The following is a 57,671-nucleotide window of genomic DNA, read 5'->3' on the forward strand; positions in this document are numbered from 1 at the left end:
GGTCTTCGGCTCCTTCGGCAACCCCGGCGTCACCCCGGCGACGATCACCCCCGAGGGCGTCCGGCTGCTCGGCATCGGCACCCTGGTCGGCCTCGCCGTCCAGGCGCTGGCGATGATCCCGTACCTGCGCGCGGCCGGCTTCCACTACCGGCCGCGGTTCGACTGGCGCGGCCACGGCCTGGGCAAGGCCGCCCGACTGGCCAAGTGGACGTTCTTCTTCGTCCTCGCCAACCAGGCCGGCTACCTGGTCATCACCCAGCTGGCCACCTCGGCCGGCATCGCCGCCCACGACTCCGGCCACGACGGCGTCGGCCTGGCCGCCTTCTCCAACGCGCTGCTGATCTGGCAGCTCCCGCAGGCCGTCATCGTCGTCTCGCTGATGAGCGCGGTGCTGCCCCGGCTCTCCCGGGCCGCGGCCGACGAGGACGCCGGCGCGGTGCGCGACGACATCTCGTACGGGCTGCGCACCACCGCCGTGGCGGTCGTCCCGGCCGCCTTCCTGTTCCTCTCGCTCGGCCCGGCGATCGGCCGCTCGATCTACGCCGTGGGCGGCGGCGAGAGCGTCCTCAACGACGCCACCAACGTCGGTCTGATGCTCTCCGCCTTCGCGCTGGGCCTGATCCCGTACTCGGCGCAGTACGTGATGCTGCGCGGCTTCTACGCCTACGAGGACACCCGGACGCCGTTCTCGAACACCGTCTGGGTGGCGGCCTGCCAGGCCGCCTTCTCGCTGATCTGCTGGCTCACGCTGCCCGCCGAGTGGGTCGTGACGGGGATGGCGTTCGGCTACGGCCTCGCGTACGCCGTCGGAGTGACGGTCGCGGTGCCCAAGCTGAAGAAGAAGATCGGCGGCCTGGACACCAAGCGGATCGGCAAGACCTACACCCGGCTGGCCGCCGCCGGCGTGCCCGCCGCACTGGTCGGCGTGGGCGTCAGCCTGGCGGTCCAGCAGGTCATCGGCGGCTGGCTGGGCAGCGTGCTCACCCTCGTGGTGGCGGGCGGCCTCCAGCTGGCGGTCTTCGTGCTCGTCGCGAAGAAGCTGCGGATCGAGGAGTTGAACGCCATGCTGGGCATGGTCCGCGGCCGACTCGGCCGCTGATCCACCGTACCGGCCGGCCCCTCCGGCGGACGCCCTGACCGGGCGTCAACCGGGGGCCGGAGCCTTCCGCCCACCGGGCGGGGGGCACACGTCAGTACTGGGCCGCCCTCCGCACCCCGGGTCCTCCCGGGCCGGAGATGGCGGCCCAGTGTCGGATCTGCACCACATCTCTCCACCATCACGCAACCGACCGACCCTTCCAGCGGTCGTACCCGGTGGAGAAGAGTGGGCACAATTGTCCTGGAGCGCCGAGCCTCGGCCCGACCGCTCCAGCGACTCTCTCAGGCCGGGGCGACACAAGGGGAGGCAGGACCACGGTGGCTGATGGCACCAAGGCGGTCGTCGACACGTCAGCAGCTGACGGGGCGACGGACGAGGCCGCACTGGCCGCGGCGATCGACGAGCTCGCCGGCGAGACGGCCCAGCAGTCCCCCGAGGCCGCGCGCACCGGGACCGCACCGGACGACGAGCCCTCTCCCGCACCCTCCTCGGAGGAGACCTCCGAGATCACCGCGCCGCTCTCCGCGGCCGAGATCCGCGCCGAGCTCGCCGCCGGCGCGGCGAAGGCGGCCGCAGCAGCGGCGCGGGGCACGGCCGCGCGCCCGGCCCGCCCGCCGCAGGACCCGCAGCCCACGCACGACCCGCGTGACACCGGCACCCTGCCGCAGACCCTGCCGGCCCCGCTGCGGCACAGCGGGGACAAGATCGGCAACCGGTACCGGCTGGAGGAGTGCATCTCCCAGACCGAGACCTTCAGCAGCTGGCGGGCGGTCGACGAGAAGCTGCGCCGCGCCGTCGGCGTCCACCTGATGGCCTCCGGCCACCAACGGGCCCGCCGGGTGCTGGCGGCCGCCAAGTCCGCCGCACTGCTCGGCGACCCGCGCTTCGTCCAGGTGCTGGACGCCGTGCAGGAGGGCGAGCTGGTCTACGTCGTGCGGGAGTGGCTGCCGCACGCCTCCGACCTCGCCAAGCTGCTCGCCGACGGCCCGATGGAGCCGCACGAGGCGTACCAGATGGTCCGCCAGGTCACCGACGCCGTCGCCGCCGCCCACCGGCGCGGGCAGGCCCACCTGCGACTCACCCCGCGCTGCGTGCTGCGCACCGACAGCGGCCAGTACCGGATCAACGGCATCGCGGTGGACGCCGCGCTGCGCGGGCTGCCCGCCGACGGCGGCGCCGAGGACGCCGAGCGGACCGACACCCGGGCGATCGGCGCCCTGTTGTTCGCCGCGCTCACCCACCGCTGGCCGTACCCGGAGGACCGCTACGACCTCCAGGGCCTGCCCCGGAACCTCCACGCCGTGCCGCCGGACCAGGTCCGGGCCGGCGTCCACAAGGGCCTGTCCGAACTGGCCGCTCGCGCCCTCTTCGACCACCCCCCGCACCACGCCCAGCCGATCCGCACCCCGGAGGAGCTGGCCAAGGCGATCGCGCTGATGCCGCGCATCCGCCAGCCCGAACCGGAGCTGCCCGCCTTCAGCGCCCCGCCGCGCCACAACACCCACGCGCTGCCCACCGCGCCCAACCCGACCCGGGTGGTCGCCGCCCCCGGCACCGCGCCGGCCCCCAACCGGCTCGCCCCGGTCCGGCGCACCCGCCGGCGGCTGCGCCGGGCGGTCAAGGTGACGGCCTGGACGGTCGCCCTCGGCGCGATCGGCGTCGCCTCCTGGCAGCTGGTCGACAGCCTGCGCCACACCGGGCCGACCGTCACCGCCGCCACCCCGGCGCCGTCCAGCGCCGCGCCGACCGTGCACGCAGCCACCCACACCCCGGTGCCGATCCCGGTCAAGGAAGCCCAGTCGTACAACCCGCTGGGCGACTCCCCGGAGTCCCTGTACCTGCTCCCGAAGTCCTTCGACGGCGACCCCGGCTCGTCCTGGACGACCAAGGGCTACAACGACCAGTTCGGCACCAAGCCGCCGCTCAAGGAGGGCACCGGGCTGCTGATCGACCTCGGCTCCCAGCAGTCGGTCAGCTCGGTGAACGTCCAGTTCGTCGGGAGCACCACCGTCGAACTCCGCATCCCGGGCGCCCAGGCCGCCGCCAACCCCGGCGCCGCCCAGCCCGAGGCCTTCACCGTGGCCGGGAAGAAGAGCGGCACCAGCGCCGAGTTCACCCTGGAGAACCCGGTCACCACGCGCTACCTCTTGATCTGGCTCACCAACCTGCCGAAGGATACGGACACCAAGTTCCGCGGCTACGTCTCCGAGGTCAAGGTCTTCGGCTGACCGGCGGCCGGGTGAGGGCAACGACGGCACCACGAGGGGTGGCAGTGACGGACGGCGCGGACCGGGTGGACGACGACGCGGCACTGCTCGCCCGGCACGTCGCCGGCGACCGGGACGCCTTCGGCCTGCTGGTGAACCGCCACCGCGACCGGCTCTGGGCGGTCGCCCTGCGCACCCTCGGCGACCGCGAGGAGGCCGCCGACGCCCTCCAGGACGCCCTGGTCTCCGCGTTCCGCAGCGCGCACACGTTCCAGGGCCGCTCGGCCGTCACCACCTGGCTGCACCGGATCGTGGTCAACGCCTGTCTGGACCGCGCGCGGCGCACCGCCACCCGGCGCACCAACCCGCTGGACGACGACCCGCAGCGGCTGGACGCCCTGGTGGGCTCCGCCGAGCCGGCCGACTCCCCGGTGGTCCGGGCCGAGGTGCACCGGGAGCTGGCGGCGGCGCTGGCCGAACTTCCGGCCGAACAGCGGGCCGCGCTGGTCCTGGTCGACATGCAGGGCTACCCGGTCGCGGAGGCCGCCGAGGTGCTGGGCGTGCCGGTGGGGACGGTGAAGAGCCGCTGCGCCAGGGGCCGGGCCCGGCTGCTGCCGCTGGTCCGCCACCTCCGCGAGGACGGCGTCCGCGCGGACGGCGCGGCACCGGCGGCGGGCACTGTTTCACGTGAAACCGAGCGGGGGGCCGGCACCACGGCCCCCGCGCCCCGGGGCGGATCCGCCCCACCGGGGAACCCGACCGGCGCCCGTGCCGTCAGAAGGACAGGCCCGGACACCACCCGGCCGGTTCTGGAAGGAGATGCGAGCACGCGATGACGGCCCCCCTCTCCTCCCCCGAGCCCACCGCGGCGCACCCCTCCGTCGACGAGCTGGCCGATCTGGCCGAGGGACTGGTCGACTCCGCCGCCGACACCGCGGCGCTCCGGCGGCACCTGGACGGCTGCGCCGAGTGCCGCGAGACCGCCGAGGCCCTCGGCGAGGTCCGGGCACTGCTCGGCGCCGTCGAGCCGCCCGCCCTGCCCACCGACGTGGCCGCCCGGCTGGACGCCGCCCTCGCGGCGGCGGTGGCCGAACGCGACGAGGCCGAACCGGGTACGGGCGAGCCGGGTACGGGCGAGCCGGGTACGGCCGAGCACGACGCGGCCGGGCGTCACGTCGCCGATGCCGTCCGTGCCGCCGATGCCGCGGATGCCGCCGACGGGCCCGCCGCGGCCCCCCAGACCGCCCGGAAGGCCGTCGCGGTCCCTCGGGAGGGCACCGCCCCGGCCGCCCCCTCCCGGCCCGTTCCCGGCCCCTCCTCGACGCACCTCGCCCCACCCGGGCGCCCGTCCGGACGCCCGTCCGGCCCGTCGGCGGCCACCGGACCGGGCCGCGCCCGGCCGCGGCGGCGCCGGCTCGGCCTGCTGCTCGGTGCGGCCGCCGTCCTGATCGGGGCCGGCCTCGGCGGCTCGCTGCTGCTCTCCATGCCCGACCGGTCCGCCTCGGACACCGCCGCGGTCTCGGTCGGCGCCCCCGCGGCCGGCGCCGTGCCGAGCCCCGCCGCGAGCGCCAGGCCCGCCCAGAGCCCCAAGGCCGAGCAGGCGGGCGGCGGCACCGTCTACCGGGACGACCAGCTGGCGGACCAGGTGCGGCACCTGCTCGCCGGCGCCGGGCCGACCACCGACGGCCCGGTCAAGCCGGGGGCGCCCTCCACCATGACCGGCGGTGCACCGCCCGCCGACGTGCAACCGGGCATCGCCGGCGGCCAGAGCGCCCCGGCCTGCCCGGCGCCCACCGACGCCCCGCTGCTCGCCAGCGACCGGGGCAGCTACGCGGGCGCCCCGGCGGACCTTCTGGTGTACGCGGTGCCCGGCCGGTCCGACCGGCTCGACGTCTACCTGCGCTCCCCCGACTGCGGGCCGGTCCTGGTGCACCGCACCGTCGAGGCCCGCTGAACCCGTCGGCGGGCGCCCTGCGGCGTGCCCACCGACAGGCGCCCACCGCGGCCGGAATCGCGCGGCCCGGACCCCCAGCGGGCATTCCACGGCGGATCGGCGCACCGGCCCCGTGCGATCCAGCCCCGGGGCGCCGGGCGCTCCCACACTGCGGGCACCTGGTACGGATTCGCCTGGGAATGCGGGAGACTGGTCAGTCGTTGTCCCGGGCGGCGGAGCAGGACCGCCCTCCCCGCACCTAGCGCGGGTCGCGATGCGAACCAGGAGATGCAGTGAGCGACGTCCGTAACGTGATCATCATCGGTTCCGGCCCGGCCGGCTACACGGCTGCGCTCTACACCGCCCGTGCCTCCCTCGAGCCGCTGGTCTTCGAGGGCGCCGTCACCGCCGGCGGTGCGCTGATGAACACCACCGAGGTGGAGAACTTCCCCGGCTTCCGGGACGGCATCATGGGCCCCGAGCTGATGGACAACATGCGGGCCCAGGCCGAGCGGTTCGGCGCCGAGCTGGTCCCGGACGACATCGTCGCGGTCGACCTCACCGGTGACGTCAAGACCGTCACCGACTCCGAGGGCAACGTCCACAAGGCCCGCGCCGTGATCGTCACCACCGGCTCGCAGCACCGCAAGCTGGGCCTGCCGAACGAGGACAAGCTCTCCGGGCGCGGCGTCTCCTGGTGCGCCACCTGCGACGGCTTCTTCTTCCGCGACCAGGACATCGCCGTGGTCGGCGGCGGCGACACGGCCCTGGAGGAGGCGACCTTCCTCTCCCGCTTCGCCCGCAGCGTCACGATCATCCACCGCCGGGACACCCTGCGCGCCTCCAAGGCGATGCAGGAGCGCGCCTTCGCCGACGAGAAGATCCGCTTCGAGTGGGACAGCGCGGTCGAGGCGATCCACGGCGACCCGAAGCTGACCGGCGTCACCCTGCGCGACACCACCACCGGCGAGACCCGCGAGCTGGCCGTCACCGGCCTGTTCATCGCCATCGGCCACGACCCGCGCACCGAGCTGTTCAAGGGCCAGCTGGAGCTCGACGCCGAGGGCTACCTCAAGGTCGAGTCCCCCTCGACCCGGACCGGCATCCCGGGCGTCTTCGGCGCCGGCGACGTCGTCGACCACACCTACCGCCAGGCCATCACGGCCGCCGGCACCGGCTGCGCCGCCGCGCTGGACGCCGAGCGCTACCTGGCCTCGCTGGCCGACCTGGAGGCCCAGGCCGCCACCGTCGCGGTCTGAGCCCCACCCGATCCACCCCGCGGGGGTGTTTCACGTGAAACGCCCCCGCGCCGCCCCGCACCCGGCCAGGCAGAAACAGAACGGGCCCGCCCGTTGTTCACCTGGCAGCAGCCCTCTCCGTTCGATCCCGAGGAGTCCCCGTGGCCGGCGCCACCACCACCGTCACCGACAAGACGTTCGAGACCGACGTCCTGAAGAGCGAGAAGCCCGTACTGGTCGACTTCTGGGCCACCTGGTGCGGTCCGTGCCGCCAGGTCGCCCCGATCCTGGACGAGATCGCGGCCGAGCACGGCGACAAGCTGACCATCGCCAAGCTGGACGTGGACGCCAACCAGGCGACCGCCGCGCAGTACGGCGTCATCTCGATCCCGACCCTGATCGTCTACAAGGGCGGCGAGCCGGTGAAGTCGATCACCGGTGCCCGGCCGAAGGCTGCGCTGCTGCGCGAGCTCGCCGAGTTCATCTAGGTCCCGGCCCGGCTGCGACCGGGACAGACCTCAGTGCCGCGAGGGCGGGGCTTCCCACCGGGAGCCCCGCCCTCGTCGCGTACCCACCCGGACGTCTGCCCGGGAAGCGTCCTACCGGGGTTGCCGGACAGGCCCTAGAACGGCCGGAGTGCGGGCTCCTTGCGGCCCCCGCCGAGCAGCCGCTCCAGCGCGACCTCCACGTCCCCGCGCCAGGAGAGCGTGGTCCGGGCCTCCAGCCGCAGCCGCGGGTACCGCTGGTGCGGCCGGACCGTCTTGAAGCCCACCGCGAGCAGGTGCTCCGCCGGGAGGACACAGCTCGTCGGCTGCCGGCCGACCGCGCCGAACGCCTCGATCGCCTTCACCCCGCGGCCCACCAGATCCTTGGCCACGGTCTGCACCAGCACCCGGCCGAGCCCCTGCCGCTGGTAGCCCGGCAGCACCCGGCTGATCATCAGCTGAACCGCGTCCGGCGAGACCGGACTCGTCGGGAAGGACTGCGAGCGCGGCACGTACGCGGGCGGGGCGTAGAGCACGAAGCCCGCCGGGACGTCGTCCACGTAGACGATCCGGCCGCAGGAGCCCCACTCCAGCAGGACCGCGGAGATCCACCCCTCCTTCTCCGACTCGGGCTTGCCGGACTCCACGGCCGCCCGTCCGCTGACCGGATCCAGCTCCCAGAACACGCAGGAGCGGCACGTGGTCGGCAGATCCACGAGGTTGTCCAGTGTCAGCGGAGCGATCCGGCGTCCCATGCCCCGCACCTCCTCGTCCACTCCACAGTCGAGCATTCCCCCCGAACGCCGATGGGTGCATGTTTCACGTGAAACACCGCTCACGTGGAACATGCACCCATCGGGTAGCCCTCGGCCCGATCAGCCCTGCGACAGCCGGAGCCCGTCCTCGCCCGGGGCCAGGCTGTCCAGGATCCGGTTGAGGTCCTCCACCGAGCCGAACTCCAGCACGACCTTGCCCTTCCCGAGCTTGCCGCCGCGCTGCGAGACCTCCACCTTGACCCGGGTGTCGAAGCGGTCGGAGAGCCGGCTCGCCAGGTCGTTGAAGGCCGGGGAGAGCAGCTTGCCCGCCTTCGGCCCGGCCGCCCGCGCCGGCTTCTCCTCGCGGTCCATCAGCGCGACGATCTCCTCGGTGGTCCGCACCGAGAGGCCCTCGGCGATGATCCGCCGGGCCAGCTGGTCCTGCCGCTCGCCGTCCGGCACGCCGAGCAGCGCGCGGGCGTGGCCCGCCGTCAGCACCCCGGCGGCGACCCTCCGCTGCACGGCGGGCGACAGCTTCAGCAGCCGCAGCGTGTTGGAGACGTGCGAGCGGGAGCGGCCGATCCGGTCCGCCAGCTCGTCATGGGTGCAGGAGAAGTCCCGCAGCAGCTGGTCGTAGGCGGCGGCCTCTTCCAGCGGGTTCAGCTCCGCCCGGTGCAGGTTCTCCAGCAGGGCGTCCAGCAGCAGCTTGTCGTCCTCGGTGGCCCGGACGATCGCCGGGATCCGCTCCAGACCGGCCTCCCGGGAGGCCCGCCAGCGCCGCTCGCCCATGATGAGCTCGAAGCGCTCGGGCGAGACCTGCCGCACCACGACCGGCTGGAGCAGGCCCACCTCCTTGATGGAGGCGACCAGCTCGGCCAGCTTGTCCTCGTCGAAGACCAGGCGCGGCTGGCACGGGTTGGGCGTGATCGCGTCCAGCGGCAGCTCCGCGAAGCGCGCGCCGTCCACCGGGGCGAGCTCCGACCCGGCGGACTCGGCCGCCCGGTCGGCCTGCTCCCGGAGACTCTCCGCGGCGACCTTGGCGGCCACCGTGCCCCGCCCGGTCGGCAGCACCGGCACCGCAGCCGGCGAGACCGTTCCGGCGGGCGCCGCCGAGCCCGGCGCGGGCGTGGCGGTCGCGGGCTGCGCCGCTCCGCCGGCCGCCGGTGTGGCGGCCGGGATCAGCGCCCCGAGCCCACGTCCGAGACCCCTGCGACCACTCACCGATTGCCCTCCGTCGTACCGTGCTGTGCCATCGGGGCGCCGTGCCCCGTCTCGCCGCCGCCCTGCGGCCGGCCGTTCTGCTGGCCGTCGCGCTGCTGGCCCACCAGTGAGCCGGTGACCCCGCCGACGCCCGCCGCGCGCATCGCCAGCTCCCGGGCGGCCTCCAGGTAGGAGAGCGCACCGGTCGAACCCGGATCGTAGGTCAACACCGTCTGCCCGTAGCTCGGCGCCTCCGAGATGCGGACCGAGCGCGGGATCGCGGTGTGCAGCACCTCCTGCTGGAAGTGCGTCCGGACCTCCTCGGCGACCTGGGCGGCCAGCCGGGTGCGGGCGTCGTACATGGTGAGCAGGATGGTGGAGACGTGCAGCGCGGGGTTGAGGTGCGCCCGGACCAGCTCGACGTTGCGCAGCAGCTGGCCGAGCCCCTCCAGCGCGTAGTACTCGCACTGGATCGGGATCAGCACCTCCTGGCCGGCCACCAGGGCGTTGACCGTCAGCAGGCCGAGGGAGGGCGGGCAGTCGATCAGGATGTAGTCCAGCGGCTGCTCGTACGCGGCGATGGCGCGCTGGAGCCGGCTCTCCCGGGCCACCAGCGAGACCAGCTCGATCTCCGCACCGGCCAGGTCGATGGTGGCGGGGCAGCAGAACAGCCCCTCGACGTCCACCACCGGCTGCACCACGTCGGCCAGCGGCTTGCCCTCGACGAGGACGTCGTAGATCGACGGCACCTCGGCGTGGTGGTCGATGCCCAGCGCCGTGGAGGCGTTGCCCTGCGGGTCGAGGTCGATCACCAGGACGCGCAGTCCGTGCATGGCGAGCGAGGCGGCCAGGTTGACGGTGGTGGTGGTCTTACCCACCCCGCCCTTCTGGTTGGCGACGACGATCACCCTGGTCGCGGCGGGCCGGGGCAGCCCCTCGCCCGCCCGTCCGATCGCCTGGACCGCAGCCTGGGCAGCACGCGCGATGGGCGTGTCATCGATCTGGTCGATGGTCTCCGAGTCCTGCATGGGGCTCAGTGTTTCACGTGAAACCGGAGCGGCAACAGTCGCCGCCCGGCTGCGAGAGAGGATTCCGGAAAGCAGGGAGCGACGTTTCACGTGAAACACCATGCCCGCAATGTCGGATTTCTGACGGTGCGACACTCCGATTGCCGGGTTGTCCCCCGAAACGACCAACGGGCGGGCGGTCCGGAGGACCACCCGCCCGTGTCGAGCATCACCCGCGTCAGCGGCTGCGGCGCCGCCCGCCACGACCGCGCTCGGCGCCCCGGACGGCACCGGCGCTGCGCCCGGCCCGGGCCGCCTTGGCCCGCCGGGTGGCGGCCTTCACCCCGCCGGGGCTCTCCCCGGCCTTGACCTGGACCACCCGGGTCGAGGTCTCCAGGGTGCCCTCGCCGACCGAGATGACCGACCACTCCACCGCGCCGAGCTTGGCCAGCCCGGCCCGCGACTCCGCCAGCTCCTGCTCGGCGCTGTCGCCCTTGAGCGCCAGCATCTGGCCGTGCGGACGCAGCAGCGGCAGGCCCCAGCCGGCCAGGCGCTCCATCGGCGCCACCGCGCGGGCCGTCACCACGTCCACGGCCAGCTTGCCGACCATCTCCTCGGCCCGGCCGCGCAGCACCGTGACGTTCTCCAGCCCCAGCTCGCGGACCACCTCCTCCAGGAAGGTGGTCCGGCGCAGCAGCGGCTCCAGCAGCGTCACCGAGACGTCCGGGCGGGCCAGCGCGACCGGGATGCCGGGCAGGCCGGCCCCCGAACCGACGTCGCACAGGGTGGAGCCGGGGGGCAGCAGCTCGGCCAGCACCGCGCAGTTCAGCACGTGGCGGTCCCAGAGCCGCGGCACCTCACGGGGGCCGATCAGCCCGCGCTGGACGCCGGCCGTGGCCAGCAGCTCGGTGTAGCGGACCGCGGCGTCGTAGCGGTCGCCGAAGACCTCCCGTGCCACCGGCGGGGCCTCGGTCAGCTCCACGGCCGCCGCGCCGTCGGCGACCTGGCCCTCACCGGGCTGGTCCGCCTGGGCGGAACCGGCCGGGCCCTCAGCGGCCGAACCGCCGACGCCCGTCACCGGCTCACCGGCAGCCGCGCTCTCCGTGTCCATCTCGACCTCTCCGCTCCCCGGATCCACCGACCCGCTCTTCACACCGTTTCACGTGAAACATCTCCCCGCCGGGCCGTGACACCCGGCGAAGGGACGGCGACCCCGCCCGCACGAAGCGGACGGGGTCGCGTCCTCTTGAAGACCGCCGACCGCCGCGGCGGCCGTCGTCGACTCCGGGCTCAGGCCGGCAGCACGACCACGCACCGCTGGGGCTCTTCGCCCTCGGACTCGCTGCGCAGACCGGCCGCGGCCACCGCGTCGTGGACGACCTTGCGCTCGAACGGCGTCATCGGCCGCAGCTTGACCTGCTCCCCCGTGCTCTTCGCCTGCTCGGCCGCCTGGGCGCCGAGCGTGGCCAGCTCCGAACGCTTGCGGGCCCGGAAGCCGGCAATGTCCAGCATGAGGCGGCTGCGCTCGCCGGTCTCCCGGTGGACAGCCAACCGGGTCAGCTCCTGCAGCGCCTCCAGCACCTCGCCGTCCTGGCCGACCAGGCGCTGCAGCGCGCGGTCGTTGCCGTCGCCGACGATGGAGACCAGGGCGCGGTCACCCTCGACGTCCATGTCGATGTCACCGTCGAGGTCGGCGATGTCGAGCAGACCCTCCAGGTAGTCCGCCGCGATGTCGCCTTCCTGCTCCAGACGGGCGATGAGGCCCTCGTCGGCGCTGGCAGCGGCCTCGACCTCGACGGCGGAGGTGGTGCCTTCCGTCACTGATGGACTCCTTCGGGGATGGGCCCGAGTGGTGGGCCGGGAACGAGGTTCGGGGGCCGCCGGGACGGTCCGGGTCCGGTCGGGTCAGGACTTCTTCTTCGGGCGCTGGCCGCCCTGACCGCCACGCCGGGGCTGCTGCCGTCCGCCCTGCCGGGCCGGGGCCGGCTTGCCACCGGCCGGTCGGGCGGCGGCGGGCTTGCTGCTGCCGGACTCGGCGGGGACGGCCTGGGTGGAGTCGGCCGGAACGGCCTGGGCGGACTCCGCCGGGGCGTCCTTGGTCAGGCTCGCGGTCTGACCGCCGTGCTGGCGCTGCGACTTGGTCTGCTTGCGCGGCTGCTGACGGCGCACGTGCACCGCGTCCTCGACGACGGCCTCGGCCGAGGCGGGGGCCGTCTTCTTCGGGGGCAGCAGGCCCCAGAGGGCGCCCTTGATCACGGTGCCGTCCGGGTTGAGCCGGCCGGCCTTCTTCAGCCGTTCCTGGCGCTCGTCCCAGGCCTTGCTGCCCGGAGTCGGGTTGTTCCGGATGACGATCAGCTGCTGGCCCATCGACCAGACGTTGGTGGTCAGCCAGTAGACCAGCACACCGACGGGGAAGTTGATGCCCATCACGGCGAACATGATCGGGAAGACGTACATCAGCATCTTCTGCTGCTGCATGAACGGCGTCTTGACCGTGAGGTCCACGTTCTTGGTCATCAGCTGGCGCTGGGTGATGAACTGCGACAGCGACATCAGGACGATCATCACGGCGACGACGATCTTGACGCTGACCTCGGAGCTGCCGACGAAGGTCGCGGAGAGCGGCGCACCGAAGATGTGGGCCTGCTGGGCACTGTCCAGCGTGGCGCCGTCGATGACACCGATCGGCTTGCCGTCGGCGACCTTGGCGAGCACGCCGTAGAGGGCGGTGAAGAACGGCGCCTGGACGAGGATGGGAAGGCAGCTGGAGAACGGGTTGGTACCCGCCTCCTTGTACAGCTTCATCATCTCTTCGGACTGGCGCTGCTTGTCGTTCTTGTAGCGCTCCTGGATGGCCTTCATCTTCGGCTGGATCGCCTGCATGGCCCGGGTCGCCTTGATCTGCTTCACGAAGAGCGGGATCAGGCAGATCCGGATGACGACCACCATCGAGGCGATGGCCAGACCCCAGGCCCAGCCACCGTTCGGGTCGAAGACGTGGCTGTACAGCGAGTGGAACTGGACGATGATCCAGGACACCGCTGTGTACAGGGGATTCAGGAAGGAGAAGGTCACCGGTCAGGCTCCTTGGACATTGGGATCGGCCCCACGGGACCAATGGTCGCCGGGCCCTCGGGGTCCGGACCGGCGGGGGGCGTGGTCACCGGCTGTTCGACGGCCGACCTGCTGTTCAGCAGGTCGCGCAGTCGGCGGTGCCACACCGGGTGCTTGCGCGGCGGGACGTGATCGACCCCGCCCGGCGTCCACGGATTGCAGCGCAGGATGCGCCAGGCGGTCAGGCCGCCGCCCTTGACCGCCCCGTGCACCCGCACGGCCTCATAGCCGTAGTGCGAGCACGAGGGGTAGTAGCGGCACACCGGACCGAGCAGTGGGCTGATGGTCCACTGGTACACCCTGATCAGACCCATCAGCAGGTACTTCATCGCCCTGCTCCCGTCGGCGCCGCAGCGGCGGGCTCCGCCTTCAGCAATCGCTTCAGCGCCGCGTCCAGGTCCCGTTCCAGGTCCTGGTACGAGGCGGTCGCGGCCTGGGGCAGCGCACGCACCACTATCAGGCTACCGGCGGGCAGCCTGGACAGGCGATCACGGACGAGGTGGCGCAGTCGGCGTTTGACCAGGTTGCGGACGACCGCCGGACCGACGGCCTTGCTCACGACGAAACCCGCACGCGCCGAAGGAGTCCCCTCGGCGACGTGCGGGCGGGAGTCGCTCGTCCGGTCGGCCTGCGCCCCCGGGTCACCGTCTCTGCTGAGATGGACGACCAACAGGGGCCGGCCGGCCCGGCGACCGCGTTTCACCGCGGTCGCGAAGTCCTGGCGCCGCCGCAGCCGATTCTCGGAGGGCAGCACAACAGACTCTGACGCGGATCAGGCGGACAGGCTGGCGCGGCCCTTGCCACGGCGGGCGGCCAGGATGGCGCGGCCGGCGCGGGTACGCATACGCAGCCGGAAGCCGTGGGTCTTCGCGCGACGACGGTTGTTCGGCTGGAAGGTGCGCTTGCTCACTCGGGGGCTCCTGAGGTGAATCGTAGGATGACGGGGAGTCGCTTGGCCGTCACCGTGCGTCCGCGTGATCTCCCCTGTTACGGAAATCCGGCCCATCGCCCCAGTTCGGCTGGGGTCTGAGGCAATCCACGGCGCCCGTGCTGCGCGCCTTATGGAGCGGGCGGACCCGCGGACATGCGGCAGCGGCCATCGACAACTCGACCTCGATACGGTACGCGGGACGGGGCACGAGGGTCAAACCAGCCGTCCGTGCGCGGCGGCTCGCACCCGCCGGACCCGCCCGTCGCCCACAGCCTGTGGACAACGACTTGATCCGGCTCAGTTCGCTGACTACCGTTGCAGGACTTGTCTGGTTTGTTCTGCGTAGACGGCCCCCGATCCACAGTCTCTTGATCCACCACCCCCTGCTGGAGCCGCGGGGAACCGAGAAAGCGTGCACCAGTGGCTGATGTCAACAGCGACCTCGTCCCGGTCTGGGCGAGGGTCGTCGAGCGGCTGGTCAGCGACCCGGACGTCGGGGAGATGGACAAGCAGTGGGTGCAGCGCACCCAGCCGATGTGGATGATGCACGACACCGCCCTGCTGGCCACCCCCAACGAGCGGGCCAAGCAGGTGCTGGAGGGCCGGCTGCTGCCGCAGCTGACCGAGGCGCTCAGCCGCGAGCTCAGCCGTCCGGTCCGGATCGCCGTGATGGTCGACGCCAACGCCGCGCCCACCACCCCCGCCCCGGCACCCGCCGAGCCGCCGGCCGCCGAGCCCTACCCGCGTTCCGAGGGCGGCCCCGAGTACGGCGCCCCCGGCCACCAGGGTCACCAGAACCACCAGGGCTACGGGCGGTCGTACCAGTCCGACTACGCCGAGCCCGACTACCCCGAGTACGAGCAGGAGCCCTACGGCAGCCCCGGCGGCTACGGGGAGCGCCCGGCGCCCCCGTACGGCTCGGACCGGCCGGCGCCCTACGGCGGTCCCGCCCCGCAGCCGTCCTGGGACGACCACGACGGCTACGGCGAGCCGGAGCCCGCCCCGCGCCCGCACCGGCCGGTCCCCGGACCGCCCGCGACCACCCAGGGCGACCTCTTCGGCGGCGCCTACGGCCCCGGCCCCGGCGAGCACCCGCGCACCGGCTCCGGCCGCCGCTCCCCCGGCGCCCGCCCTGCGGCCGGCCGCGCCCCGGAGAAGGCGCCGGCCGAGCGGGCCACCGACCGGCCCGCGGTGCCCGGTGTGCCCGCCCCGCCCGGCGCTCCCCCGGCCGGCGGCTCGCGCAAGGACGAGCCGGCCGCCCGGCTGAACCCCAAGTACCTCTTCGACACCTTCGTGATCGGCGCGAGCAACCGCTTCGCGCACGCCGCGGCGGTGGCGGTCGCCGAGGCCCCGGCCAAGGCGTACAACCCGCTCTTCATCTACGGCGAGTCCGGGCTGGGCAAGACCCACCTGCTGCACGCCATCGGGCACTACTCGCGCAGCCTCTTCCCGGGGACCCGGGTGCGCTACGTGTCCTCGGAGGAGTTCACCAACGAGTTCATCAACTCGATCCGGGACGGCAAGGCGGACACCTTCCGCAAGCGCTACCGGGACATGGACATCCTGCTCGTGGACGACGTGCAGTTCCTGGCGAGCAAGGAGTCCACGCAGGAGGAGTTCTTCCACACCTTCAACACCCTGCACAACGCCAACAAGCAGATCGTCCTCTCGTCCGACCGGCCGCCCAAGCTGCTGACCACGCTGGAGGACCGGCTGCGGAACCGCTTCGAGTGGGGGCTGATCACCGACGTCACCCCGCCGGAGCTGGAGACCCGGATCGCGATCCTGCGCAAGAAGGCGATCCAGGAGCAACTGAACGCCCCGGCGGACGTGTTGGAGTTCATCGCGTCCCGGATCACCCGCAACATCCGGGAGTTGGAGGGCGCCCTGATCCGGGTCACCGCCTTCGCCAACCTCAACCGGGCGCCGGTGGACCTGGAGCTGGCCGGCATCGTCCTCAAGGACCTCATCCCGGGCGGGGACGAGGACGCCGGCCCGGAGATCACCGCGCAGGTCATCATGCAGCAGACCGCCGCGTACTTCGGGCTGGGTGTGGACGACCTCTGCGGCTCCTCGCGCAGCCGGGTCCTGGTGACGGCCCGCCAGATCGCGATGTACCTCTGCCGCGAGCTCACCGACCTCTCGCTGCCGAAGATCGGTGCGCAGTTCGGCGGCCGCGACCACACCACCGTGATGCACGCGGACCGCAAGATCCGCTCGCTGATGGCCGAGCGGCGCTCGATCTACAACCAGGTCACCGAGCTGACCAACCGCATCAAGAGCTAGGCCTGCGGGGCCCTGCACGGCCCCGCGGAAGGCCCCGGAAGGGCGTCAGGAGCGATCCTGACGCCCTTTCCGCATATCCACAGGTGTGGGCCGGCGATTCGCTGGGCAGAGTTGTCGACGACGGACGCTCCGCCAGTCCACAGGTCGCGCCGAACATCTGACCGGGTATTCGAACCCGATCGGCGCAGTGGGCCGTTGTCCACAGCCGGAGCCCCTTCCCCGTCGTCCACAGGCCGGGGAGTCCGAAGTTATCCAGAATTCCTCCACAGGCCGCCCGCCGCTACGCTCTTCCGCGCAGGTCAGGTGGCTGTGGACTTGTGCACAACGGTTATCCACAGGGTGTGGACAATTGGCGTCCCGTCAGTGGGCCGTTCGGGTTGTCCACCGGTTGTCCCCAGGGCCGACCGGGTTATCCCCAAGTTGTCCACAGGAGCGTCCACAGTTCGACAACCTTGGGGCGGCGTTCATGCTCCGGTGTGAAAGGCGTCACGAAACGTTGACCGGCTCCGGTGGATAACCGTGCCAGGATCTGGGGACAGCGCTGGGGAAAACCTGTGGATACTCACGGTGGGCTGTGGGTAACGCTCCGCTGTCCACAGCGGGCCCTGTCCGTCCACAGCCGCCGTCCACATGCGCTGTGGACAAAAAACGAGGTCTGACCTGCGGAAACGGGGTTATCCACGGTTTCCACAGGCCCTACTACTACCACTACACCTATAGACCCATCGCCTCGTTCAAAAGCGGCTGGGGGCGAAATCTGTGGACAACCGCGACCCGACATCCGTTCGGGTTGCTTCCGCCCGTCTGCCCCGTCTGTCGGTGGAGTACGTCAGACTGTCCTCGGCGACTGGAAGCGGAGCGGCAGAGCTCGACGGACAGCCGCAGCGACGATCAAGATCAGAAGAACCAGACGTGCGAGCGGGAGCGCTCGATCCAGGAGGCGGTTACCGGTGAAGTTCCGGGTGGAGCGTGACGTCCTCGCGGAGGCGGTGGCCTGGGCTGCCCGCAGCCTCCCGGCACGGCCGCCGGTGCCGGTGCTGGCCGGCCTGCTGCTGACGGCACAGGACGGCAGCCTGGCGCTGTCCGGCTTCGACTACGAGGTCTCGGCCCGGGTCGAGCTGGAGGCCGACATCGAGGAGGCCGGCACCGTGCTGGTCTCCGGCCGGCTGCTCAACGACATCTCGCGCAACCTTCCCAACAGGCCTGTGGAGATCTCCACCGACGGCCAGCGGGTCAGCGTGGTGTGCGGCAGCTCCCGGTTCACCCTCCCCACCCTCCCGGTGGACGAGTACCCGGCCCTGCCCCAGATGCCCACCGCGACCGGCACCGTCCCGGGCGACGTCTTCGCCTCCGCGGTCAGCCAGGCCGCCGTGGCCGCCGGCCGCGACGACACCCTCCCGGTGCTCACCGGTGTGCGGGTCGAGATCGAGGGCGACCGGATCACCCTGGCCGCCACCGACCGCTACCGGTTCGCCGTCCGCGAGCTGCTGTGGAAGCCCGAGCAGCAGGACATCTCCGCGGTCGCCCTGGTGCCCGCCAAGACCCTCCAGGACATCGCCAAGTCCCTCGGCAGCGGCGACAACGTCTCGATCGCGCTCTCCTCGGGCGGCGCGGGCGAGGGCCTGATCGGTTTCGAGGGCGCCGGCCGCCGCACCACCACCCGGCTGCTGGAGGGCGAGTTCCCCAAGTTCCGCAGCCTCTTCCCGACCGAGTTCAGCGCGGTCGCGGCGATCCAGACCCAGCCCTTCCTGGAGGCGCTGAAGCGCGTCTCGCTGGTCGCCGAGCGCAACACCCCGGTCCGGCTCAACTTCGAGCAGGGCGTGCTGACGCTGGAGGCCGGCTCGGGCGACGACGCCCAGGCCACCGAGCGGATCGACGCCGACCTGGAGGGCGACGACATCTCGATCGCCTTCAACCCGGGCTACCTGGAGGAGGGCCTCAAGGCCATCGACTCCGCCTACGCCCAGCTGAGCTTCACCACGCCGACCAAGCCGGCCCTGCTGAGCGGCAAGGCCGCGGTGGACAGCGAGGCGGACGAGGCCTACCAGTACCTGATCATGCCGGTCCGCCTCTCCGGCTGATCCCCTCCGCGTTACCCACAGGCTGTGCACAGCCTGTGGACGGCCTCCCCCGGTCGGGCTCCGACCGGGGGAGGCCCTCGTACTTCAGCGCGTAGGCTCAGGCTGTGCGGCAACGGCGCCGCCGGCAGGCACGTCACCAAAGTAAGGACTTGGTCATGGAGCTCGGCCTCATCGGTCTCGGCAAGATGGGCGGCAACATGCGCGAGCGGATCCGCCGCGCCGGCCACACCGTCATCGGCTACGACCGCAACCCGGACATCTCCGACGTCAAGAGCCTGCAGGAGCTGGTCACCAAGCTGCAGGGCCCGCGCGTGGTCTGGGTCATGGTCCCGGCCGGCGCCGCCACCCAGGCGACCGTGGACGAGCTGGCCGAGCTGCTCTCCCCCGGCGACGTGGTGGTCGACGGCGGCAACTCCCGCTGGACCGACGACGTCAAGCACGCCGAGGCGCTGGCCGCCAAGGGCATCGGCTTCGTCGACTGCGGCGTCTCCGGCGGCGTCTGGGGCCTGGAGAACGGCTACGCGCTGATGTACGGCGGCACCGCCGAGCACGTCGCCCGGGTGAAGCCGGTCTTCGACGCGCTCAAGCCCGAGGGCGACTTCGGCTCGGTGCACGCGGGCGCCGTCGGTGCCGGCCACTTCGCCAAGATGGTCCACAACGGCATCGAGTACGCCATGATGCAGGCCTTCGCCGAGGGCTGGGAGCTGCTGGAGGCCGCTCCCGAGGTGACCGACGTGCGCGAGGTCTTCCGCAGCTGGCAGGAGGGCACCGTCATCCGCTCCTGGCTGCTGGACCTCGCCGTCCGCGCCCTGGACGACGACGAGCACCTGACCAAGCTCAAGGGCTGGGCCGCCGACTCGGGCGAGGGCCGCTGGACCGTCGAGGCCGCGATCGACCACGCCGTCCCGCTGCCGGCCATCACCGCCTCGCTCTTCGCCCGGTTCGCCTCCCGCCAGGAGGACTCGCCGCAGATGAAGATGATCGCCGCGCTGCGCAACCAGTTCGGCGGCCACGCGGTCGAGTCGAAGTAAGTCCACAACCGGCCGGGGGACGGGCTCCGTCCCCCGGCGGGCACAGTCACAGAAGGCGAGCGCAGTCCACAGCCATGCACGTCGCGCACCTGTCGCTCGCCGACTTCCGGTCGTACACCGGGGTCGAGGTGCCCCTCGACCCGGGGGTGACGGCCTTCGTCGGTCCCAACGGCCAGGGCAAGACCAACCTGGTCGAGGCGATCGGCTACGTCGCCACCCTGGGCAGCCACCGGGTGGCCACCGACGCGCCGCTGATCCGCCTCGGCGCCGAGCGGGCGGTCATCCGCACCTCGGTGGTGGCCGGCACCCGGACCACCCTGGTCGAGCTGGAGATAACCCCCGGCAAGGCCAACCGCGCCCGGATCAACCGCTCGGACAACGTCCGCCCGCGCGACGTCCTGGGCGTGCTGCGCACCGTGCTCTTCGCCCCCGAGGACCTCGCCCTGGTCAAGGGCGACCCGGGGGAGCGGCGCCGCTTCCTGGACGAGCTGCTGACCGCCCGCGCGCCCCGGCTGGCCGGGGTCCGGCAGGACTACGAGCGGGTGCTCAAGCAGCGCAACGCCCTGCTGAAGACCGCCGCGATGGCCCGCCGGGCCGGCGGCGGCAAGGGCGCCGACCTCTCCACCCTGGAGGTCTGGGACGGCCACCTGGCCCGCGCCGGGGCCGAGCTCACCGCCTTCCGGATCCAGCTGGTGTCTGCCCTCCAGCCGCTGGTGACGGCGGCCTACGGGCAGCTCGCGCCCGGCGGCGGGGAGACCGTGCTGGAGTACCGCAGCTCCTTCGAGGGCGAGCTGCCGACCAGCCGCGAGCAGGCCGAGGAGCAGCTGCTCCAGGCCCTCCGGACGGCCCGCCGGCAGGAGGTCGAGCGCGGCCTGACCCTGGTCGGCCCGCACCGCGACGAGCTGGTGCTCAAGCTCGGGCCGCTGCCCGCCAAGGGCTACGCCAGCCACGGCGAGTCCTGGTCGTACGCGCTGGCGCTGCGGCTGGCCTCGTACGAGCTGCTGCGCGCCGACGGCGGCGAGCCGGTGCTGATCCTGGACGACGTCTTCGCCGAGCTGGACGCCACCCGGCGGGACCGGCTGGCCGAGCTGGTGGCCGACGGCGAGCAGGTGCTGGTCACCGCCGCGGTCGCGGAGGACGTGCCCAAGGCGCTGGCCGGCGCCCGCTACACGGTGTCCGACGGCGCCGTGCGCCGCGTCGACGCCTGACCGCCACCGGCCGGCGTCCCTCCCCTTTCTTCCCACACCTCTTCCACACCGGGTCCGCCCGTGCCCCGCTCGCGCCCGGGCAACCCGCTCCCCGTCCGCTCCCGTACGCTGGACGGCTCACCGTTGTCCACAGCCTGGGGATAGGAGATCGCCGTGAGCGAGCCGGCCGAGCAGTCCCCGCAGCAGGGCGTCGCCGAGCCGACCGGGGCCGACCTGGCCCGTTCGGCACTGCGGGCGGCCCGGGCCCAGGCCCGGCAGCGCGGCGAGCAGGTCCGGGAGAAGCGCGAGGCGAAGCGGACCGGTCTGCGCAGCGGGGCGCGTTCGGACGGCCGTGACCCGGTGCCGCTGGGCGCCGCGCTGAACCGGCTGCTGACCGAGCGCGGCTGGGAGTCCTCGGCGGCGGTGGGCGGGGTGATGGGCCGCTGGCCGCAGATCGTCGGCCCGGACATCGCCGCACACTGCTCGCCCACCTCGTACGACGAGACCGCCGCGGTGCTCACCGTGCAGTGCGACTCCACCGCCTGGGCCACTCAACTCCGATGGCTTGCACGGCAGTTGGTAGCACGTCTGAACCACGAGCTGGGGCACGGCACGGTGCGGACCATCAAAGTGCTGGGCCCTGCGGCGCCGGTCCGCGGCTACGGCCGGCTGCGCGCGCCGGGGAGCAAGGGGCCGGGCGACACCTGGGGCTGAGCGGAGCCGGCCGGGCGGCGAGCGGACCGGGATCTTCCGGAACCGCTGACGGCCCTTCCAGGCGCCCTGGGCCCCCGGGTCGAGTATCGGGACATGTGCAGAGGGGATTCAGGGCGGCATATCTGCCCTCAGGGGCTGCCAAACGCCCATCTCTGTCAGTCGTACCGGTAGACTGAGAGCCAAACACTGTTGCTAGTGGCAACCGAGTCGAAACGCCGTGGTCGCACGCCCGCCCACACGGGGCGGGGATGCGGCCCGTGCTGTGCCAGAGAGGGCGCTTCGTGGCCGATTCCGGCAACCCCAGCCAGACCCCAGACCAGACCGACCAGGGCGAGAAGTCCTACAACGCCAGCAACATCCAGGTGCTGGAGGGCCTCGACGCCGTCCGCAAGCGTCCCGGCATGTACATCGGCTCGACCGGTGAGCGTGGCCTGCACCACCTGGTGCAGGAGGTCGTGGACAACTCCGTCGACGAGGCCATGGCCGGGCACGCGGACACCATCGACGTCACGATCCTCGCGGACGGCGGCGTGCGGGTGGTCGACAACGGCCGCGGCATCCCGGTCGGCATCGTCCCCGGGCAGGAGAAGCCGGCCGTCGAGGTCGTGCTGACCGTCCTGCACGCGGGCGGCAAGTTCGGCGGCGGCGGGTACGCGGTCTCCGGCGGTCTGCACGGCGTCGGCGTCTCGGTGGTGAACGCGCTCTCCACCCGGCTCGCGGTGGAGATCCACACCGAGGGCCACCGCTGGACGCAGGACTACAAGATGGGCGCGCCGACCGCGGCGCTGGCCAAGAACGAGGCCAGCGAGCGGACCGGCACCAGCGTCACCTTCTGGGCCGACCCGGACATCTTCGAGACCACGGTCTACTCCTTCGAGACGCTCTCCCGGCGGTTCCAGGAGATGGCGTTCCTCAACAAGGGCCTGACCATCGCGCTGACCGACGAGCGCCCGGAGCACGCCGACGAGGAGGGCAACCCGCTCTCCGTCACCTACAAGTACGACGGCGGCATCGCCGACTTCGTCACCCACCTCAACTCCCGCAAGGGCGAGGTGATCCACCCCTCGGTCATCGACTTCGAGGCGGAGGACAAGGACAAGTCGATCTCGGTGGAGATCGCGATGCAGTGGAACTCCTCCTACACCGAGAGCGTCTACAGCTTCGCCAACACCATCCACACGCACGGCGGCGGTACCCACGAGGAGGGCTTCCGCGCCGCGCTGACCGGTCTGGTCAACCGCTACGCGCGGGACAAGAAGCTGCTCCGGGAGAAGGACGACAACCTCTCCGGCGAGGACATCCGCGAGGGCCTGACCGCGATCATCTCGGTCAAGCTCGGCGAGCCGCAGTTCGAGGGCCAGACCAAGGACAAGCTGGGCAACACCGAGGCGAAGACCTTCGTCCAGAAGGTGGTCCACGAGCACCTGAACGACTGGCTGGACCGCAACCCCAACGAGGCCGCGGACATCATCCGCAAGTCCATCCAGGCCGCCACCGCGCGCGTCGCCGCCCGCAAGGCCCGCGACCTGACCCGCCGCAAGGGCCTGCTGGAATCCGCCTCGCTGCCGGGCAAGCTGAGCGACTGCCAGTCCAAGGACCCGGCCGAGTGCGAGATCTTCATCGTCGAGGGTGACTCCGCCGGCGGCTCCGCCAAGCAGGGCCGCGACCCGCGCACCCAGGCCATCCTGCCGATCCGCGGCAAGATCCTGAACGTCGAGAAGGCCCGGATCGACAAGGTCCTGCAGAACACCGAGGTCCAGGCGCTGATCTCGGCCTTCGGCTGCGGCATCCAGGAGGACTACGACGAGTCCAAGCTCCGCTATCACAAGATCGTTCTGATGGCGGACGCCGACGTCGACGGACAGCACATCCGCACCCTGCTGCTCACCCTGCTGTTCCGCTTCATGCGGCCGCTGGTCGAGGCCGGGTACGTCTACCTCGCCATGCCGCCGCTGTACAAGATCAAGTGGGGCAAGGACGACTTCGAGTACGTCTACTCCGACCGCGAGCGCGACGCCGTGATCGCGGCCGGTGTGGCCGCCGGGCGCCGGCTGCCGAAGGACGACGCGATCCAGCGGTTCAAGGGTCTCGGCGAGATGAACGCCGAGGAGCTCCGGGTCACCACCATGGACCAGGCCCACCGCCTGCTGCTCCAGGTCACCCTGGAGGACGCCGCCCGCGCCGACGACCTGTTCTCCGTCCTGATGGGCGAGGACGTCGAGGCCCGCCGTTCCTTCATCCAGCGCAACGCCAAGGACGTCCGCTTCCTGGACGTGTGACGACGCCTGTCCGCAGGCCCCGCACGTACCAGTCCGCGTGAAAGGAAACTGACCACCAGTGGTCGACGACAACCGTCCCGAAGGCGAGCAGCCCGAGTCCCCCGAGGCCGCCGCCGCGGTCGCCATGCGGGTCGAGCCGATCGAGCTCGAAACCGAGATGCAGCGCTCGTACCTCGACTACGCGATGAGCGTGATCGTGAGCCGCGCGCTGCCCGAGGTCCGCGACGGCCTCAAGCCGGTGCACCGCCGCGTGCTCTACGCGATGTACGACGGCGGGTACCGCCCCGAGAAGGGCTACTACAAGTGCGCCCGCGTCGTCGGCGACGTCATGGGCAACTACCACCCGCACGGTGACACCTCGATCTACGACACCGTGGTCCGCCTGGCCCAGCCGTGGTCGCTGCGGATGCCGCTGGTGGACGGCAACGGCAACTTCGGCTCCCCGGGCAACGACCCGGCCGCGGCCATGCGCTACACCGAGTGCAAGCTGATGCCGCTGGCCATGGAGATGATGCGCGACATCGACGAGGAGACCGTCGACTTCGCCGCCAACTACGACGGCCGCTCGCAGGAGCCCACCGTCCTGCCCGCGCGCATCCCCAACCTGCTGGTCAACGGTGCCACCGGCATCGCGGTCGGCATGGCCACCAACATCCCGCCGCACAACCTGCGCGAGGTCGCCTCCGGCGCGCTCTGGGCGCTGGAGCACCCGGACGCCTCCAACGAGGAGCTGCTGGAGGCCCTGATCGAGCGGATCAAGGGCCCGGACTTCCCGACCGGGGCCCTGATCGTCGGCCGCCGCGGGATCGAGGAGGCGTACCGGACGGGGCGCGGCTCGATCACCATGCGCGCGGTGGTCGAGGTCGAGGAGATCCAGGGCCGCCAGTGCCTGGTGATCACCGAGCTGCCGTACCAGGTCAACCCGGACAACCTCGCGCTGAAGATCGCCGACCTGGTCAAGGACGGCAAGGTCGCCGGCATCGCCGACGTCCGCGACGAGTCCTCCTCGCGCACCGGTCAGCGCCTGGTGATCGTGCTCAAGCGCGACGCCGTCGCCAAGGTCGTGCTGAACAACCTCTACAAGCACACCGACCTGCAGACCAACTTCGGCGCCAACATGCTGGCCCTGGTCGACGGCGTGCCGCGCACGCTCTCGCTGGACGCGTTCATCCGGCACTGGGTCAACCACCAGGTGGACGTCATCGTCCGGCGCACCCGGTTCCGGCTGCGCAAGGCCGAGGAGCGCGCGCACATCCTGCGCGCCCTGCTCAAGGCGCTGGACATGATCGACGAGGTCATCGCCCTGATCCGGGCCTCCGAGTCGGCGGACGCGGCCCGCAGCGGCCTGATGAACCTGCTGACCATCGACGAGATCCAGGCCAACGCGATCCTGGAGATGCAGCTGCGCCGGCTGGCCGCCCTGGAGCGCCAGCGGATCATGGACGAGCACGACGAGCTGCAGCGCAAGATCGACGAGTACAACGCGATCCTGGCCTCGCCGGTCCGCCAGCGGGAGATCATCTCCGAGGAGCTCACCGCGATCGTCGAGAAGTACGGCGACGAGCGGCGCTCCACCCTCATCCCGTCCGACGGCGACCTCTCCATCGAGGACCTCATCGCCGAGGAGGACATCGTCGTCACGATCACCCGTGGCGGCTACGTCAAGCGGACCCGCTCCGACCTCTACCGCTCGCAGAAGCGCGGCGGCAAGGGCGTGCGCGGGGCCCAGCTGAAGCAGGACGACATCGTCGACCACTTCTTCGTGACGACGACCCACAACTGGATCCTGTTCTTCACCAACAAGGGCCGGGTCTACCGCGCCAAGGGCTACGAGCTGCCGGACGCCGGGCGCGACGCCCGCGGCCAGCACGTGGCCAACCTGCTGGCCTTCCAGCCGGAGGAGCACATCGCCCAGGTGATGGCGGTCCGCACCTACGAGGACAAGCCCTACCTGGTCCTCGCCACCCGGGCCGGCCTGGTGAAGAAGTCCCCGCTGAAGGACTACGACTCCCCGCGCTCCGGCGGCCTGATCGCGATCAACCTGCGGCAGGACGAGGAGGGCCGGGACGACGAGCTGATCGGCGCCGAGCTGGTCTCCTCCGAGGACGACCTGCTGCTGGTCTCCAAGAAGGCCCAGTCGATCCGGTTCACCGCCACCGACGAGGCGCTGCGGCCCACCGGCCGCGCCACCTCCGGCGTCAAGGGCATGGCCTTCCGCGAGGACGACGAGCTGCTCTCGATGAACGTGGTCCGGCCCGGTACCTACGTCTTCACGGCCACCGACGGCGGGTACGCCAAGCGCACCGGCGTGGACGAGTACCGTGTCCAGGGACGCGGCGGCTACGGCACCAAGGCGGCGAAGATCGTCGAGGGCCGGGGCTCGCTGGTCGGGGCCCTGGTGGTGGACGACAGCGACGAGATCATGGCGATCACCCTCTCGGGCGGGGTGATCCGCACGAGGGTTTCCGAGGTTCGTGAAACCGGACGTGACACCATGGGCGTCCAACTGATCAACCTCGGGAAGCGCGACGCGGTCGTGGGCATGGCCCGCAACGCCGAGGCGGAGGCCGAGGACGAGGAGTCGGCGGAGGACGAGGTGGCAGTCGCCGAGTCCCCCGTGGCCGAGGGTACGGAGACGGCGGACGGCGGAGAGGCCCAGGCCTGACCGCTACGCCGTCGGCCGGTACCGTCGCGTCCGTAACGGCGCGTCGGTACCGGCCGCCGACCAGTTCCGGGCAATCCCGCCGGGCGCTGGATGACGAGTGACGACGCAGGGCGGCGCCGCCGCCCTGGCGGGAAGTGCGGGAGGACCAGGTGAGTGGAGCCACGGGTGCTGCGGGAGGAGCCACCGGCGGCCGTCCGGGCGCAGCACAGGGCGGCGGGGGGTACGGGGTGCCGCAGCCTCCGGCCGAGCACCCCTCCGCGTCCACCTCGCTGATGCCACCGGTCGGTGCGGCGGGCCAGGGCGGCGGGGCGACCTACGGCGGCCAGTCGACGCCGCCGCCGCCGAACACGCCGGCGCCGGGCGCGGGCGGCTTCTCGCAGCCGACCACGTACGCGAAGGGCCAGCCGACGCCGGCCCGCGGTACCCGGGTGAGCGGCAACACGCCGCCCGGCGGGACGCCTGTCCCGGGCGCCGCCGCGCGGCGGCCCGCGCCGAGCTCCGGCGGTGTCGGCCTCGGCCGGACCCGCAAGGCCCGGCTGCGGGTGACCAAGGCCGACCCGTGGTCGGTGATGAAGGTCAGCTTCCTGCTCTCGGTGGCGGTCGGGATCATCATCATCGTGGCGGCCGCGGTGCTGTGGATGACGCTGGACTCGCTGGGCGTCTTCGACTCGCTGAGCAAGACCCTCCTGGAGGTCACCGCCGGCGAGGCCCCGAACAGCGGCATCAACCTGATGGACTACGTCGGCTTCGGCAAGGTGATGACCTTCACCTCGCTGATCGCGGTCGTCGACATCGTGCTGCTGACCGCGCTGTCCACGCTCTCGGCGTTCATCTACAACGCGGCGGCCGGCTTCACCGGCGGCATCGAGCTGACCCTGGCCGAGGAGGACTGACTCCGGCCACCGCACGACCGGCTCCGGCCGCCCCGACGGGCGGCTGACCCCTGGTCAGTTCTCCGTCCCCGGACGGAATGGGCGGGTCCCGCAGGCTGTTGCAGCCTGCGGGGCCCGTCGGCATTCGGGTGACAGCCGGCCCCCGCGGCGCGCCGCCCGAATCGGCCTCCACCGCGGTGGGATTAGCTGGGTGCGCTCGTTCCGAGCTTCCGACTGCCGCGGGCCGCTCCGGTCCGCCGGGCCGGGGCAGGTACGGCTGTGCCGGTACGGCTGGACGGAGGCGCGCGATGGCTCAGCTCGCAAGGCAACTGGTCGAGGCCCTGGAAGGGCTCCTGGGGGTCCCGGTGCCGCTGCGGGTGCAGGCGTGGGACGGCAGCGTGGTCGGCCCGCCCGGGGCACCGACCCTGGTGCTGCGCAACCGCCGCGCGCTGCGCCGCCTGCTCTGGCAGCCGGGCGAGCTGGGCCTGGCCCGCGCCTACGTCTCCGGGGACCTCGAACTCGCCCCCGGCACCGACCTCTACGAGGTGCTGACGGCCGTCGCGCACTTCGCCGAGCGCCCGGAGATCCGCCGGCTCCGGCTGAGCCCGGCCGACGTCCTCGGCCCCAGGGGCCGCCGGGCGCTGACGGCCCTGCTGCGGGCCGGCGCGCTGGGCCCGGACCCGGCCCCGCCGGCGGAGGAGGCCAGGACGGGCCCGGGGCGGCGGCACAGCCGCAGCCGCGACCGCGCGGCCATCAGCCACCACTACGACGTCGGGAACGACTTCTACGGCCTCGTCCTGGGCCCGTCGATGGTGTACTCCTGCGCCTACTGGGAGCCCGCGGCCAAGAGCCTGGAGGCGGCCCAGGAGGCCAAGCTCGACCTGATCTGCCGCAAGCTGGGCCTGCGGCCCGGGATGCGCCTGCTGGACGTCGGCTGCGGCTGGGGCTCGCTGGTGCTGCACGCGGCCCGGCACTACGGCGTCACGGCGGTCGGCGTCTCGATCTCGGCCGAGCAGGTCGCGCTGGCCCGCGCGCGGGTCGCCGAGGCCGGGCTGGCCGACCGGGTGGAGATCCGGCTCCAGGACTACCGGGAGGTCCAGGACGGCCCGTTCGACGCGATCTCCAGCGTCGGGATGGCCGAGCACGTGGGCACCGAGCAGTACCGGGTCTACGCCGAGGGCCTGTACCGGCTGCTGGCGCCCGGCGGCCGGCTGCTCAACCACCAGATCGCCCGCCGCCCCGAGCACCCCGGCGAGGCGTACCGCCCCAGCCCGTTCATCGACCGCTACGTCTTCCCGGACGGCGAGCTCTCCCCGGTCGGTTCCACGGTGGCCCGGCTGGAGGAGGCCGGCTTCGAGGTCCGCGACGTCGAGTCGCTGCGCGAGCACTACGGGCTGACCCTGCGCGAGTGGGTGGCCAACCTGGAGGCGCACTGGACGGAGGCGGTCCGGCTGGTCGGCCGGGGACGGGCCCGGGTCTGGCGGCTCTACATGGCCGCCTCCGCGCTCGCCTTCGAGGAGAACCGGATCGGGGTGAACCAGATCCTCGCCGTCCGGACCGCTCCCGACGGCGCCTCCCAGGTGCCGGCCAGCCGGGAGGAGTGGCTGCTGCGCCGCTCCGCCACCACGCCCCACCAGCAGGGCCCTGCCGCCGCCCCGGCCGATTCGGATTTTGGAGATCGGCCGTCGGTCCGCTAATCTTTCAGTGCGGCAAGGGCCTATAGCTCAGACGGTTAGAGCGCTTCCCTGATAAGGAAGAGGCCACAGGTTCAAGTCCTGTTAGGCCCACCACCGCGAAGGGCCCGGAGCGATCTCGCTCCGGGCCCTTCGGCGTTCCCGGGGCCCGCCGCCGGAACCCTGCCCGCCGCCCGGGGGTTGTAGAAAGTAGGGGCACCGGCGGAGAGGCGGTGGTGTGATCGCGGTTTTCTGGGCGATGAGCATCCCCGGACCGGCCTGCGCGCCGGTCGCGCCGGCCTTCGTTGACCAGCTGGCGCTGCGGGCCCGGAAGTCCCGCTGGATCCCCTGGCGGGGGACCGGCCGGGAGGGGCAGGTCTCGGCGACCGGCTTCGAGCAGCTGCACGCGCAGTTCGCGGCCGGCAAGCAGCACGAGCTCGACGAGCGGCGCAGCACGCTGATGCTGCGCGACGAGGAGGGCGAGGGCGCGCCGCCGCGGACGCGGGTGGACCTCGCGGCCGGAAAGGCCGTGGTGGTGCGCCCGGGGCCGTGACCGGCCCGGAGCTCCGGCCGGGCCGACCGTACGACAGAAGGTGCGGCGTCAATCCTTCGACCGGACGGCTTGGTTGGAGGCAGCGGTGGGCTGGTCACGATTGGGACACCGGTGTGTATCATCGGCCGCAAGGGCAGTCTGGCACCCGGCAGCCCGTTTGTGCTCGAAACAATTCATGGACTCGTCGGCCCGGCCAATCCGGTCGGAGCACGGCTGCTGAGTCCGCTACGCAAGAAGGACGAGGTCCCGCGGTGAAGAAGCTTCTCCTGGTCGCCCTGGTCGCCCTCGGCGGCTTCTTTGTCTACCGTCAGGTCCAGGCGGACCGCGCCGAGCAGGACCTGTGGACCGAGGCCACCGACCCGGTTCCGGCCGGTCGCTGAGGCCCCCGGACGATCTGACGATCGACGATCTTCGGAGGCGCCGCACGGCGTCTCCCGGGCCCGGTGGGCCGGCCTGGTGGCCGGTCCGCCGGGTTCCCGCACGCCGTCCGGGCAGCAGGTGCCGGATCGGGCGTGGGAATCCCGCCGGAACCCGGTACGCTAGTGCCCGGCGGTGCGCGTGGTGCCGCCTCGGGGCTTTAGCTCAGTTGGTAGAGCGCTGCCTTTGCAAGGCAGATGTCAGGAGTTCGAGTCTCCTAAGCTCCACAGTTCGAACGGCGATCGGCCGCTGACCTGAATCCGGGTCAGCGGCCGATCGCCGTTCTGCGTCCAGGTGCGCCCGGGCGGGCGGACCGGTCAGTGCGGCTTGCGCGGGTCGTGCGGCTTGGGGCGGTCGTCGCCCGGGGCGGGCTTGCCGGGCGGCGGGCCCGGCTTGGGCGCGGCGGTGCCGGCCTCCGATCCGGGACCGGCCTCGCCGCCCGCGGTCTCCTCGCCCGCCGTCTCTGGAGCGTTGCCGGCCGGGGAGCCGTTCACCGTGCCGCCGCCGGCGTCGGCCGGGCCGCCGGTGCCGCCGCCGGTGCTCGCGGCGTGGGCCCCGGTGGGGCGGGGCGGGGCGGGGGTGTCGGCCGGGGGCTCCACCAGCCACTCGGGGTTGCTGTGGTGGCGCCACCACTGCCAGGCCACGATGCCGCTGCCGATGGCGACGGCGCCCGCCACGGCCAGGCCGGTGGCCCAGGCGTTGCGGTGCTCCCGCCGGGCGTTCTTGGCGGCGAGCTCGTTGATCTCGGCGGCGGTCACGTGGCCCTGCAGGGCGGCCACCGCGGCGGCGCCGCGGGTCTGCGCCTCGTGGGCGACCGGCACGACGGCGGAGCGGGCGTCGCCGACCGCCTGGGCGATCCGCGGGCCGACGGTGGACCGGGCCTGCTCGGTGGCGCGGGCCGCGTTGAGCTTGGCCGCCAGTGCAGCCTCCTGGGCCCTGTGCAGGGTCTTCAGGACGTTCTGCTGGGCGTCGGGCGGCAGGCTGGCGAAGGCGTGACCGAGCTGGGGGGCGATGTGCTTGTCGTACTGGACGCGGGCGCTCTGGGCGGCGTGGGCGGCCTTCGGGCCCAGGGCGTCCACGGCGGGGCCCAGCCGCTGCCTCGCGCCGTCCGCGAAGTGCACCGCGGTCTCCTTGGCGGTGACGGCGTAGGGCGCGAGGGTGTCCCGGGTCCTGCCGGCCGTCTCACGAGCTGTGTCCAAACGGGTCACGAGTCTCTCCTCCTGGTGGCGTCCTATATGCACATATCCACCTGAATGCTGATCATGCATCCTGATTTGTCCGACAGCACTCCGGAGTGGGCCGTACGCGGGGCGGCGGGCGGTGCGGGAGGCTGCGCGGCGGGGCGGGAAGCCGGCCGGTCGGGGCGCCCCCGCCGCCGATCGCGCCGCAGTACGCTGGCGATCCCGGTGGTCTCCCGTTCGGCGGAGTGCCGCCGTGATCGCGATGCAGGCGCACGAGCGCCTCGCGAGACCGTGCGAGAAGGGGAAACCGCTGATGCTCCCGGACGAGCCCAGGCCGCCGACGGACCACACCCCGCGGCCCGAGGGCGGGGCCGGCCCGGCGCGCTGCTACCGGCACCCGGACCAGGAGACCGGCATCGGCTGCTCCCGGTGCGGCCGGCCGATCTGTCCGCAGTGCATGGTGAGCGCGTCGGTGGGCTTCCACTGCCCCGAGTGCGTCCAGGGCGCCGGCCGCGAGGTGCGGAAGGCGACCACCCGGTTCGGCGGGCAGCCGACCGCGGACGGTGCGCTGGTCACCAAGGCCCTGATCGGCATCAACCTGGTGGTCTTCCTCCTCGCCGCCTACGTGCTCAAGCCCTGGCTGGCCGAGGACCTCTCGCTGTTCAGCGTCGGTCCGCAGATCACCGGCTACCCGTACGGCGTCGCGGCCGGCCCCGACCAGTGGTACCGGCTGCTGACCGCGACCTTCCTGCACGTCCAGCTCTGGCACATCGGCACCAACATGGTGATGCTCTGGGTGATCGGTCCCTCGCTGGAGGCGGCGCTCGGCCGGATCCGCTTCCTGGCCGTCTACCTGCTCTCCGGCCTGGCCGGCAGCGCGTTCGCGTTCCTGGTGGCCGGCGACTTCATGAATTCGCTGGGGGCCTCCGGCGCCCTCTTCGGCCTGCTCGGCGCCACCGTGGTGATGTTCAAGCGGACCAGGACGCCGCTCGGCCCGGTGGTCGCACTGCTGGTGTTCAACCTGGTCATCACGTTCTCGGTGTCCGGCATCGACTGGCGCGCGCACGTCGGCGGGCTGGTCGCCGGGGCGCTGACCGCGGTCGGGCTGATGTACGCCCCGCGGGAGCACCGGACGCTGGTGCAGTCGCTGACGGTGGCGGGGGTGGCCGGCCTGGTGCTGCTGATGCTCCTGGTGGGGATGGCCCGCTACGGAGGCTGAGGCCTCGGACGTTTGTCCACAGCGGGTGGGGTGCTGTGCACAGCCGGTTGGGGGAGCCACCTGTGGACTGCTGTTCTACGCGTGTCCCACTGTGCGTATTCGGCATTCGGGGGACGGTGCGCGAGGGTGTGGAAAGCGCCCGGGGCGCGAGTTATCCACAGGCTGCGGCGACTTTTCCCCAGTGTGGATAACCGTGTGGATAAGCGGGATAGCGGGATAACCGGCCGGCGATATCCACACATAACGGGCGGGCCCGGTCCGCGACGGGCCGACCGCCGTGCCCGGGCACGGCGGAACGCCGCCCCGGGGGGAGAACCCTCCGGGGCGGCGGAATGCGCTCAGGGTCGGAGCCCCGGCGTCACTTCCACTGGGTGGAGACGCCGAACCCCGCCGCGATGAAGCCGAAGCCGACCAGGATGTTCCAGTTGTGCCAGCTCTCGACCGGCCAGCTGCCACTGGTCACGTAGTAGGTGACGATCCACACCAGGCCGACCAGGAACAGGGCCAGCATCAACGGGGCAACCCAGCCGCGGCCCGAACTGATCTTCACCGTGGCCGTGACCGGCGGGGTGTAGTCGGACTTCTTGCGGAGTCGAGACTTCGGCACGAGGGGCTCTCCTGTCGATGCGCTGTGAGACCGCGCAGGGTTCAGCGGGGGTGAGGCGGCCGACGGCTGCGGTTGTGGAGAACGCTATGGGGTCCGCCCCCGCACATGCCACCGGCGTCCGTTAGCGTAGTGGCTCGGCGGGTCTGAAGTAGATAAGGGTACGGTGCCTAATTTGTCGATTCCCCCTCAGCCGTCCCGCACCCCTGCCACCGGCACCCGAATTGTCGGCCGTGCCCTGACCTGCGCCGTCTTCGCGCTCGCCGGTCTGCTCTTCTACGTCAGCGCGCAGACCGCCCGCGGCACCGACCTGCGCACCGACAACTCGCTGCTCAGCCTCAGCGACGTGATACGTCAGCGCAGCTCGCAGAACCAGCAGGCCCAGGCGCAGCTCGCCGACCTCCAGGCCCGCTCGCAGGAGCTCACCGAGCAGCAGGGCGGCAACCCCGCCGACACCGCCCGGCAGGACGCCCTCCGGGACGCCGCCGCGCTGGAGCCGCTGCAGGGCCCCGGCCTGACCGTCACCCTCAACGACGCCCCGCCGAACGCCACCGCGCGCATCCCCGGGGTGCCCGAGCCCGGCGTCAACGACCTGGTCATCCACCAGCAGGACATCCAGGCCGTGGTGAACGCGCTCTGGCGCGGCGGCGCCGAGGGCGTCCAGGTGATGGACCAGCGGCTGATCTCCACCAGCGCCGTCCGCTGCGTCGGGAACACCCTGCTGCTCCAGGGCCGGGTCTACTCGCCGCCGTACGTGGTCAAGGCGGTCGGCCGGACCGACGCGCTGCGGGCGGCGGTGGAGGCGGACCCGACGATCCGCAACTACCTGCAGTACGTCCAGGCGTACGGGCTGGGCTGGAGGGTGCAGGAGAGCGGTGACCTCGCGGTGCCCGGCTATTCCGGCACGGCCGACCTGCGCTCGGCGGGCGGCCAGCCGTAGGGCCGGTCCGGCGGTCCCCGCCGGGGCGGGTCCGACGATTCGCGGCGGATCGGGTCGGATCGGGGCGGATCAGGACGCCGGAAGGGGGAAGCCCGCCCCACGGCCCGCGACCGCCGGTCTACTCTTACCCCAGTCCGTTACGTAGAGGGAGCACCATGTACGGCTGGATCTGGCGTCACCTCCCGGGGAACACCCTGATCCGGGCCCTCATCTCGCTGCTCCTCGTACTGGGCGTGGTCTACCTCCTGTTCACGTACGTCTTCCCGTGGGCGGAACCGCTGCTCCCCTTCGGCGACGTCACAGTGGACGGCGGCGAAGGCGCCGCGGGCTGATCCGTCGGCCCCCGTTCCTCCCTCCAGCCCCGCACCCCACGGAGACCGCACGCTCATGAGCTCCCAGCCGAGCCCGCCCCGCATCCTGGTCGTCGACAACTACGACAGCTTCGTCTTCAACCTGGTCCAGTACCTCTACCAGCTGGGCGCCACCTGCGAGGTGGTGCGCAACGACGAGGTGACGGTCGAGCACGCGGTGCGCCGTGACGGCGGTACGGGCTTCGACGGGGTGCTGCTCTCCCCCGGTCCGGGTGCGCCGGAGGAGGCCGGGGTCTGCATCGAGATGGTGCACCACTGCGCGCGGATCGGGCTGCCGGTCTTCGGCGTCTGCCTGGGCCTGCAGTCGATCGCGGTCGCGTACGGCGCGGTGGTCGGCCGGGCGCCGGAGCTGCTGCACGGCAAGACCTCGCTGGTGGAGCACGAGGACGGCGGGGTCTTCGAGGGCCTGCCCTCGCCGCTCACCGCCACCCGCTACCACTCGCTGGCGGTCGAGCCGGCCACCGTGCCGGACGAGCTGGTCGTCACCGCCCGGACCGGGAGCGGCGTGATCATGGGGCTGCGCCACCGCGAGCTGCTGGTCGAGGGCGTGCAGTTCCACCCCGAGTCGGTGCTCACCGAGGGCGGGCACCGGATGCTCGCCAACTGGTTGGCCGAGTGCGGTGATCCGCACGCCGTCGGCCGTTCGGCCGGGCTCGCCCCGGTGATCGGCCGGGGCTGAGCGACGTGACCGCGGTGCGTCCGGAGGGGCGCTTCCAGCCGGGGGCGGACCCACTGGACGGCGGCGGGTACGGCCGGGACGGGTCGTACGGCCAGGCCGGCCAGGCCGGCCAGGCCGGAGGGTACGGACAGTACGGGCAGTACGGCCAGGCCGTGCCCGGTGGCCACGCCGGCCAGAGTGCGGCCCAGGCCGGCCAGGGCGCTCAGGACGGTGGCCACCCGCAGCAGCAGGAGCACCGGCCGGGCCGGCACGCCGCGGACAACGCGTACCTGCAGCACGGCCAGTACCAGTACCAGGAGCAGTACGCCGGCTACCCGGCCCAGCAGGAGCAGCCGACCCGGCCCGTGCAGCAGGTCCAGCCCGTCCAGCCGGGCCGGGCCGCGCAGCGGGCGGGCCGCGGCGCCGACGACGGCTGGGGCGTCTACGAGCAGGCCGAACAGCCGCTCCCGGCGGGGCCGGACGGCACCGCGGCCGCGGAGCAGCCGGACGCCCCCTGGCCGGCCGACGAGACCATCCAGCTGCGCGTCCCGCCGCCGGCCGCGGACGAGCCGCCGACCGGCGGCCGCGCCGAGCGCCGCCGGGCCGCACAGGGCCGGATGTCGGTGCGCTCGGGCGGCGGACGCCGCCGGGCGGGCGGTCGCGCGGCGGCGGGGGAGCGGGCACGGCCCAAGGAGTCGGCGCTCGTGATCGGCGCCCGGTTCGTGGGCGAGTTCTGCATCACGCTCGGCCTGGTGATGCTGCTCTTCGTGTCGTACCAGCTCTGGTGGACCAACGTGCAGGCCGATGCGGCCGCCGACGGCGCCCGCAACCAGCTGGAGCAGCAGTTCGACTCGGCCCAGCCGGCGCCCGGAGCGTCCGGGCAGCCCGCGCCGGACCCGGCCAAGCCGGAGACCTTCGAGCCGGGCAAGGGCTTCGCGATCATCCACCTGCCGAAGCTGGGCCTGAAGTTCCCGATCGCCGAGGGCACCGCCAAGACCTCGGTGCTCGACAAGGGCCTGGTCGGCCACTACACCGGCACCGGGATGCCGGCCGACAAGCAGGGGAACTTCGCGCTGGCCGCGCACCGCAACACCCACGGCGAGCCGTTCCGGCACATCAACCAGCTCGGCAAGGGCGACAAGATCGTGGTGGAGACCGCGACCGCGTACTACACGTACGAGGTCACCGGGGGCATCCCGGAGACCCCGCCGTCGAACGTGAGCGTGATCAAGCCGGTGCCCAACGGCTCCGGCTACACCGGGCCCGGCCGGTACATCACGCTGACCACCTGCACGCCGGAGTTCAGCTCGAAGGCGCGCTTGATCCTCTTTGGCAAGATGATCGAGGAACGGCCGCGGAGCCAGGGCAAGCCGCCCGCGCTCACGGCCGGCTGACGGCCGACCGGCCGTCGGGTCCGGGCAGGGGCGGCGGGCCCGGGCGGGCGCGCCGCGCCGCTGTCGGACGGTGTGGACAGGGCACGAGGGGGAGCAGTGGTGCAGCAGGACGAGACGGCGGAGCCGGCGGCGGACGAGGCCTTTCCGCGGCCCGAGCCCGCGCCCCGCAAGCGCGGCCCGGTGCTGGCCGCGGTCGGGGTCGTCGGCGAGCTGCTGATCACCCTGGGCCTGGTCCTCGGCCTCTTCGTCGCGTACTCGCTCTGGTGGACCAACGTCGAGGCCGACGCCGCCGCGGCCCGGGCCTCCGACCGGCTGCGCGACTCCTGGGCGGCCGGCCCGAGCGCTCCCCCCGGCGGCCCGGCGGCCACGCCGTCCCCCGGCGCGTCCGGCCCGGCGTACGCGGCGGGTGACGGGGTGGGCTTCCTGCACGTCCCGGCGATGGGCCGGGACTACCAGGTGCTGATCCGGATGGGCACCGACCCGGACACCCTGGCCGAGGGCGTCGCCGGGGTGTACGAGCAGCCGTACCGCGCGGCGATGCCGTGGGACGCGGCGGGCAACTTCGCGCTGGCCGCGCACCGGGACGGCCACGGGGCGAAGTTCCACGACCTGGACGCCGTGCACAAGGGCGACGCGATCGTCGTCGAGACCAAGGACAAGTGGTACGTCTACCGGGTCGACAGCACCCTGGCCGAGACGTCCAAGTACGACACCGGCATCGTCGCGCCCGTCCCGAAGGGCTCCGGCTACCAGTCCCCCGGCCGCTACATCACGCTGACCACCTGCACGCCGGTCTACACCTCGCGCTACCGGATGGCGGTCTGGGGCAGCCTGGTCCGGGTGGACGACATCGACGCCAGGCGCACCCCACCGGCCGAGCTGCGCCACTCCTAGGCCGGACAGGGCCCAGCCACCTGCCGCGGCCACCCGGGGCGGCCGTCAGGCCCCTCCCCGCTCCTCGGGCCCCATCGGCCCCGCCGGGCCCCGTGGCGGGCCGTCCAGGCCCGTCTCGGGGCCGTTCCATGCCCACCCCGCCCGTCCGGGCCCCGTCCGGGCCCCGGCGGTGCCCCGCCCGGGGAACGCCCGAGGGGCCCGTCGAAGCCGGTGTGAACCGCTTCGACGGGCCCCTCGGGGTGGGTCCGGAGCCTCACCGACTCAGAACCACGGGAACCACGGGCTAGGGGTTGCCCCCTTTGGTGTTGGAGGGCGAGGGGTTGGGACCGTCGTTGCCCCCTTTGGTCGGCTCGGGCGCCCTCGTCATCAGGGTCACCGAGGTGTTCGGGTCCACCTGGGAGCCGGCCCCCGGCATCGAGCCCGTCACCAGCGCGTTCGGGTCCTGCGGGCCGAGCAGCGTGTAGCCGAGGCCGAGCGCCTGCAGCTGCTTGGTGGCCTCCTTGACCGTGACGTTCTGCAGCGGCGGGACGGTGACCTTGTCCGGCGCCTTGAAGACGGTCAGCACGATCTTCGTGTTGGCCGCGACCTTGCCGCCCGCCGGCTGCTGCGAGGCGACGGTGTTGATCTTGCTCGGGTCGTTGGTCGGCGTGGTCTTCGACGCGTCGACCTGGAACCCGGCCGTCTCCAGCGCGGCCTGCGCGGCCTCCTTCTGCTGGCCGACCACGTTCGGCACGGCGATCTTGGCCTTGCCCTGCGAGACGGTCAGCTTCACCGGGGCGCTCGGGTCGGCGGGCGCGCCGGCCGCCGGGTCCTGGGCGAGGACGGTCTCCTGCGGAGCGTTGTCGTCGTCCTTGTACTCCGGCTGCGCGATGTTGGTGAAGCCGGCGTCGGCGAGCGCCTTGGTGGCCTGCTCCTTGGTCTTGCCGGTCACCGTCGGCATGGTGGCCTTGGCCGGACCGGAGGAGAGCTGCACCGTGATGGTCCCGGCCTCGGCGACCTGCTGGCCGGCCGCCGGGCTCTGGACGCAGATCTGGTCCTTCTTGACGTTGGAGTCCGGGCAGGCGATCTTCTCGCCCTCGGTCACCACCAGCTTGGCCTGCTGGCCGGCGGTCTTGGCGTCCGCCAGTGTCTTGCCCACCAGGTTCGGCGCGCTGACCTTGACCGCGTCCTTCTTGTCGTCCTTCTTGTCGCTGAACATCGCCTGGGCGACGAAGAAGGTGCCGACCAGGACCAGTACGGCGGCCACCGCCAGGACGATCCAGGAGGTGTTGCTCTTCTTCGGCGGCTCCTCGCCGCGCCGGGAGGCGCGGCCGTAGCCGTCCTCCCCGCCGGCGCCGCCGCCCGGGCCGCCCGCGTAGGTCTGGCCGTAGCCTTCGTCCGAGTAGCCGGGCTGCTGGCCGTAGCCGCCCTGGCCGCCGGCCTGCGGCAGCATCGTGGTCGGACCGCCGCCGGGCTGCTGCGGCAGCACGTTGGTCTGGCCGTACGGGTCGCTCTGCGGGTAGCCGTTCTGGTCGTAGCCGTACCCGGCCGCACCGCCCATGCCGTACGCGGCGGCCTGCTGGGCGGCGGCCACCGGCAGGCCGTCGAGGAAGCGCTCGATGTCGTCGCGCATCTCGTCGGCGCTCTGGTAGCGGTAGTCACGCTCCTTGGCGAGCGCCTTCAGCACGATCGCGTCGATCTCGGGGCGGACCTCGGGATCGAAGACGGACGGCGGCTGCGCCTCCTCCCGGACGTGCTGGTACGCCACCGCCACCGGCGAGTCGCCGACGAAGGGCGGGCGCACGGTCAGCAGCTCGTACAGCAGGCAGCCGGTGGAGTAGAGGTCCGAGCGGGCGTCGACCTGCTCGCCCTTGGCCTGCTCGGGGGAGAGGTACTGGGCGGTGCCGATGACGGCCGAGGTCTGCGTCATGGTCATCCCGGCGTCACCCATCGCCCGGGCGATGCCGAAGTCCATGACCTTGACGTTGCCCTGCCGGGTCAGCATGACGTTGGCGGGCTTGATGTCGCGGTGCACGATGCCGGCCCGGTGCGAGTACTCCAGGGCCTGCAGGATGCCGATGGTCATCTCCAGCGCCCGCTCCGGCAGCAGCCGGCGCCCGGAGTGCAGCAGCTCGCGCAGGGTCGAACCCTCGACGTACTCCATCACGATGTACGGGATTGAGATGCCGTCGATGTAGTCCTCGCCGGTGTCGTACACGGCGACGATTGCGGGGTGGTTCAGGGATGCCGCGGACTGCGCCTCACGACGGAAGCGGGCCTGGAAGGACGGGTCGCGGGCCATGTCGGCCCGGAGCGTCTTCACTGCGACGGAACGGCCGAGCCGGGTGTCATGGCCGAGGTACACCTCGGCCATGCCGCCGCGCCCGAGGACGCCGCCGAGCTCGTACCTGCCGCCGAGGCGACGAGGCTCTTCCATAGTTCCGACCCTCTCCCTCACCCGCCGGTGAGGATGTGACGTAGGTGTCCCCGCACGCCCTGAGTGACGCCGGCCCGGCCCCGGGTGGTTCTCGCGGTCAGGACCCTGCGGCGCCCCGCGGGCGGCAACGGGCACACCCGCTGCTTGCGGATACGCTACCGGTCGCACCGCGCCGGACCGGAGTCAGCTCTCGGCCGATACCAGACCGGTATCCGTTCGGGGGTGCCGATCGTGACATATCACTCACTCGTGGCGGCCGCTGCTACTTGCCGAGGGCGGCCTGCATCACCGCCTTGGCGATCGGCGCGGCCAGCCGGCCGCCGCTGATGCCGTCACGGTTGTTGGAGCCGTCCTCGACCACCACCGCCACCGCGACCGACTGTCCGTCGGCGGTCTTGGCGAACGAGGTGAACCAGGCGAACGGCAGGCCGGCGTTGTCCTCGCCGTGCTGGGCGGTACCGGTCTTGCCGCCGACCTGCAGGCCGGAGATCCGGGCGTTCTTGCCGGTGCCGTTCTCGACCACGGAGACCATCATCTCCTGCAGCTTCTGCGCGGTGCCCGGGCTCATCGGCTGGGAGAACTGCTTCTCGGTGTGCTTGGAGATGGTGGTCAGCGAGGCCGACCGCTCCTGGTCCACCAGGTACGGCTGCATCAGCGAGCCGTTGTTGGCGATCGCGGCGGAGACCATCGCCATCTGCAGCGGGGTGGCCCGGGTGTCGTGCTGGCCGATCGCGTCCATCGCCGTGCCGTCCGGGGTGGAGGCGTTCGGGTAGAGGCTCTTCTCGGAGCGGACCGGGGTGTCCACCGTGCTGTTGAAGCCGAACTTCTCGGCCTGGGACCGCATCTTGTCCCGGCCGAGGTCCACGCCGATCTTGCCGTAGACGGTGTTGCAGGACTGGTCCATGGCCGACTTGAGCGTGGCGTTCTCGCAGCGCTCGTTGGGGCTCTCGTTCTTCAGGTCGGTCTTGGTGCCCGGCAGGGTGTACGGCTCGGGGGTCTGCGTGGTGTCGTCGATGTTCTGGAACATCCCGTTCTCGAACGCCGCGGTCGCGGTGACCAGCTTGAACGTCGAGCCGGGCGGGTACGTCTCGCGCAGCGCGCGGTTGAGCAGCGGCTTGTTGGTGTCGGCGTTGAGGTTGTTCCAGGCCTCGCCGTCGGACTTCTCGAAGCCGGAGAAGGTGCTCGGGTCGTAGGAGGGCGTGGAGACCAGGGCCAGGATGGCGCCGGTGCGCGGGTCGAGGGCGACCACCGCGCCCTTCTTGCCGCCCAGGCCGTCGAAGGCGGCCTTCTGCGCCTTGGCGTTGATCGTCGTGACGACGTCGCCGCCCTTCTTCGGCTCGCCGGTCAGCATGTCCAGGGTGTTGCGGAAGAACAGCCGGTCGTCCGTCCCGGAGAGGATGCCGTCCTCCAGGTTCTCCAGCCCGGTGCTCTGGAAGGCCGAGGTGTAGCCGGTGACCGGCGCGTACATCGGGCCGTCGATCCAGGTGCGCTTGTACTTGTAGCGCAGGCCGTTGACGAACTCGGAGGAGGTGACCGGCTGCCCGCCGACGATGATGTTGCCGCGCGGGTGGGCGTAGCGGTCGAACTCCTGGCGCTTGTTGTTCTTGTTGGCGGCCCAGGACTCGGCCTGGACCCCCTGCACCCAGTTGGTGCGGACCATCAGGGCCAGGATCAGCACGAGGCAGAAGATCGAGACCCGGCGGATCGGCTTGTTCACGAGACGGGTCCTCCCTGGAGCTCCGGGGTGGGCGACGGCTCGACCCCCGGTCGGCGGGCGTTGTCGCTGATCTTCAGCAGGATCGCGACCAGCGCCCAGTTGGCGACCACCGAGGACCCGCCCTGGGCGAGGAACGGCATGGTCATACCGGTCAGCGGGATCAGGCCGGTGACGCCGCCGGCGACCACGAAGACCTGGAGCGCCATCGCCGAGGAGAGCCCGACGGCGAAGAGCTTGCCGAACGGGTCCCGGGCGGCGACCGCGGTGCGCAGGCCGCGCTGGACCAGCAGGGCGTAGAGCATGAAGATCGCCATCAGGCCGGTGAGGCCGAGCTCCTCGCCGAACGAGCCGAGGATGAAGTCGCTCTTGGCGGCGAAGTCGATCAGCCAGGAGCGGCCCTGGCCGAGGCCGGAGCCGGTGACCCCGCCGGAGCCCAGCGCCATCAGCGACTGACCGATCTGCTCGGTCGCGCCGACGGGCGGCTTGGGGGAGAAGGCGGCCATCGGGTCGAGCCAGGCGTCGATGCGGACCTTGACGTGGCTGGCGGTCGAGGCGACCGCGACCGCGCCGCCCACGGACATCAGCAGGCCGAAGACGATCCAGCTGGTGCGCTCGGTGGCGACGTACAGCATCACCACGAAGAGGCCGAAGTACAGGAAGGACGAGCCGAGGTCGTTCTCGAAGATCAGGATCAGCAGGCTGAGCAGCCAGATCACGATGATCGGCCCGAGGTCGCGGCCGCGCGGCAGGTAGAGGCCCATGAAGCGGCGGCTGGCCAGGGCCAGCGCGTCCCGCTTCACCATCAGGTAGCCGGCGAAGAACACGGTGAGGATGATCTTGGCGAACTCACCGGGCTGGATCGAGAAGGCGCCCATCCGGATCCAGATCTTGGCGCCGAAGTCCTCCTTGCGGGCCGGGAAGAAGGCCGGCGCCGCGAGCAGCACCAGGGCCGCCGCCATCGAGATGTAGGTGTAGCGCTGGAGGACCCGGTGGTCCTTCAGGAAGATCATCACGAAGATGAAGAAGGCCACCCCGAGGCCCGACCACATCAGCTGGTTGGCGGCGGCGGGGTAGTTGTTGTGCAGCAGCTTCCCGGCCTTGTCGAGGCGCCAGATCATCACCACGCCGAGCCCGTTGAGCAGGGTGGCGATCGGCAGCATCAGCGGGTCGGCGTACGGGGCGAAGCGGCGCATCAGCAGGTGCGCGATCAGGGCCAGCGCACCCATGCCGAGGCCGTAGCCGAGCATGCCGGCGGGCAGCGAGTCGTCCATCGCGAGGCCCACGTTGGCGTAGGCGAGGACCGGCAGCACCACCGCGAAGGCCAGCATCGCCAGCTCGGTGTTGCGCCGGTTCGGCGTGCCCGGGGCCGAGATGGTGGTGTTGCCCCGGCGCCGGGAGGACGCGCGGTCCGCCGGTACGCCGTCGGCCCGGCGGTTCGCGCCGTTGCTCACGTCGAAGGTGCTCATGCTCCCGCCTCTCCCCCGGCCGCCGGCCGGGAGGAACCCGGTCGCTCGGCAGGGGCAGGCGCCCACGCGCGCCTCTCGATCATTCGCTCGCTCACTTGTGGGCCGCTCCCTGACGGCCGGCGGGCCCGCGCCGGGCGGGCCTATGTCGGGTCACGGCCGTCACGGCTTCGGGCAGGAGTCGGCCTTCTGCCGCTCCTCGTCGGAGAAGCCGGGCAGGTCGCCCTGCGGCCCGGTGGCCGGGGCGGCGGCGCTCTGGCTGGGAGCCGCCGTGCCGGGCGTCGGGGTCGGGGTCGCGCTCGGGGTGGGCGCGGCCGCGGCCGGGGCGCGGCCGGTCGCCGACGGGCTGGGCGAGCCGGCCGCCAGGAACCCGGCGTGCGCCACCGTGGCGGTGGGCGCCGCGGCGGGCTGGCCGGCCGCCGGCGTGCCCGCGGTGGCCTGGCCGGTCGCGTTCGCCCGGGCGTCGGCGACCCGGTGGCAGAAGGTGGCCTGCTCGGCCAGCTTCTTCACCTTGTCGTCGGCGTCGCCGAAGCTGCTCGCCGTGATGGTGTTCGTCACGTGGGTGCGCTGGTCCTGCGGCAGGTACTTGAGCTCGATGTCCTTGTACGAGGTGTGCACCGAGGACAGGCTCAGCCCGACCAGGTTCTGGTTCAGGCCCTGGTAGATCGCGACGTGGTCGCCGTCCGCACCGACGTAGTACTGGTCCTGCGTCCACTTGTAGCCGAAGATGCCGGCGCCGCCGAGCAGGCCCAGGGTGACGAGCGCCACCACCGAGAGCTTGAGCGCCTTGCCCTTGCGCTTGCGCGGCGGCTCGTCGTCGTAGTCCTCGGTGCCGTAGACGGAAGGCTCGCCGGCGCCGTAGCCGCCGTCGTAGCCCTCCGCCGGGCCGAAGCCGCCCGGGGCGGCGCCGTACCCGCCGTCGTAGCCCTCGGCGGGGCCGAAGGCGCCCTGCGGGGAGCGCCCGAGGCCGGCCGCCCGGCCGGCCGGGGTGTCGGCGATCGAGCGGTCGGCGGCGGCCGAGGACGGCGGGGTGTCGGCGACCGCGCCGACGACCACCGGGACGTCGTTGAACTGCCCGCTCATGGTGTCCGTGGCGCCGACGTCGATGACGTCCGCCACGATGCAGGTGATGTTGTCCGGACCGCCGCCGCGCAGCGCGAGCTGGATCAGCTCCTGCACGGTCTGCTCGGGCGAGTAGAAGCTCCCGAGGGTGTCCTGGAGGGTCTGGTGGCTGACCGGGCCGGAGAGGCCGTCGGAGCAGATCAGGTAGCGGTCGCCGGCCCGGACCTCGCGGATCGACAGGTCGGGCTCGACCTGGCCGCGGCCGTCCAGCGCCCGCATCAGCAGCGAGCGCTGCGGGTGGGTCTCGGCCTCCTCGGGCGTGATCCGGCCCTCGTCGACCAGCCGCTGCACCCAGGTGTGGTCCTGGGTGATCTGCACCAGCGAGCCGTCCCGCAGCAGGTAGGCGCGGGAGTCCCCGACGTGCACCAGGCCCATCCGCTGGCCGGTCCACAGCATCGCGGTGAGGGTGCAGCCCATGCCTTCGAGCTGCGGATCCTCCTCGACCATCTGCCGGAGGCGGTCGTTGGCGCCCTGGACGGCGTCGCCGAGCAGGGTCAGCAGGTCGGCGCCCGGCACGTCCTCGTCCAAGCGGACGATGGAGCCGAGCACCTCGGAGGACGCGACCTCACCGGCCGCGGCGCCGCCCATGCCGTCGGCCACGGCAAGCAGCCGCGGCCCGGCGTAGCCGGAGTCCTCGTTCCCCTCCCGGATCAGCCCCTTGTGGGAGCCGGCGGCGAAGCGCAGCACCAGGGTCATGCGACCTGAGCCCCCCTCTGGGTCATGGACGGGATGCTGTCCCTCATGCGCTCTACTTCCGCAGTTCGATGACGGTCCTGCCGATACGGATCGGCATGCCCGGCTGGAGCGGTGTCGGCGCGGTCAGGCGCTGCCGGTCCAGATAGGTGCCGTTGGTGGAGCCTAGATCCTCGACCGTCCACTGCCCAGTCTGATCGGGATAGATCCTGGCATGCCGGGAGGACGCGTAGTCGTCGTCCAGGACGATGGTGGAGTCGTGCGCGCGGCCCAGCGTGATGGTCTGGCCCTGCAGCGCGACGGTGGTCCCGGCCAGCGAGCCCGCGACGACGACCAGCTGCGTCGGGGCACCGCGGCGGCGGCCGCCGCCCTGGGTCTGCTGGGGGGCGGGCTGCCCCTGCGGGGCGCGGCCGGGGGCCGGGGCGGCCCCGCCGGCCGCGGTCGCGGCACCGCCGCGGCGCGAGGACCGGGGGTTCACCCTGGTGCCGAAGAGGTCGCTGCGGATCACTTGGACCGCGACGATGACGAAGAGCCACAGCACGGCGAGGAAACCCAGCCGCATGACCGTGAGGGTCAGTTCAGACATAACCGCGCCGCTCTACCCTTCGACCTGTCGGTAGACGATGGTGGTGGAGCCCACGACGATTCGCGAGCCGTCGCGGAGCGTAGCGCGCTGGGTGTGCTGTCCGTCCACCACGATGCCGTTGGTGGACCCCAGGTCCAGCACCATCGAGGGGGTGCCGGGGCGGATCTCGGCGTGCTTTCGGGAGACCCCGGGGTCGTCGATCCGCACGTCGGCCTCGGTCGACCGGCCGAGCACGCAGGCGTTCCCGGAGATCTGGTGGCGGGTGCCGTTCACCTCGATCCAGCGGCGGACGGAGGTGCCGTGGCCGGCGCCCGGGAACGGGCGCACGTTGCCGCCCGCGGGCGGGGCGGCGGAGGGCATGGCGGGGGGCGCGGCCGGCGGCGGGGGCGCACTGTACCCGGCGGCGCCGGGCTGCTGCCACGGTGCGCCGGGGGCCGGGGCGGCCGGCGGGCGGCCGTAGCCGCCGCCCTGGGTGGGCTGCGCCGGAGCCTGCTGCTGCGGCTCCTCGGCGGCCAGCGTGCGGCTGCGCACCCGGTACAGGCCGGTGTCCAGGTCGTCGGCCTTCTCCAGGTTCACCTGGAGCGGGCCCATGAAGCTGTACCGCTGGGCCTCGGCGTACTCGCGGACCATGCCGGCGAGCTCGTTGCCCAGCTGGCCGGAGTAGGGGCTCAGGCGCTCGTGGTCGTGCGGGCTCAGCTCGACGATGAAGTCGTTGGGCACGACGGTGCGGTCGCGGTTCCAGATGCTCGCGTTGTTGTCGCACTCGCGCTGCAGAGCGCCGGCGATCTCCACGGGCTGGACCTCGGACTTGAACACCTTGGCGAAGGTGCCGTTGACGAGACCCTCGAGTCGCTGCTCGAACTTCTTCAGCACTCCCATGGGGCACCCCCTTCCAGGGTTCGTTCGCCTGCCTGCCGACCGGGTCCCGGGGAGCCGGTCGCGCCTACTTGCGGTACTTCCGTACTGATCGTATCCACGCCGGGGCCATCCATACGGTTCCCGGACCGCGTGGTGCCCGGGGGTGGGCTCGGACACACAGGGTGACGCATCCCCGCGGCAGCATGCCAGGGCTACCCCTCCGACGGGAGCCCCATCCCTCGCTCGCCAGTTCGCCGGGCATCCGTTCGGATGCGCTCGGCCGCTCCGGGAAACGGATTCGGAGGTGGCCCGCAGGTCGTGCTACTGTTTTCCACGTCGGAAGGGGCGCCCGCAAGGGAGCCGGATCGAAGAACCGCGAAGGGCCACATGGTACCGGGCGGATCGGCTGATCGGCTGGCAACCACGACAAACACCCATGCGCGGGTGGCGGAATAGGCAGACGCGCTGGATTCAGGTTCCAGTGCCCGAAAGGGCGTGGGGGTTCAACTCCCCCCTCGCGCACAGCGAAGCCCCGCAGATCTACGGATCTGCGGGGCTTTCTCGTTTCTCCGCGCTTTTGCCGCGGCGGTTCTGCCGCCGCGGCCCGTCGGGGCGGTCCACGGTCGGGCGAGCCCGCCGACCGTCGGGGAGGCCGGCGGCCCGGCTCAGCCGCGGCTGGCCGGCAGGTCGGCGCGGACCTCGAAGCCGCCCTCGGGGGTCGGCCCGGCCGTGAGCGTGCCGCCGAGCAGCTGGGCGCGCTCCCGCAGTCCGACCAGCCCGTGCCCGCCGCCCGGCAGCGTCTCGGCCGGCTGCACCGGCGGGGCGTCGTTGCGGACCTCGACCCGCAGCCGGCGGCCGCGGGCGCCGACCTTCACGTGGACGGCGGCCTCCGGCGCGTACTTGGTGATGTTGGTGAGCGCCTCCTGCACCGTCCGGTAGGCGGCCCGTTCGACCGCCTCCGGCCAGGGCCGGTCGCCGGGCGCCAGCTCGGTTTCGGCGGCCAGACCGCTCTCCCGGATCAGCCGGGGCAGGTCGGCCAGCCGGGGCTGCGGGGCCAGCGGGGCGTCCGGGCGCAGGCCGGAGGTGCGCAGCACCCCGACCATCTGCCGCAGCTCCTCCAGGGTGCGCACGGAGAGTTCCCGGATGGTCCGGGCGGTGGCGACGGCGGCCGGGTCGGCCGTGCTGACCTGGAGCGCCCCGGCCTGGATGCTGATCAGGCTGACCTGGTGCGAGACCACGTCGTGCATCTCCCGGGCCAGCCGGCCGCGCTCGCTGATCAGGACCCGCTCCGCGAGCAGCCGGCTCTCCCGCTCCTGGCCCCGGGTCAGCTCGTCCAGCCGGGCGGCCAGCTCGCGCCGGGTGCGGGAGAGCAGGCCGGTGGCGGCCGGGCCGGCGGCCAGCATGACCGACTGGATCGCGTACAGGGCGGTGTCCCGGTTGAGCGCGAAGCTCTGCTCGGAGAGCGGCCAGTGGAAGAACTCGACCAGGGCGAAGAGGGTCGCGCACGGGACCACCACGCGCGGGGAGGGGCGCTCGGCGGCCACCGTGTAGACGGCCGTTATCGGGGCGAGCCAGATGTCGTCGATGTAGCTGCCGGGCATGGTCAGCAGCAGCACGGTGACCGGGTAGCGCCGGCGCCAGAGCAGGACGACGGCGGCGAGCGTCGAGAGCAGGACCTGCCACCAGGGCGCGTCCCGGGCCACCAGCGCGGCGTCCACCAGGGAGTAGAGGGTGGGCAGCAGCAGCATCAGCCAGGGCGCGGTGTACCAGGCCCCGGCCGGTCTGGCGGGGGGCGGCCCGTCGGCGCTCATGCGCCGTTGCCGGGCTTGGGCCGCACCAGACCGGCCCGGTGGGCGATGACGGCGGCCTGCACCCGGTTGGCGGCGCCGAGCTTCCCGAGGATCGCGCTGATGTGGTCCTTCACGGTGCCGGTGCCGAGGAAGAGCCGGTCGGCGATCTCGGCGTTGGAGAGGCCCTCGCCGAGCAGCGCCAGCACGTCGAGCTCGCGCCCGGTGAGGGAGCGGGCCAGGCCGGCCGCCTCGGCGTCCGGGCCGCCGCCGTCCACGTAGCCGCCGATCACGGTGCGGGTGACGGTCGGGGAGAGGATGTTGCCGCCGGCCGCCAGCACCCGGACGGCGTGCACCAGCTGGTCCGGGGCGGTGTCCTTGAGCAGGAAGCCGGCCGCGCCGGCGCGCAGGGCGGTGCCGATGTACTCGTCGGTGTCGAAGGTGGTCAGCATCGCCACGGCCGGCGGATCGGGGAGGGCGCGCAGCCGCCGCAGCACGGAGATGCCGTCCAGGTCGGGCATCCGGATGTCGAGCAGCACCACGTGCGGGCGCAGGCGCTGGACGCACTGCTCGGCCTGGCCGCCGGAGCAGTCGCCGACCACCTCCAGATCGGGGGCGGAGCCGACGATCAGGCCGAGGCCGGAGCGGACCAGGATCTCGTCGTCGACGATCAGCACACGGGTGGTGGTGATGGTCCCCTCCTCGGTTCGGGCGCCCGGGCCCGCCGGTCCGCGCTCGATGTGGTCTGTTTGCGCGGTTTCGAGACTAGTGCGTGGCCGGCGGTCCGTGCCGGGCCGGCGTGCGCGGGTGGCCGAACGCACGGCGGGGCGTGCACCCCCGCCGTTCGGCGGGGGTCGGAATCGCCTACCGGGTTCACGCAATTCTCATCCGGGGTGGGGAACCATGGAATTGGCTGCCCCTTTGCCGGTTCTTCCGGCCTCGGCGAGGGCCGCTGGTCAGTCCGTCGGGCCCGTGCGGGCGCCCGGCGCCGGGCCGTGTGCGGATGCGCCCCACCATCTGATCGTTTGGAATTGAGCTGTGTCGTCCACTGTGAAGTCGGAGCCGTCCGCCGCCTCGACCGGGTCCCGGCCGGGTTCCCTGCTGGACCGCTGGCGCCCGCGGGCCGCGACGGCCACCGTCTGGTACCTGCGCCTGATCGCGCTGCTGAACCTTGTGACGGTGCTCCTGGCGCCGTTCCGGGACCAGGTCGAGACGCACAACGAGGGCGAGTACTTCACCCCCTACCTGATGACGGCCGGCCTCAGCAGCGCCGTGCTGTCGGTGTTCCTGGCCATCGCGATGCGGCGGCGCAAGCGGGCCGCGTGGATCTTCAACACCGCGCTGGCCGGGCTCTTCGCGCTGCTCTACCTGGTGGCCATGGCGCTGCCCGGCGAGGGCTTCGACCGGCACCCGCTGAACTACGTCTCGACCGTGCTGACCTGCGCCTTCGTGCTGGCGCTGCTGGTCGGGCGGAAGGAGTTCACCTCCAAGGGCGACCGCTCCAACCCGAAGACCGCGGCGGCCACCTTCGTCGGCGGCCTGGCCTTCGGCGGCATCGTCGGCGCCTTCCTGGTCTGGCTGGCCAACGACCGCTCCGGCGCCGACTTCTGGGATCTCTTCCGCTACTCGGTCGGCCGCATGATCACCATCACGCCGTCCGAGCACCTGCGCTCGGTGATCTCCGCGCCGACCTGGGTCAACGCGGTGATCAACGCGATGGGCGCGGTGCTCTTCCTGATCGTCCTCTACGTGGCCTTCCGCAGCCCCCGGGGCAAGGAGCTGCTGACCCCGGAGGAGGAGGAGCAGCTGCGCGGGCTGCTGGACAAGCAGGGCAGCCGGGACTCGCTGGGCTACTTCGCGCTGCGCCGCGACAAGGCCGTGGTGTTCTCCCCCAGCGGCAAGGCGGCGGTGACGTACCGGGTGGTCGGCGGGGTCTCGCTGGCCTCGGGCGACCCGATCGGTGACCCGGAGGCCTGGCCCGGTGCGATCGACGCCTGGCTGTCCGAGGCCCGCGAGCACGCCTGGGCGCCGGCCGTGATGGGGGCCTCCGAGGAGGCCGGGGTGATCTACGCCCGGCACGGGCTGGACGCGCTGGAGCTGGGCGACGAGGCGATCGTCGAGCTGGACGAGTTCTCGCTGGACGGCCGGGCGATGCGGGTGGTGCGCCAGGCGTACAACCGGGTCAAGCGGGCCGGCTACACGGTGCGGATCCGGCGGCACGAGGCCATCCCGGAGTCCGAGATGGCCGACCTGGTGGCCAAGGCCGACCAGTGGCGCGACGGCGCGACCGAGCGCGGCTTCTCGATGGCGCTCGGCCGGCTCGGCGACCCGGGCGACGGGCGCTGCGTGATGCTGGAGTGCCACGACGGCGACGGTGAGCTGAAGGCGCTGCTGAGCTTCGTCCCGTGGGGGCCGGACGGGCTCTCGCTGGACCTGATGCGCCGGGCCCGGGACACCGAGAACGGCCTGATGGAGTTCATGGTGATCGAACTCCTGCAGCGCGCGGACGAGGTCGGGCTGAAGCGGGTCTCGCTGAACTTCGCGATGTTCCGTTCCGTTTTCGAGCGCGGTTCGCGGCTCGGTGCCGGGCCGGTGCTCCGGCTCTGGCGCTCTGTACTGGGCTTCTTCTCCCGCTGGTGGCAGATCGAATCCCTGTACCGGGCCAACGCCAAGTACCGGCCGATCTGGGAGCCGCGTTATCTGCTCTTCGAGAAGAGCAGCGAGATTCCGCGGATCGGTATCGCGAGCGCCCGGGCCGAGGGCTTCATCACCGCACCGAGCCTGCCCGCCCTGTTCCGTCGTCGGCACTCCGGGACCGCCGTGGCGGCTCCCCGGGTGCCGGTGGCGGCGCGGGACGGGAAGGGGTAGTCCCTCCGCCGGGGGGCGGAGGGGACCGGTCGTCCGTATGGGGGTGTTTCGTGCTGTTCCCTCCCCCCAGAGGATGACCCGGCTCCACTTTTATGCCGATGTGGATTCATTAATCGGCTTCTAATGTTGGGGTGGTCGGGAAGGCGTTCCGGCTTCGGGGATGGCTTCGGGGATTTGGAGAGACTGCTGTGATTGACCTGACCCACGCGGGGGGCGTGCGAAAGGGGCCGCTGGCTATTGCCGGAGCGGCCGCTGTCGCCGAGTGGGGATTGCTGTTCGGCACGGTTCGCGAGCGACTGGTGGCGAAGAAGTTCGCCGCCGTCCCGCTCGCCACCGCGGCGACGGCCCTGATCCTGCTGTTCAGCATCGTTCAGCACCTGCCGGGCGGGGAGCGGCTCGTCACCCACATCGGGGTGGTGAAGGCCGCGCTGCCGCTGGAGGTCTCGCTGCTGCGGACGCCGCTGTCGCTGTACGTGCCGGCGCTGGACCTGCCGGTCTGGGGGGCGCTGGCGCAGGTCTTCGTGGTCTTCGGCATCGCCGAGATCGTGCTCGGCCGGCGGCTGACCCTGGTGGTGGCCTACGCCTGCACCCTGGCCGGGACGCTGTTCGCCCGGGTGGGCGTGGCGATCGGCCCGGAGCACATGTTCGGCTTCCCGAAGTGGGTCGCCTACGTCCGCGACACCGGCCCGTCGGCGGCCGTGGTGGCGCTGGCGATCTGCATCGCCTTCCGCTGCCGGGCCTGGTTCACGGCCGGCCTGGTGGTGGCGCTGATGGTCGGCGAGGCGATCATCCTGCCGAACCTGGCGGGTCTGGAGCACGTGGTCGCGGTGATCATGGCGCTGCTGATCGCCGTTTCGGTGGAGGTGTTCGGGGACTTCTGGCCCCGGGTGCTGGCCGGGGTCGGCGCGGCCGCATCGGTGGCCGCGGCAGCCTCGATGGAGGTGGCCGCCGAGGCCCGCCGCCGGACGTCGGCCGGAGCCGCCCAGGCTTGATTGTCGCCCGCTCGCCTCCGGGCCGCTCTGGTCCGGTGCCGACGGTCGGCGCTCCAACGCCGCTCCTTCGTCACGGCGTCCTCGCTTCTCCCTTTCGGCACCGGCGCGGCCCTTCGCCTCGGGGCGGGGTCGCCCGCTCGCCCTGGGTGCTGCTCGGGGCGGGGTCGCCCGCTCGCCCTGGGTGCTGCTCGGGGTGAGCGGGCGGCGTCTCAGGCCGGGGGCAGCGGGAGTTCGAACCAGACCACCTTGCCGACGGCCTTGCGGGCGGTGCCCCAGTGCTCGGCGAGCTTGGTGACCAGGGTCAGGCCGCGGCCGGTCTCGCCCAATTGCTCGGCGGGCTCCAGCGACGGCAGGTTGTGGTTGTCGTCGCTCACCTCGACCAGCAGCTTGTCCACCCGGATCAGCTGCAGCTGGACCCGGTCCCGGGCGACCCGGACGGCGTTCGTCACCAGCTCGCTGACCAGCAGCTCGGTGGTGTCGCTCAGCGTCTCCAGGTGCCAGGCAGCCAGCTGCTCGCGGACCAGGGCCCGGGCGCGGCGGACCTCGCGGTGGTCGACCGTGAGGTCCCAGGTGGCCACCTCGGTCGGCGCGACGCCGTCGAAGCGGGCCACCAGCAGAGCGACGTCGTCCTTGCGGTCGTCCGAGTGGAGCCGCTCCAGCACCACGTCGCAGGCCTCCTCCGGGCTCTGCCGCGGGTCGATCAGGTTCCCGCAGAGCGCCGCCAGCCCCGCTCCTATGTCGCCGCCCCGGACCTCGACCAGGCCGTCGGTGCAGAGCACCAGCATCGAGCCGTCGGAGACGTCGATGGTCTTGGCGACGAACGGCACCCCGCCGACCCCGATCGGGGCCCCGGCCGGGATCTCCAGCAGCTCGCCGCTGCCGTCCGGGTGCACCAGCACCGGGGGCACGTGGCCGGCGCTGGCCAGCTCGCAGGTCCGGTTGATCGGGTCGTAGACCGCGTAGAGGCAGGTGGCGAGGTGGTCGTCGCCGAGCTTGTGGGCCAGGTTGTCCAGGTGGCGCAGCAGCTGGCCGGGCGGCAGGTCGAGGGCGGCCAGGGTCTGCATCGCGGTGCGGAAGCGGCCCATCGCGGCGGCCGAGTGGAGGCCGTGGCCCATCACGTCGCCGACCACCAGGGCGACCCGGCTGCCGGGCAGCTGGATCGCGTCGAACCAGTCGCCGCCGACCTCGGCCTTGGAGTCGCCCGGCAGGTAGCGGTGGGCGATCTGCACACCGGGGATCTGCGGCGGACGGGTCGGGATCATCGAGCGCTGCAGGGTGGTGGCGACCTTGGACTCGGCCCGGTGCAGCCGGGCGTTGTCCAGCGAGAGCGCCGCGCGGGCGGCCAGCTCCTTGAGGGTGGCGGCGTCGCCCTCGTCGAAGGGGGTGCGGTCGGGCAGCCGGAGCAGCTTGAGGATGCCGAGCACGGTGCCCCGGGCGGAGAGCGGCACCACCAGCATCGAGCGGCCGGTGACCACGGAGGCGAGCCGGGGGCCGCCGAGCGCGGCGGCGTAGTCGACGGCGACGTCCGGGCTGACCACCGGGACCAGGACCGGCTGGTTCAGCTGGAGCGCCATGCCGGGCGGGGTGCGGCGGGGCATGGCGACCAGCGCGCCCTCGGCGAGGACGTGGTCCCACTGGCCGGCGGACTCGTTGTAGACCAGGGCGACCCGGCGGAGCATGGTGTCGTCGTCCGGCCGGGCCTCGGGCAGCTCGGAGTCGGAGATCAGGCCGTCCACCAGGTCGACGCAGGCGAAGTCGGCGACCCGGGGGACGAGCACCTGGCAGAGCTCGTGCGCGGTGAAGCCGAGGTCGAGGGTGGTGCCGACCTTGCCGCCGACCTCGTTGAGCAGGGCCAGCTGCTCGCCGGCCTGGCCGTTGGTCAGGAACGGGCCGAGCCGGCCGCTCGGCCGGGTGCCCTCCTCCGCGGCAGCGGGGCAGGGCACGGTCGGGGGTGTGGCCTGGTCGCCCCGGCGGGCCTGGTGGCCGTTGGCGGACGACTCGACGGCGGCCTGCTCGATGGCGGGTCCTCCTGTGGACGGGGCCTGTGCGGTCGGGGCCGGGGCGGTCGGGGCTTGTGCGGTCGGCGTGGCCGCGGGCCCGGTACCCGCGGCGGCCGCGGGGTGCCCGGTGGCCTGGCCCGCCGCGGCGGGGGCGGCGGGCCGCTCGGCGGCGTCGCGCTGGACGGGCAGCGGTCCGGCGGGTCGGCGGCCGGGCGCGGACTGCTCCGGCTGCGGCGGCGGGCCGCTCCGGCCGGCCCGCTGCTGGGCGGTCGGGTAGCGGCGGCCGATGCCGGCGGCGGCACGGGCGGCCCCGGTCGGCGGGTCGGCGGGCAGGACGGGCAGCAGGGTGCCGGGGTCCAGCCGCAGGGCGGGCAGGCCGGCGCGGCCGAGCCCGTCGAGCAGGGCGGCCCGGCGTTCGGCGGAGCCCGCCGGGAGCAGCCCGGCGAACGGCTCGGGCACCGGGCGGCCGGGTGCGGTGAGGGCGGCGGAGAGCCGGTGGAAGCCGCCCCGGGCGGCGGGTGCGGCGGCGAAGGGCAGCCGGCGCTCGCCGAGGGCGAGCCGCGGGCCGGCCGAGCGCAGCGGGCGGGCGTCGGCGGCCAGGGCCAGCAGGCCGGCGGCCGGGTCGGCCGGGCGGTAGGCCCACCAGAGCACGTCGCGCAAGTGCTCCTCCCGGTCGACGACCGGCATCTGCCCGGCCCAGGCGCCCTGGGCGGCGGTCAGCTCGGCCAGGGTGTCCAGGGCGTCGCAGCGGCGGCGGGTACCGGGGGCGGCGGGCCCGGGGACGCTGCGCGGCTCGACGGCGGGCAGCAGGCCGGTGGCCGAGCGGTCCTGGGCGACCTCGGCGCGGTGCCCGAACAGCTCCTCGGCGGCCCGGTTCCACTGCGCGATCCGACCCGTGCGGTCGACCAGCACGAGGGCGAGCCGGACCAGGGCGACCACACCTGACGACTGGTCACCCGGCGCGGCTCCGGTGGCGGCCGCGGTGGCCGCCGGACGCGCTGTGGAGTTGGGCTCGTCCACCATGGATTCGGTCTGCTCCCGCCTGGCCGCCACGCCTGGAGGCGGCCCGTCTCTACGGAGGAAGGCACGCTGTGCGGATACCAGCGAAGCACGGACCGGGCCGGACTCGGTACCGAAACGGGGAGATTCATCAGTATCAGTTGCGTGTCACTCGGCGTGCGCCGGTCCGCACTCCCCGTCCACCGGGGGCAGCGCTCCGGACGGAGGGTCCGCCGGGGGCACGTGGCCGGGAAACCGCCCGGGGTAGGGTGGCAGGCCGAGCCGTGCCGCGCGGCGGGCACCCGGAGGGCCGGGCGGCAGGTCGAGGGCGGCGGCACCGAGTCGGCAGGACGAGACAGAGGCGAGACGTGACCGCGCAGATCCCCGCCCGCTGGACGGACCCGGAGCAGCAGGAGCTGGAGGAGCGGGTCGCCGCCGCCGAACTCGCCTGGCTCACCATGGACGTCGACATGCAGACGCTGCGGGTCGAGATCGACAACTTCGCCCTGATCCACCACCAGCTGCTCGGTCCGCTCTACGCCCGGCTGGACGAGCTGGACGCGCTGATCGCCGAGACGGTGGCCGCCCGCACCGGGCACCCGGAGGACGTCCGGCGGGCCGCCGAGGCACGCCGCCGGGTGGACGAACTGCCCGACCTGGACGCGCTGTTCGACAGCGTCCAGGAGCAGGACGCGGCCCCGCCGCCGGCCGCGCCGGCCCGGGTGCGGCCCGGCCGGGAGGCCCAGCGGATCTACCGCGAGCTGGTCCGCCGCGCCCACCCCGACCTGACCACCGACCCGGCCGAGCAGGAGCGCCGGGCGGTGTTCCTCGTCCGGGTCAACGAGGCCTACGCGTTCGGCGACACCGCCGCGCTGGAGGGGCTCGCCGCGGAGTGGTCGACCGCCCCCGAGGCGGCGCCCGCGGTGGACTCCCCCGACCGGCTCGGCTGGCTGCGCCGTCGGCTGGAGTGGCTGAACGCCAAGATCGCCGAGACCGCGACCGAGCAGGTCCGGCTGGAGAACACGGCGATGGGCCAGCTGCTCGCGCTCGCCCCGCAGGACCCGGACAAGCTGCTGGAGGAGCTCGCCGAGCAGTTGCTGGCGAAGGCCGCCGCCCAGCAGGCCGAGCTGGAACAGTTGCTCGGCGGGGGTCCGGCGGTGCGGGACAATGGACCGGACCGTTCCGAGCCCCAGGAGAGCCAGACGATGTTCGCCCAGATCCCCTCCACCGACGCCGCCTCCGTCCCCGCCGACGCCGCCCTGCTCGACGTCCGCGAGCAGGACGAGTGGGACGCCGGTCACGTGGACGGCGCGCTGCACATCCCGATGGGCCAGCTGATCGCGCGGATCGACGAGCTGCCGGAGGAGAAGCTGTACGTGTTCTGCCGGGTCGGCGGCCGCTCCGCGCAGGTCGTCCAGTACCTGGTGCAGAACGGCCGGGACGCGGTGAACGTCGACGGCGGCATGTACGCCTGGGAGGGCGCCGGCCGTCCGATGATCTCTTCCGGCGGCCAGGACGCCTTCGTCCTCTAGGGACGTTCCCGGGCCCGGTCCGGCTGCGGCCGCGGCTCCCGCCGCCGCAGCCGGTAGGGCAGGATGGGCGCGCGACCGAGCCGGGACGGGACCGGCGGCGCCCGCCCGGGTGGCGGCACCTCCCGGCCGCAGCTTGGGGGAGGGTCCATGGCGCAGAGCGCCGACGCGCCGCCCGGTGGGCGGGCCTGGTCGAAGCCGGCGCTGGTGGTGCTCGGTACGGCCGGCGCGCTGCTCCTGGCGGGTACCGGACTCTTCCTCGGGGCGGTGTTCCTGCACGTCGCCCCGGCCAACACGCTGTCCCGGGAGTACCGGGACGAGGTGGACGGCCTGGTGTACCCGGAGTTCGAGCAGAACTGGAAGCTGTTCGCGCCCAACCCGCTGCAGCAGAACGTCACCCTGGACGCCCGGGTGCGGACGGTCGAGCCGGGCGGCGCCACCCGCACCCACGACTGGATCGGGCTGACCGCCGAGGACATCGCCGCGATCCGCGGCAACCCGGCGCCCAGCCATGCCGACCAGAACCTGCTCCGCCGGGCCTGGGACTTCTACGAGGGCTCGCACAACGCCCAGGACGACTCGCTGACCAACCCGCGCGGCAAGCTGGCCGAGCAGTACCTCAAGCGGATCGCGCTGCAGCGGATCGGCCGCGCCGTCGAGGGCGACCGGATACTGGAGATCGAGTTCCGGGTGACGACCGCGACCGTCCCGCCGCCGGACTGGAGCGGTGAGGCCGCGCCGCCCGCGCCGAAGGTGCGCGAGCTGCCCTGGTGGCCGGTCAACGACGAGGACCACCGGGGGCTCGGGTGAACGAGACGACGCAGGCGGCCGGCCCCGGGCCGCTGCTCGACGGTGTCCCCGCCCGGCCGGCCGTCCCGGCGGCCGCTCCGCCCGTGGTCGGGGCGCCCGCCGCCCGCCGGGGCCGGGAGCTCGCCGCGGTGTTCGCCCGGCTCTTCACGGCCTTCACCGGCAGGGCGCTCGGGCGGTACCAGGCGGCGGCGGTGCGGATCGGCTTCGGCCTGGTCTGGCTGGCGTACCTGGTGCGGGAGTGGCCCAACCGGCGGATGCTCTACGGCGACACCTCGCCCTGGTCGCTCGACCTGGCCGAGCGGCTGCTCGCCGACAACGGGGCGCTGACCGTGCTGCCCTGGTTCGGCGGCCGGCTCTGGTTCGAGCTCGTCTACCACCTGGCGGTGCTCTCCGCCGCCGCGCTGCTGCTCGGCTGGCGGACCAGGGCGAGCGGCGTGCTGTTCCTGGTCACCGTGCTGTCGCTGCAGAACCGCAACGTCTTCCTCGGCGACGGCGGCGACAACGTCGTCCACCTGATGGCGGTCTACCTGGTCTTCACCCGCTGCGCCGAGGTCTGGTCGCTGGACGCCCGGCGACCGGCCGCCGGCCGCGGCGGGGTGCTGCTCTGGGCGGTGCTCGGCGGGCTGCTGCTGGTCTGCCAGCTCGGCGACTTCTCCGGCGAGAGCCTGACCTGGACGGCCGCGGCCTTCCCGTACGTCGGCTGGGCCCCGGTGTTCTGGGGCCTGTGGGCGGTGGCCGGGGTCTGGTGGCTGCTCGGGCGGCTGCGGCCGGACGGCGAGCTGCGCGCGGTGCTGGACGCGCTGGCCGCCATGGTGCACAACTGCGCGATGCTGGTGATCGCGG

General features: G+C 72.8%; 48 protein-coding genes and 3 tRNA genes (2 of these 51 cut by a window edge). 31 read left to right on the forward strand and 20 right to left on the reverse strand.

The window, feature by feature from the left end:
• The 6 genes from murJ to trxA form a co-directional block, all read left to right on the forward strand.
• Positions 1-1,099: the end of a murein biosynthesis integral membrane protein MurJ gene (murJ, locus tag ACIPSC_RS04215; RefSeq protein WP_400822818.1), read on the forward strand. The gene continues 1,424 nt to the left of window position 1, outside the view; the window shows 1,099 of its 2,523 coding nt (coding positions 1,425-2,523); the start codon falls outside the window, past its left edge; its stop codon occupies positions 1,097-1,099.
• Positions 1,100-1,416: 317 nt separating this feature from the next.
• Positions 1,417-3,327 (forward strand): serine/threonine protein kinase, encoded by a 1,911-nt coding sequence (locus tag ACIPSC_RS04220; protein ID WP_400822820.1) that lies wholly within the window; start codon positions 1,417-1,419, stop codon positions 3,325-3,327.
• Positions 3,328-3,371: 44 nt separating this feature from the next.
• Positions 3,372-4,142: an RNA polymerase sigma factor SigM gene (gene sigM / locus ACIPSC_RS04225; RefSeq protein ID WP_400822822.1), complete on the forward strand. Its 771-nt coding sequence runs from the start codon at positions 3,372-3,374 to the stop codon at positions 4,140-4,142.
• The gene (locus tag ACIPSC_RS04230) at positions 4,139-5,260 is read left to right on the forward strand and encodes a hypothetical protein (protein WP_400822824.1); all 1,122 of its coding nucleotides are present in this window, start codon (positions 4,139-4,141) and stop codon (positions 5,258-5,260) included. Before sigM ends, ACIPSC_RS04230 begins: the two co-directional genes overlap by 4 nt.
• Before the next feature lie 272 nt (positions 5,261-5,532).
• Complete coding sequence (trxB, locus tag ACIPSC_RS04235; RefSeq protein ID WP_400822825.1) at positions 5,533-6,498, forward strand: thioredoxin-disulfide reductase; 966 nt, start codon at positions 5,533-5,535, stop codon at positions 6,496-6,498.
• A 140-nt stretch (positions 6,499-6,638) separates the two neighbouring features.
• A complete protein-coding gene (gene trxA, locus ACIPSC_RS04240; RefSeq protein ID WP_238860462.1) occupies positions 6,639-6,965 on the forward strand; it encodes a thioredoxin in 327 nt (108 codons plus the stop codon).
• Between the two features lie 134 nt (positions 6,966-7,099).
• Here the strand turns inward: trxA and ACIPSC_RS04245 are convergent, their stop codons facing one another.
• The 9 genes from ACIPSC_RS04245 to rpmH form a co-directional block, all read right to left on the reverse strand.
• The gene (locus ACIPSC_RS04245) at positions 7,100-7,717 is read right to left on the reverse strand and encodes a GNAT family N-acetyltransferase (RefSeq protein ID WP_400822826.1); all 618 of its coding nucleotides are present in this window, start codon (positions 7,715-7,717) and stop codon (positions 7,100-7,102) included.
• Between the two features lie 120 nt (positions 7,718-7,837).
• The gene (locus ACIPSC_RS04250; protein WP_400822827.1) at positions 7,838-8,938 is read right to left on the reverse strand and encodes a ParB/RepB/Spo0J family partition protein; all 1,101 of its coding nucleotides are present in this window, start codon (positions 8,936-8,938) and stop codon (positions 7,838-7,840) included.
• Complete coding sequence (locus ACIPSC_RS04255) at positions 8,935-9,945, reverse strand: ParA family protein (protein ID WP_400822828.1); 1,011 nt, start codon at positions 9,943-9,945, stop codon at positions 8,935-8,937. The genes ACIPSC_RS04250 and ACIPSC_RS04255 overlap by 4 nt, the downstream gene beginning before the upstream one ends.
• A 217-nt stretch (positions 9,946-10,162) precedes the next feature.
• A complete protein-coding gene (gene rsmG / locus ACIPSC_RS04260) occupies positions 10,163-11,035 on the reverse strand; it encodes a 16S rRNA (guanine(527)-N(7))-methyltransferase RsmG (protein WP_400822829.1) in 873 nt (290 codons plus the stop codon).
• Positions 11,036-11,214: 179 nt separating this feature from the next.
• Positions 11,215-11,745 carry a protein jag gene (locus ACIPSC_RS04265; RefSeq protein WP_400822831.1) on the reverse strand — a complete coding sequence of 177 codons (531 nt, stop codon included), beginning with the start codon at positions 11,743-11,745 and terminating at the stop codon, positions 11,215-11,217.
• Between the two features lie 84 nt (positions 11,746-11,829).
• A complete protein-coding gene (gene yidC, locus ACIPSC_RS04270; protein WP_400822833.1) occupies positions 11,830-12,999 on the reverse strand; it encodes a membrane protein insertase YidC in 1,170 nt (389 codons plus the stop codon).
• Positions 12,996-13,367, reverse strand: a complete 372-nt coding sequence (yidD, locus tag ACIPSC_RS04275; protein ID WP_400822834.1) for a membrane protein insertion efficiency factor YidD — start codon at positions 13,365-13,367, stop codon at positions 12,996-12,998. Before yidD ends, yidC begins: the two co-directional genes overlap by 4 nt.
• The gene (rnpA, locus tag ACIPSC_RS04280) at positions 13,364-13,792 is read right to left on the reverse strand and encodes a ribonuclease P protein component (protein WP_400822836.1); all 429 of its coding nucleotides are present in this window, start codon (positions 13,790-13,792) and stop codon (positions 13,364-13,366) included. The genes yidD and rnpA overlap by 4 nt, the downstream gene beginning before the upstream one ends.
• 18 nt (positions 13,793-13,810) lie before the next feature.
• Positions 13,811-13,948 (reverse strand): 50S ribosomal protein L34, encoded by a 138-nt coding sequence (gene rpmH, locus ACIPSC_RS04285; RefSeq protein ID WP_030059672.1) that lies wholly within the window; start codon positions 13,946-13,948, stop codon positions 13,811-13,813.
• A gap of 441 nt (positions 13,949-14,389) precedes the next feature.
• Here rpmH and dnaA point away from each other — a divergent pair, with 441 nt between their 5' ends.
• From dnaA to ACIPSC_RS04350, 13 genes are all read left to right on the forward strand, one after another.
• A complete protein-coding gene (dnaA, locus tag ACIPSC_RS04290) occupies positions 14,390-16,255 on the forward strand; it encodes a chromosomal replication initiator protein DnaA (RefSeq protein WP_400822839.1) in 1,866 nt (621 codons plus the stop codon).
• Positions 16,256-17,205: 950 nt separating this feature from the next.
• Positions 17,206-18,336 carry a DNA polymerase III subunit beta gene (gene dnaN, locus ACIPSC_RS04295; protein WP_313764734.1) on the forward strand — a complete coding sequence of 377 codons (1,131 nt, stop codon included), beginning with the start codon at positions 17,206-17,208 and terminating at the stop codon, positions 18,334-18,336.
• A 104-nt stretch (positions 18,337-18,440) separates the two neighbouring features.
• Positions 18,441-19,367 carry a phosphogluconate dehydrogenase (NAD(+)-dependent, decarboxylating) gene (gnd, locus tag ACIPSC_RS04300; RefSeq protein ID WP_400822841.1) on the forward strand — a complete coding sequence of 309 codons (927 nt, stop codon included), beginning with the start codon at positions 18,441-18,443 and terminating at the stop codon, positions 19,365-19,367.
• A gap of 74 nt (positions 19,368-19,441) precedes the next feature.
• Positions 19,442-20,575, forward strand: a complete 1,134-nt coding sequence (gene recF / locus ACIPSC_RS04305) for a DNA replication/repair protein RecF (protein ID WP_400822843.1) — start codon at positions 19,442-19,444, stop codon at positions 20,573-20,575.
• 153 nt (positions 20,576-20,728) lie between these two features.
• A complete protein-coding gene (locus ACIPSC_RS04310; RefSeq protein WP_400822844.1) occupies positions 20,729-21,268 on the forward strand; it encodes a DUF721 domain-containing protein in 540 nt (179 codons plus the stop codon).
• Between the two features lie 257 nt (positions 21,269-21,525).
• Entirely contained in the window at positions 21,526-23,547 is a 2,022-nt protein-coding gene (gene gyrB, locus ACIPSC_RS04315; RefSeq protein ID WP_400822845.1) for a DNA topoisomerase (ATP-hydrolyzing) subunit B, read from the forward strand.
• Positions 23,548-23,671: 124 nt separating this feature from the next.
• Positions 23,672-26,212: a DNA gyrase subunit A gene (gyrA, locus tag ACIPSC_RS04320; protein WP_400823336.1), complete on the forward strand. Its 2,541-nt coding sequence runs from the start codon at positions 23,672-23,674 to the stop codon at positions 26,210-26,212.
• A 227-nt stretch (positions 26,213-26,439) separates the two neighbouring features.
• Positions 26,440-27,105: a DUF3566 domain-containing protein gene (locus ACIPSC_RS04325; protein ID WP_400822847.1), complete on the forward strand. Its 666-nt coding sequence runs from the start codon at positions 26,440-26,442 to the stop codon at positions 27,103-27,105.
• Positions 27,106-27,392: 287 nt separating this feature from the next.
• A complete protein-coding gene (locus tag ACIPSC_RS04330) occupies positions 27,393-28,781 on the forward strand; it encodes a class I SAM-dependent methyltransferase (protein WP_400822849.1) in 1,389 nt (462 codons plus the stop codon).
• 16 nt (positions 28,782-28,797) lie between these two features.
• Positions 28,798-28,874, forward strand: a tRNA-Ile gene (locus tag ACIPSC_RS04335).
• A 121-nt stretch (positions 28,875-28,995) separates the two neighbouring features.
• Positions 28,996-29,310: a DUF6191 domain-containing protein gene (locus ACIPSC_RS04340; RefSeq protein WP_400822850.1), complete on the forward strand. Its 315-nt coding sequence runs from the start codon at positions 28,996-28,998 to the stop codon at positions 29,308-29,310.
• Positions 29,311-29,561: 251 nt separating this feature from the next.
• Positions 29,562-29,690, forward strand: a complete 129-nt coding sequence (locus ACIPSC_RS04345; protein WP_014137031.1) for a DLW-39 family protein — start codon at positions 29,562-29,564, stop codon at positions 29,688-29,690.
• A gap of 191 nt (positions 29,691-29,881) precedes the next feature.
• Positions 29,882-29,954: transfer RNA gene (locus ACIPSC_RS04350), tRNA-Ala, on the forward strand.
• A 90-nt stretch (positions 29,955-30,044) separates the two neighbouring features.
• Here the strand turns inward: ACIPSC_RS04350 and ACIPSC_RS04355 are convergent.
• Positions 30,045-30,935: a DUF5324 family protein gene (locus ACIPSC_RS04355; protein WP_400822852.1), complete on the reverse strand. Its 891-nt coding sequence runs from the start codon at positions 30,933-30,935 to the stop codon at positions 30,045-30,047.
• Between the two features lie 286 nt (positions 30,936-31,221).
• Here ACIPSC_RS04355 and ACIPSC_RS04360 point away from each other — a divergent pair, with 286 nt between their 5' ends.
• Positions 31,222-32,127, forward strand: coding sequence for a rhomboid family intramembrane serine protease (locus ACIPSC_RS04360; protein WP_400823338.1), 906 nt, complete (start codon positions 31,222-31,224; stop codon positions 32,125-32,127).
• Positions 32,128-32,485: 358 nt separating this feature from the next.
• On the opposite strand, the gene crgA is transcribed toward ACIPSC_RS04360, so the two are convergent.
• A complete protein-coding gene (gene crgA / locus ACIPSC_RS04365) occupies positions 32,486-32,734 on the reverse strand; it encodes a cell division protein CrgA (protein WP_400822854.1) in 249 nt (82 codons plus the stop codon).
• A gap of 178 nt (positions 32,735-32,912) precedes the next feature.
• On the opposite strand from crgA, the gene ACIPSC_RS04370 reads away from it, so the two are divergent.
• From ACIPSC_RS04370 to ACIPSC_RS04390, 5 genes are all read left to right on the forward strand, one after another.
• On the forward strand, positions 32,913-33,671 hold the full coding sequence (locus ACIPSC_RS04370; protein WP_400823340.1) for a DUF881 domain-containing protein: 759 nt from the start codon (positions 32,913-32,915) through the stop codon (positions 33,669-33,671).
• 155 nt (positions 33,672-33,826) lie between these two features.
• Positions 33,827-34,003, forward strand: a complete 177-nt coding sequence (locus ACIPSC_RS04375) for a hypothetical protein (protein WP_400822856.1) — start codon at positions 33,827-33,829, stop codon at positions 34,001-34,003.
• 55 nt (positions 34,004-34,058) lie between these two features.
• A complete protein-coding gene (locus tag ACIPSC_RS04380; protein ID WP_400822858.1) occupies positions 34,059-34,721 on the forward strand; it encodes an aminodeoxychorismate/anthranilate synthase component II in 663 nt (220 codons plus the stop codon).
• 5 nt (positions 34,722-34,726) lie between these two features.
• Entirely contained in the window at positions 34,727-36,094 is a 1,368-nt protein-coding gene (locus ACIPSC_RS04385; protein WP_400822859.1) for a class E sortase, read from the forward strand.
• A 96-nt stretch (positions 36,095-36,190) separates the two neighbouring features.
• Positions 36,191-36,988, forward strand: coding sequence for a class E sortase (locus ACIPSC_RS04390; protein ID WP_400822860.1), 798 nt, complete (start codon positions 36,191-36,193; stop codon positions 36,986-36,988).
• Between the two features lie 283 nt (positions 36,989-37,271).
• Here ACIPSC_RS04390 and pknB read toward each other — a convergent pair whose 3' ends face one another.
• From pknB to ACIPSC_RS04420, 6 genes are all read right to left on the reverse strand, one after another.
• The gene (gene pknB, locus ACIPSC_RS04395; RefSeq protein WP_400822862.1) at positions 37,272-39,404 is read right to left on the reverse strand and encodes a Stk1 family PASTA domain-containing Ser/Thr kinase; all 2,133 of its coding nucleotides are present in this window, start codon (positions 39,402-39,404) and stop codon (positions 37,272-37,274) included.
• Between the two features lie 262 nt (positions 39,405-39,666).
• Positions 39,667-41,121, reverse strand: a complete 1,455-nt coding sequence (locus ACIPSC_RS04400) for a peptidoglycan D,D-transpeptidase FtsI family protein (RefSeq protein WP_400822863.1) — start codon at positions 41,119-41,121, stop codon at positions 39,667-39,669.
• Positions 41,118-42,587, reverse strand: a complete 1,470-nt coding sequence (locus tag ACIPSC_RS04405) for an FtsW/RodA/SpoVE family cell cycle protein (protein ID WP_400822864.1) — start codon at positions 42,585-42,587, stop codon at positions 41,118-41,120. Before ACIPSC_RS04405 ends, ACIPSC_RS04400 begins: the two co-directional genes overlap by 4 nt.
• A 159-nt stretch (positions 42,588-42,746) precedes the next feature.
• Positions 42,747-44,402 carry a PP2C family protein-serine/threonine phosphatase gene (locus ACIPSC_RS04410; RefSeq protein ID WP_400822865.1) on the reverse strand — a complete coding sequence of 552 codons (1,656 nt, stop codon included), beginning with the start codon at positions 44,400-44,402 and terminating at the stop codon, positions 42,747-42,749.
• Between the two features lie 52 nt (positions 44,403-44,454).
• On the reverse strand, positions 44,455-44,985 hold the full coding sequence (locus ACIPSC_RS04415; protein ID WP_400822867.1) for an FHA domain-containing protein: 531 nt from the start codon (positions 44,983-44,985) through the stop codon (positions 44,455-44,457).
• A gap of 12 nt (positions 44,986-44,997) precedes the next feature.
• On the reverse strand, positions 44,998-45,864 hold the full coding sequence (locus ACIPSC_RS04420) for an FhaA domain-containing protein (protein WP_400822869.1): 867 nt from the start codon (positions 45,862-45,864) through the stop codon (positions 44,998-45,000).
• 417 nt (positions 45,865-46,281) lie between these two features.
• Between ACIPSC_RS04420 and ACIPSC_RS04425 the strand changes: the two genes are divergently transcribed.
• Positions 46,282-46,365: transfer RNA gene (locus ACIPSC_RS04425), tRNA-Leu, on the forward strand.
• A 143-nt stretch (positions 46,366-46,508) separates the two neighbouring features.
• On the opposite strand, the gene ACIPSC_RS04430 is transcribed toward ACIPSC_RS04425, so the two are convergent.
• Both ACIPSC_RS04430 and ACIPSC_RS04435 read right to left on the reverse strand, forming a co-directional pair.
• Positions 46,509-47,654: a sensor histidine kinase gene (locus ACIPSC_RS04430; protein ID WP_400822871.1), complete on the reverse strand. Its 1,146-nt coding sequence runs from the start codon at positions 47,652-47,654 to the stop codon at positions 46,509-46,511.
• Positions 47,651-48,301 carry a response regulator gene (locus ACIPSC_RS04435; RefSeq protein WP_400823342.1) on the reverse strand — a complete coding sequence of 217 codons (651 nt, stop codon included), beginning with the start codon at positions 48,299-48,301 and terminating at the stop codon, positions 47,651-47,653. The genes ACIPSC_RS04430 and ACIPSC_RS04435 overlap by 4 nt, the downstream gene beginning before the upstream one ends.
• 367 nt (positions 48,302-48,668) lie before the next feature.
• Between ACIPSC_RS04435 and ACIPSC_RS04440 the strand changes: the two genes are divergently transcribed.
• Both ACIPSC_RS04440 and ACIPSC_RS04445 read left to right on the forward strand, forming a co-directional pair.
• A complete protein-coding gene (locus ACIPSC_RS04440; protein WP_400822872.1) occupies positions 48,669-50,498 on the forward strand; it encodes a phosphatidylglycerol lysyltransferase domain-containing protein in 1,830 nt (609 codons plus the stop codon).
• Between the two features lie 299 nt (positions 50,499-50,797).
• Positions 50,798-51,490: a hypothetical protein gene (locus tag ACIPSC_RS04445; protein WP_400822874.1), complete on the forward strand. Its 693-nt coding sequence runs from the start codon at positions 50,798-50,800 to the stop codon at positions 51,488-51,490.
• Between the two features lie 209 nt (positions 51,491-51,699).
• Here ACIPSC_RS04445 and ACIPSC_RS04450 read toward each other — a convergent pair whose 3' ends face one another.
• Positions 51,700-54,513 carry a SpoIIE family protein phosphatase gene (locus ACIPSC_RS04450; RefSeq protein WP_400822875.1) on the reverse strand — a complete coding sequence of 938 codons (2,814 nt, stop codon included), beginning with the start codon at positions 54,511-54,513 and terminating at the stop codon, positions 51,700-51,702.
• Between the two features lie 344 nt (positions 54,514-54,857).
• On the opposite strand from ACIPSC_RS04450, the gene ACIPSC_RS04455 reads away from it, so the two are divergent.
• The 3 genes from ACIPSC_RS04455 to ACIPSC_RS04465 all read left to right on the forward strand — a co-directional run.
• Complete coding sequence (locus ACIPSC_RS04455) at positions 54,858-56,021, forward strand: rhodanese-like domain-containing protein (RefSeq protein WP_400822876.1); 1,164 nt, start codon at positions 54,858-54,860, stop codon at positions 56,019-56,021.
• A 147-nt stretch (positions 56,022-56,168) separates the two neighbouring features.
• A complete protein-coding gene (locus tag ACIPSC_RS04460; RefSeq protein ID WP_400822878.1) occupies positions 56,169-56,828 on the forward strand; it encodes a DUF5819 family protein in 660 nt (219 codons plus the stop codon).
• A protein-coding gene (locus ACIPSC_RS04465; protein WP_400822879.1) for an HTTM domain-containing protein crosses the window boundary here: on the forward strand, positions 56,825-57,671 show its 5' portion. The gene runs 512 nt beyond the window's last position; 847 of the gene's 1,359 nt are visible here — the first part of the coding sequence; the start codon lies at positions 56,825-56,827; its stop codon lies beyond the right edge, outside the window. The genes ACIPSC_RS04460 and ACIPSC_RS04465 overlap by 4 nt, the downstream gene beginning before the upstream one ends.

The sequence above is a fragment of the Kitasatospora sp. NPDC090091 genome, assembly GCF_044747365.1.
Lineage (GTDB): Bacteria > Actinomycetota > Actinomycetes > Streptomycetales > Streptomycetaceae > Kitasatospora.

Bases quoted from the DNA above. Each gene is read 5' to 3' on its own strand.
- ACIPSC_RS04230 (WP_400822824.1), top strand. From the start codon at position 4,139: ATGACGGCCCCCCTCTCCTCCCCCGAGCCCACCGCGGCGCACCCCTCC.
- ACIPSC_RS04245 (WP_400822826.1), bottom strand. From the start codon at position 7,717: ATGGGACGCCGGATCGCTCCGCTGACACTGGACAACCTCGTGGATCTG.
- ACIPSC_RS04255 (WP_400822828.1), bottom strand. From the start codon at position 9,945: ATGCAGGACTCGGAGACCATCGACCAGATCGATGACACGCCCATCGCG.
- rsmG (WP_400822829.1), bottom strand. From the start codon at position 11,035: ATGGACACGGAGAGCGCGGCTGCCGGTGAGCCGGTGACGGGCGTCGGC.
- yidD (WP_400822834.1), bottom strand. From the start codon at position 13,367: ATGAAGTACCTGCTGATGGGTCTGATCAGGGTGTACCAGTGGACCATC.
- recF (WP_400822843.1), top strand. From the start codon at position 19,442: ATGCACGTCGCGCACCTGTCGCTCGCCGACTTCCGGTCGTACACCGGG.
- gyrA (WP_400823336.1), top strand. From the start codon at position 23,672: ATGCGGGTCGAGCCGATCGAGCTCGAAACCGAGATGCAGCGCTCGTAC.
- ACIPSC_RS04330 (WP_400822849.1), top strand. From the start codon at position 27,393: ATGGCTCAGCTCGCAAGGCAACTGGTCGAGGCCCTGGAAGGGCTCCTG.
- ACIPSC_RS04360 (WP_400823338.1), top strand. From the start codon at position 31,222: ATGCTCCCGGACGAGCCCAGGCCGCCGACGGACCACACCCCGCGGCCC.
- ACIPSC_RS04375 (WP_400822856.1), top strand. From the start codon at position 33,827: ATGTACGGCTGGATCTGGCGTCACCTCCCGGGGAACACCCTGATCCGG.
- ACIPSC_RS04380 (WP_400822858.1), top strand. From the start codon at position 34,059: ATGAGCTCCCAGCCGAGCCCGCCCCGCATCCTGGTCGTCGACAACTAC.
- pknB (WP_400822862.1), bottom strand. From the start codon at position 39,404: ATGGAAGAGCCTCGTCGCCTCGGCGGCAGGTACGAGCTCGGCGGCGTC.
- ACIPSC_RS04405 (WP_400822864.1), bottom strand. From the start codon at position 42,587: ATGAGCACCTTCGACGTGAGCAACGGCGCGAACCGCCGGGCCGACGGC.
- ACIPSC_RS04410 (WP_400822865.1), bottom strand. From the start codon at position 44,402: ATGACCCTGGTGCTGCGCTTCGCCGCCGGCTCCCACAAGGGGCTGATC.
- ACIPSC_RS04415 (WP_400822867.1), bottom strand. From the start codon at position 44,985: ATGTCTGAACTGACCCTCACGGTCATGCGGCTGGGTTTCCTCGCCGTG.
- ACIPSC_RS04420 (WP_400822869.1), bottom strand. From the start codon at position 45,864: ATGGGAGTGCTGAAGAAGTTCGAGCAGCGACTCGAGGGTCTCGTCAAC.
- ACIPSC_RS04430 (WP_400822871.1), bottom strand. From the start codon at position 47,654: ATGAGCGCCGACGGGCCGCCCCCCGCCAGACCGGCCGGGGCCTGGTAC.
- ACIPSC_RS04450 (WP_400822875.1), bottom strand. From the start codon at position 54,513: ATGGTGGACGAGCCCAACTCCACAGCGCGTCCGGCGGCCACCGCGGCC.
- ACIPSC_RS04460 (WP_400822878.1), top strand. From the start codon at position 56,169: ATGGCGCAGAGCGCCGACGCGCCGCCCGGTGGGCGGGCCTGGTCGAAG.